The 55,009-nt window shown below is 63.3% G+C and carries 56 protein-coding genes; 31 read left to right on the forward strand and 25 right to left on the reverse strand.

Annotated elements, in window-relative coordinates; translation table 11 throughout:
• The first annotated feature begins 220 nt into the window (after positions 1–220).
• Positions 221–619 (forward strand): response regulator, encoded by a 399-nt coding sequence (locus KCG44_RS05055; RefSeq protein ID WP_218444688.1) that lies wholly within the window; start codon positions 221–223, stop codon positions 617–619.
• 11 nt (positions 620–630) lie between these two features.
• Here KCG44_RS05055 and KCG44_RS05060 read toward each other — a convergent pair whose 3' ends face one another.
• A complete protein-coding gene (locus KCG44_RS05060) occupies positions 631–1,710 on the reverse strand; it encodes a sensor histidine kinase (protein WP_218444690.1) in 1,080 nt (359 codons plus the stop codon).
• A gap of 208 nt (positions 1,711–1,918) precedes the next feature.
• Between KCG44_RS05060 and KCG44_RS05065 the strand changes: the two genes are divergently transcribed.
• Positions 1,919–3,244 (forward strand): replication-associated recombination protein A, encoded by a 1,326-nt coding sequence (locus KCG44_RS05065; RefSeq protein ID WP_218444691.1) that lies wholly within the window; start codon positions 1,919–1,921, stop codon positions 3,242–3,244.
• Between the two features lie 29 nt (positions 3,245–3,273).
• Here KCG44_RS05065 and KCG44_RS05070 read toward each other — a convergent pair whose 3' ends face one another.
• Positions 3,274–4,518, reverse strand: a complete 1,245-nt coding sequence (locus KCG44_RS05070; RefSeq protein WP_218444692.1) for a hypothetical protein — start codon at positions 4,516–4,518, stop codon at positions 3,274–3,276.
• A gap of 235 nt (positions 4,519–4,753) precedes the next feature.
• On the opposite strand from KCG44_RS05070, the gene KCG44_RS05075 reads away from it, so the two are divergent.
• From KCG44_RS05075 to KCG44_RS05115, 9 genes are all read left to right on the forward strand, one after another.
• On the forward strand, positions 4,754–5,560 hold the full coding sequence (locus KCG44_RS05075) for a spondin domain-containing protein (RefSeq protein ID WP_218444694.1): 807 nt from the start codon (positions 4,754–4,756) through the stop codon (positions 5,558–5,560).
• A gap of 93 nt (positions 5,561–5,653) precedes the next feature.
• Positions 5,654–5,794 carry a hypothetical protein gene (locus tag KCG44_RS05080; RefSeq protein ID WP_218444695.1) on the forward strand — a complete coding sequence of 47 codons (141 nt, stop codon included), beginning with the start codon at positions 5,654–5,656 and terminating at the stop codon, positions 5,792–5,794.
• Positions 5,781–6,653: a hypothetical protein gene (locus tag KCG44_RS05085; RefSeq protein ID WP_218444697.1), complete on the forward strand. Its 873-nt coding sequence runs from the start codon at positions 5,781–5,783 to the stop codon at positions 6,651–6,653. Before KCG44_RS05080 ends, KCG44_RS05085 begins: the two co-directional genes overlap by 14 nt.
• A 124-nt stretch (positions 6,654–6,777) precedes the next feature.
• A complete protein-coding gene (crcB, locus tag KCG44_RS05090; RefSeq protein ID WP_218444698.1) occupies positions 6,778–7,173 on the forward strand; it encodes a fluoride efflux transporter CrcB in 396 nt (131 codons plus the stop codon).
• Entirely contained in the window at positions 7,170–8,288 is a 1,119-nt protein-coding gene (locus KCG44_RS05095) for an RluA family pseudouridine synthase (RefSeq protein ID WP_218444699.1), read from the forward strand. The genes crcB and KCG44_RS05095 overlap by 4 nt, the downstream gene beginning before the upstream one ends.
• On the forward strand, positions 8,285–8,947 hold the full coding sequence (locus tag KCG44_RS05100) for an HAD-IA family hydrolase (RefSeq protein WP_218444701.1): 663 nt from the start codon (positions 8,285–8,287) through the stop codon (positions 8,945–8,947). The genes KCG44_RS05095 and KCG44_RS05100 overlap by 4 nt, the downstream gene beginning before the upstream one ends.
• 44 nt (positions 8,948–8,991) lie before the next feature.
• Positions 8,992–9,189: a hypothetical protein gene (locus KCG44_RS05105; RefSeq protein ID WP_218444702.1), complete on the forward strand. Its 198-nt coding sequence runs from the start codon at positions 8,992–8,994 to the stop codon at positions 9,187–9,189.
• The gene (locus KCG44_RS05110; protein WP_218444703.1) at positions 9,186–9,875 is read left to right on the forward strand and encodes an ATP12 family chaperone protein; all 690 of its coding nucleotides are present in this window, start codon (positions 9,186–9,188) and stop codon (positions 9,873–9,875) included. Before KCG44_RS05105 ends, KCG44_RS05110 begins: the two co-directional genes overlap by 4 nt.
• A gap of 260 nt (positions 9,876–10,135) precedes the next feature.
• Complete coding sequence (locus KCG44_RS05115; protein WP_255536364.1) at positions 10,136–12,145, forward strand: alpha/beta hydrolase family protein; 2,010 nt, start codon at positions 10,136–10,138, stop codon at positions 12,143–12,145.
• Positions 12,146–12,321: 176 nt separating this feature from the next.
• On the opposite strand, the gene KCG44_RS05120 is transcribed toward KCG44_RS05115, so the two are convergent.
• From KCG44_RS05120 to pgsA, 3 genes are read right to left on the reverse strand one after another with little or no spacing between them, the layout of a single operon-like run.
• The gene (locus tag KCG44_RS05120) at positions 12,322–12,753 is read right to left on the reverse strand and encodes a molybdenum cofactor biosynthesis protein MoaE (RefSeq protein ID WP_218444706.1); all 432 of its coding nucleotides are present in this window, start codon (positions 12,751–12,753) and stop codon (positions 12,322–12,324) included.
• A 6-nt stretch (positions 12,754–12,759) separates the two neighbouring features.
• Positions 12,760–13,017, reverse strand: a complete 258-nt coding sequence (locus tag KCG44_RS05125) for a MoaD/ThiS family protein (RefSeq protein WP_218444707.1) — start codon at positions 13,015–13,017, stop codon at positions 12,760–12,762.
• Positions 13,014–13,571 (reverse strand): CDP-diacylglycerol--glycerol-3-phosphate 3-phosphatidyltransferase, encoded by a 558-nt coding sequence (gene pgsA / locus KCG44_RS05130; RefSeq protein ID WP_218444708.1) that lies wholly within the window; start codon positions 13,569–13,571, stop codon positions 13,014–13,016. Before pgsA ends, KCG44_RS05125 begins: the two co-directional genes overlap by 4 nt.
• Before the next feature lie 55 nt (positions 13,572–13,626).
• Between pgsA and KCG44_RS05135 the strand changes: the two genes are divergently transcribed.
• Positions 13,627–14,298 (forward strand): nitroreductase, encoded by a 672-nt coding sequence (locus tag KCG44_RS05135; protein ID WP_218444709.1) that lies wholly within the window; start codon positions 13,627–13,629, stop codon positions 14,296–14,298.
• A gap of 117 nt (positions 14,299–14,415) precedes the next feature.
• Here KCG44_RS05135 and KCG44_RS05140 read toward each other — a convergent pair whose 3' ends face one another.
• Positions 14,416–16,113, reverse strand: coding sequence for a class I adenylate-forming enzyme family protein (locus tag KCG44_RS05140; RefSeq protein ID WP_218444711.1), 1,698 nt, complete (start codon positions 16,111–16,113; stop codon positions 14,416–14,418).
• A gap of 378 nt (positions 16,114–16,491) precedes the next feature.
• Between KCG44_RS05140 and KCG44_RS05145 the strand changes: the two genes are divergently transcribed.
• From KCG44_RS05145 to KCG44_RS05160, 4 genes are all read left to right on the forward strand, one after another.
• Positions 16,492–19,407, forward strand: a complete 2,916-nt coding sequence (locus KCG44_RS05145; RefSeq protein ID WP_369411928.1) for a TonB-dependent receptor domain-containing protein — start codon at positions 16,492–16,494, stop codon at positions 19,405–19,407.
• A gap of 16 nt (positions 19,408–19,423) precedes the next feature.
• On the forward strand, positions 19,424–20,944 hold the full coding sequence (locus tag KCG44_RS05150; protein WP_218444714.1) for an MFS transporter: 1,521 nt from the start codon (positions 19,424–19,426) through the stop codon (positions 20,942–20,944).
• A gap of 5 nt (positions 20,945–20,949) precedes the next feature.
• On the forward strand, positions 20,950–22,230 hold the full coding sequence (locus KCG44_RS05155) for an acyl-CoA dehydrogenase family protein (RefSeq protein ID WP_218444715.1): 1,281 nt from the start codon (positions 20,950–20,952) through the stop codon (positions 22,228–22,230).
• 74 nt (positions 22,231–22,304) lie between these two features.
• Positions 22,305–23,747, forward strand: a complete 1,443-nt coding sequence (locus KCG44_RS05160; protein ID WP_218444716.1) for an MATE family efflux transporter — start codon at positions 22,305–22,307, stop codon at positions 23,745–23,747.
• Positions 23,748–23,756: 9 nt separating this feature from the next.
• Here KCG44_RS05160 and KCG44_RS05165 read toward each other — a convergent pair whose 3' ends face one another.
• A complete protein-coding gene (locus KCG44_RS05165; protein ID WP_218444718.1) occupies positions 23,757–25,466 on the reverse strand; it encodes a SulP family inorganic anion transporter in 1,710 nt (569 codons plus the stop codon).
• Between the two features lie 134 nt (positions 25,467–25,600).
• Here KCG44_RS05165 and KCG44_RS05170 point away from each other — a divergent pair, with 134 nt between their 5' ends.
• Positions 25,601–26,389, forward strand: a complete 789-nt coding sequence (locus tag KCG44_RS05170; protein ID WP_218444720.1) for a hypothetical protein — start codon at positions 25,601–25,603, stop codon at positions 26,387–26,389.
• Between the two features lie 67 nt (positions 26,390–26,456).
• Here KCG44_RS05170 and KCG44_RS05175 read toward each other — a convergent pair whose 3' ends face one another.
• Complete coding sequence (locus KCG44_RS05175) at positions 26,457–27,554, reverse strand: DUF2855 family protein (RefSeq protein ID WP_218444721.1); 1,098 nt, start codon at positions 27,552–27,554, stop codon at positions 26,457–26,459.
• A gap of 222 nt (positions 27,555–27,776) precedes the next feature.
• Entirely contained in the window at positions 27,777–28,562 is a 786-nt protein-coding gene (locus KCG44_RS05180) for a PEP-CTERM sorting domain-containing protein (RefSeq protein ID WP_218444722.1), read from the reverse strand.
• A 656-nt stretch (positions 28,563–29,218) separates the two neighbouring features.
• On the opposite strand from KCG44_RS05180, the gene KCG44_RS05185 reads away from it, so the two are divergent.
• The gene (locus KCG44_RS05185; protein ID WP_218444724.1) at positions 29,219–30,094 is read left to right on the forward strand and encodes a hypothetical protein; all 876 of its coding nucleotides are present in this window, start codon (positions 29,219–29,221) and stop codon (positions 30,092–30,094) included.
• Positions 30,095–30,314: 220 nt separating this feature from the next.
• On the opposite strand, the gene uvrB is transcribed toward KCG44_RS05185, so the two are convergent.
• A complete protein-coding gene (gene uvrB, locus KCG44_RS05190; RefSeq protein ID WP_218444725.1) occupies positions 30,315–32,519 on the reverse strand; it encodes an excinuclease ABC subunit UvrB in 2,205 nt (734 codons plus the stop codon).
• Positions 32,520–32,716: 197 nt separating this feature from the next.
• On the opposite strand from uvrB, the gene KCG44_RS14355 reads away from it, so the two are divergent.
• From KCG44_RS14355 to KCG44_RS14520, 3 genes are all read left to right on the forward strand, one after another.
• Positions 32,717–33,376: a PEP-CTERM sorting domain-containing protein gene (locus tag KCG44_RS14355; protein WP_255536365.1), complete on the forward strand. Its 660-nt coding sequence runs from the start codon at positions 32,717–32,719 to the stop codon at positions 33,374–33,376.
• A gap of 271 nt (positions 33,377–33,647) precedes the next feature.
• Positions 33,648–34,106, forward strand: a complete 459-nt coding sequence (locus tag KCG44_RS05200; protein WP_218444726.1) for a DUF3617 domain-containing protein — start codon at positions 33,648–33,650, stop codon at positions 34,104–34,106.
• Positions 34,107–34,113: 7 nt separating this feature from the next.
• Complete coding sequence (locus tag KCG44_RS14520) at positions 34,114–34,521, forward strand: ACT domain-containing protein (protein ID WP_218444727.1); 408 nt, start codon at positions 34,114–34,116, stop codon at positions 34,519–34,521.
• 18 nt (positions 34,522–34,539) lie between these two features.
• Here the strand turns inward: KCG44_RS14520 and KCG44_RS05210 are convergent, their stop codons facing one another.
• Entirely contained in the window at positions 34,540–34,992 is a 453-nt protein-coding gene (locus KCG44_RS05210; RefSeq protein ID WP_255536366.1) for a thermonuclease family protein, read from the reverse strand.
• 288 nt (positions 34,993–35,280) lie between these two features.
• On the opposite strand from KCG44_RS05210, the gene gltX reads away from it, so the two are divergent.
• Entirely contained in the window at positions 35,281–36,615 is a 1,335-nt protein-coding gene (gene gltX / locus KCG44_RS05215; RefSeq protein WP_218444729.1) for a glutamate--tRNA ligase, read from the forward strand.
• 191 nt (positions 36,616–36,806) lie between these two features.
• The gene (locus tag KCG44_RS05220; RefSeq protein WP_218444731.1) at positions 36,807–37,472 is read left to right on the forward strand and encodes an energy transducer TonB; all 666 of its coding nucleotides are present in this window, start codon (positions 36,807–36,809) and stop codon (positions 37,470–37,472) included.
• Between the two features lie 23 nt (positions 37,473–37,495).
• Here KCG44_RS05220 and KCG44_RS05225 read toward each other — a convergent pair whose 3' ends face one another.
• Positions 37,496–37,654 carry a hypothetical protein gene (locus KCG44_RS05225; protein WP_218444733.1) on the reverse strand — a complete coding sequence of 53 codons (159 nt, stop codon included), beginning with the start codon at positions 37,652–37,654 and terminating at the stop codon, positions 37,496–37,498.
• A 158-nt stretch (positions 37,655–37,812) separates the two neighbouring features.
• Here KCG44_RS05225 and KCG44_RS05230 point away from each other — a divergent pair, with 158 nt between their 5' ends.
• Complete coding sequence (locus KCG44_RS05230; protein WP_218444735.1) at positions 37,813–38,022, forward strand: hypothetical protein; 210 nt, start codon at positions 37,813–37,815, stop codon at positions 38,020–38,022.
• Here KCG44_RS05230 and KCG44_RS05235 read toward each other — a convergent pair.
• Positions 37,982–38,629 carry a TetR family transcriptional regulator gene (locus tag KCG44_RS05235; RefSeq protein WP_218444737.1) on the reverse strand — a complete coding sequence of 216 codons (648 nt, stop codon included), beginning with the start codon at positions 38,627–38,629 and terminating at the stop codon, positions 37,982–37,984. The genes KCG44_RS05230 and KCG44_RS05235 overlap by 41 nt on opposite strands.
• A gap of 28 nt (positions 38,630–38,657) precedes the next feature.
• On the opposite strand from KCG44_RS05235, the gene KCG44_RS05240 reads away from it, so the two are divergent.
• Positions 38,658–39,065, forward strand: a complete 408-nt coding sequence (locus KCG44_RS05240) for an acyl-CoA thioesterase (RefSeq protein ID WP_218444739.1) — start codon at positions 38,658–38,660, stop codon at positions 39,063–39,065.
• A 7-nt stretch (positions 39,066–39,072) separates the two neighbouring features.
• Here the strand turns inward: KCG44_RS05240 and KCG44_RS05245 are convergent, their stop codons facing one another.
• The 6 genes from KCG44_RS05245 to rpsU form a co-directional block, all read right to left on the reverse strand.
• A complete protein-coding gene (locus KCG44_RS05245) occupies positions 39,073–39,378 on the reverse strand; it encodes a hypothetical protein (protein ID WP_218444741.1) in 306 nt (101 codons plus the stop codon).
• Positions 39,379–39,456: 78 nt separating this feature from the next.
• On the reverse strand, positions 39,457–40,041 hold the full coding sequence (locus tag KCG44_RS05250; protein WP_255536367.1) for a YqaA family protein: 585 nt from the start codon (positions 40,039–40,041) through the stop codon (positions 39,457–39,459).
• A 70-nt stretch (positions 40,042–40,111) separates the two neighbouring features.
• On the reverse strand, positions 40,112–40,708 hold the full coding sequence (locus KCG44_RS05255) for a heme exporter protein CcmB (RefSeq protein ID WP_218444743.1): 597 nt from the start codon (positions 40,706–40,708) through the stop codon (positions 40,112–40,114).
• Positions 40,705–41,274: an ABC transporter ATP-binding protein gene (locus KCG44_RS05260; protein ID WP_218444745.1), complete on the reverse strand. Its 570-nt coding sequence runs from the start codon at positions 41,272–41,274 to the stop codon at positions 40,705–40,707. Before KCG44_RS05260 ends, KCG44_RS05255 begins: the two co-directional genes overlap by 4 nt.
• 10 nt (positions 41,275–41,284) lie before the next feature.
• Complete coding sequence (locus KCG44_RS05265; protein ID WP_218444747.1) at positions 41,285–41,833, reverse strand: FKBP-type peptidyl-prolyl cis-trans isomerase; 549 nt, start codon at positions 41,831–41,833, stop codon at positions 41,285–41,287.
• A gap of 61 nt (positions 41,834–41,894) precedes the next feature.
• On the reverse strand, positions 41,895–42,101 hold the full coding sequence (gene rpsU / locus KCG44_RS05270) for a 30S ribosomal protein S21 (protein ID WP_218444750.1): 207 nt from the start codon (positions 42,099–42,101) through the stop codon (positions 41,895–41,897).
• Between the two features lie 167 nt (positions 42,102–42,268).
• Between rpsU and KCG44_RS05275 the strand changes: the two genes are divergently transcribed.
• From KCG44_RS05275 to KCG44_RS05295, 5 genes are all read left to right on the forward strand, one after another.
• Positions 42,269–43,012, forward strand: coding sequence for a COQ9 family protein (locus tag KCG44_RS05275; protein ID WP_255536368.1), 744 nt, complete (start codon positions 42,269–42,271; stop codon positions 43,010–43,012).
• Positions 43,013–43,139: 127 nt separating this feature from the next.
• A complete protein-coding gene (locus KCG44_RS05280; RefSeq protein WP_218444752.1) occupies positions 43,140–43,388 on the forward strand; it encodes a FeoA family protein in 249 nt (82 codons plus the stop codon).
• A complete protein-coding gene (gene feoB / locus KCG44_RS05285) occupies positions 43,385–45,268 on the forward strand; it encodes a ferrous iron transporter B (RefSeq protein WP_255536370.1) in 1,884 nt (627 codons plus the stop codon). The genes KCG44_RS05280 and feoB overlap by 4 nt, the downstream gene beginning before the upstream one ends.
• A 132-nt stretch (positions 45,269–45,400) precedes the next feature.
• A complete protein-coding gene (ssb, locus tag KCG44_RS05290; protein ID WP_218444753.1) occupies positions 45,401–45,901 on the forward strand; it encodes a single-stranded DNA-binding protein in 501 nt (166 codons plus the stop codon).
• 276 nt (positions 45,902–46,177) lie between these two features.
• The gene (locus KCG44_RS05295; protein WP_218444755.1) at positions 46,178–46,960 is read left to right on the forward strand and encodes a PEP-CTERM sorting domain-containing protein; all 783 of its coding nucleotides are present in this window, start codon (positions 46,178–46,180) and stop codon (positions 46,958–46,960) included.
• Positions 46,961–47,099: 139 nt separating this feature from the next.
• Here KCG44_RS05295 and KCG44_RS05300 read toward each other — a convergent pair whose 3' ends face one another.
• Together KCG44_RS05300 and KCG44_RS05305 are read right to left on the reverse strand one after the other, a co-directional pair.
• A complete protein-coding gene (locus KCG44_RS05300) occupies positions 47,100–47,639 on the reverse strand; it encodes a YceD family protein (protein WP_218444756.1) in 540 nt (179 codons plus the stop codon).
• The gene (locus KCG44_RS05305) at positions 47,636–48,145 is read right to left on the reverse strand and encodes a ubiquinol-cytochrome C chaperone family protein (RefSeq protein ID WP_218444757.1); all 510 of its coding nucleotides are present in this window, start codon (positions 48,143–48,145) and stop codon (positions 47,636–47,638) included. Before KCG44_RS05305 ends, KCG44_RS05300 begins: the two co-directional genes overlap by 4 nt.
• A gap of 71 nt (positions 48,146–48,216) precedes the next feature.
• Here KCG44_RS05305 and KCG44_RS05310 point away from each other — a divergent pair, with 71 nt between their 5' ends.
• Complete coding sequence (locus KCG44_RS05310) at positions 48,217–48,690, forward strand: outer membrane protein assembly factor BamE (RefSeq protein WP_218444759.1); 474 nt, start codon at positions 48,217–48,219, stop codon at positions 48,688–48,690.
• 116 nt (positions 48,691–48,806) lie between these two features.
• Here KCG44_RS05310 and KCG44_RS05315 read toward each other — a convergent pair whose 3' ends face one another.
• The 4 genes from KCG44_RS05315 to nusB form a co-directional block, all read right to left on the reverse strand.
• The gene (locus KCG44_RS05315) at positions 48,807–50,966 is read right to left on the reverse strand and encodes a transglycosylase domain-containing protein (RefSeq protein ID WP_218444760.1); all 2,160 of its coding nucleotides are present in this window, start codon (positions 50,964–50,966) and stop codon (positions 48,807–48,809) included.
• A gap of 130 nt (positions 50,967–51,096) precedes the next feature.
• Positions 51,097–53,259: a sodium-translocating pyrophosphatase gene (locus KCG44_RS05320; RefSeq protein ID WP_218444761.1), complete on the reverse strand. Its 2,163-nt coding sequence runs from the start codon at positions 53,257–53,259 to the stop codon at positions 51,097–51,099.
• 118 nt (positions 53,260–53,377) lie between these two features.
• Positions 53,378–54,373 carry a thiamine-phosphate kinase gene (gene thiL, locus KCG44_RS05325; RefSeq protein ID WP_369411929.1) on the reverse strand — a complete coding sequence of 332 codons (996 nt, stop codon included), beginning with the start codon at positions 54,371–54,373 and terminating at the stop codon, positions 53,378–53,380.
• Positions 54,374–54,408: 35 nt separating this feature from the next.
• Positions 54,409–54,873, reverse strand: coding sequence for a transcription antitermination factor NusB (gene nusB, locus KCG44_RS05330; protein WP_218444764.1), 465 nt, complete (start codon positions 54,871–54,873; stop codon positions 54,409–54,411).
• Positions 54,874–55,009: the final 136 nt, after the last annotated feature.

The raw sequence follows: 55,009 nt of genomic DNA on the forward strand, positions 1-55,009 counted from the left end.
GCCTTTCCTGACGCCTTGAATCAACCGCTCCTGTACCACGCACGCCAGTTTATGAGTGATGGCTTAGGTTTTTCCCGGCATTTTCAACAATGGCGAGAAGCGATATTGAGTAGATATCGTCAATCGAAACGGCTTCCCCATCATGCGCGGAACCCGATCGTTTCAGCGACGTTCATTATGTATCACTTCACTATGGATCACATAGACTTACGGATTGGAAATGCCTGCAAATATTCTTATCGTCGAAGACGAATATCTTATCGCGACGGAAATGTGCGATGTCGTTGAGGATCTGGGACATGAGTGCGCCGGGATCGCGGACGACACGCCCTCGGCAATCAGACTTGCCGCGACGAATGTGGATGTCGCCCTTGTCGACGTCAATTTGAGCGACGGTGTGACCGGACCCCTGATCGGCGAACGCCTTGCCAAGGAATTCGGTATCAAGGTGGTGTTCATCACCGCCAACCCCAGGCAGCTTGGGGGCGGTGTCGAAGGCACGCTGGGCGCTGTGAGCAAGCCGGTAGAGGTTGGGTTGCTGAGTGAACTTTTGGACTATGTCCTCAATCTGGAAGACGATGATCATCGACCGCCGCCGGAAAAGCTGGAGCTTTTCTAGCGGTCTCAGGATCAGTGGTCCGTCAGACGAGATGCCTGCACGGACATGTTCAATTCCAGCCCGGTCGCCGCCCATTGTCTGTCGAATGACCCGCCCAATTGCTGGTTGATGGCCATGTCGATGAGTTTCGAGCCAAAGCCCGTGCGCATGGGGGCGCCGCCGAGCGCCGGGCCGCCTGTTTCCTTCCAGCCAAGATCGACAAAGTCGCCGTTGCGGGCGATCGTAACGGCGACAAGTCCGTCATCGCGCCCCAGCGCGCCATGCTTCATGGAATTCGTCGCCAACTCGTGAAAGACGAGCGCGACCGGTGTGGCCGCGCGGTCGCTGACCGCCATATCGTCGCCCGAGATCGACAGCCGCCCGTCAGTGAACGCGGGATAGGACGCGAAAATCTCCGACAGCAGTGTCTGAAGCGTGGGATCGCCAAATTCCGGCTGCGAATCCTCGCTGTGCGGCCGCACGAAATTATGCGCCCGCCCCAGCGCCGCGATGCGCCCGCGCAACTCCTCAGCCGGCTCCCGAAAGCTCTCATTCGACCGGGCGGTCATGCCGATCAGCCCGGAGATGATCGCGAAGATATTCTTGATGCGATGGCTGAGCTCCTGACTCAGGATCTCATTATGGCTCGCGATCCGCTTCGCCTCGTGAATGTCCGTACATGTGCCGATCCAGCGCTGGATCGTGTCATCCGGGCCGATAATGGGCAGCGCGCGTCCGAGCACCCAATGATATTCACCGGAGCGATGTCGCAGGCGATACTCCACCTCATAGGGTTCGCCCGTATCCAGACTGCGCTGCCAGCGTTTCCAGGCGATCGGCTGGTCATCCGGGTGGAACATATCCGCCCACGCCTCCCCGTCCGTCGACCCGAGCGGCGCGCCGGTAAATTCATACCAGCGGGCATTGTAATAATCGTGATCGCCATTCGGAAGCGTCGACCATACCATTTGCGGCATCGTGTCCGCGAGCGCATGAAACGCGTCGCCGCTAAGCTGCAGCGCGCCGCGCTCCCCTAGCGAAGGCGCTTTCCCGCGCTCGTCATCCTCGTCGGGAGATAGCCGGAAATTCAGGATTTCGTCAAAAAATGACACGGGCGTCTCCGAAGGAATTACAGCGCTTTTCTGTTGTCCAATGCTGAGTCGCATTTTCAAACAGTCGCCCCCTTTACCGCCCCGCCCCCTTTGAAGTCTTTAACTTTTCCTGTAACCTATGTTAGGTTTGCGCGTTTCCGGGCCGCATGCGTTTCGCGAGCGGCAAAGCGGCTCCCCCCTTTCGATGTTTTGCTGCTAGGTCTGGCTGATGAGCGATCTGTTTCAGGATGATGGCAATGTAGCCGTTTCGACAGGCGAGGCGGACGACCGGCCGCTGGCGGAGACGCTGCGTCCGCGCACGCTGGAAGAGGTCGTTGGACAGGAGCATCTGACAGCGCCGGAGGGTGCGATTGGCCGCATGGTCAGCGCGGGCCGGTTGTCGTCCATCGTCTTCTGGGGACCGCCGGGAACGGGAAAGACGACCATCGCGCGGTTGCTGGCGGATGCGGTCGGCCTGCGCTTTCACGCGATCAGCGCGGTGTTTTCCGGCGTCGCCGACCTGAAAAAGGCGTTCGCCGCGGCGAAGACGGCGGCGCGCGCCGGGCAGAAGACCCTGTTGTTCGTGGACGAGATCCACCGGTTCAACCGCGCGCAGCAGGACGGGTTCCTGCCCTATGTCGAGGACGGGACCGTGACACTGGTCGGAGCGACGACGGAAAATCCGAGCTTTGAACTGAATGCGGCGCTGCTGAGCCGGTGCCAGGTGCTGCTGCTGAACCGGCTTGATGAACGCGCGCTTGGCCTGTTGTTGGCCCGGGCGGAGACAAGCTATGACGCGGCGCTGCCGCTGACGGATGCGGCGCGCATGGCGCTGGTGGGGAGCGCCGACGGAGACGGGCGGTTCCTGCTGAACCAGGTCGAAACACTGATGAACATGGCGGTCGAGACGCCGCTGGAACCGGCGGACCTGCGCGATCTGCTGCACCGGCGCGTCGCGATCTACGACAAGGACCGCGAAGGGCATTACAACCTGATCAGCGCGCTGCACAAGGCGATGCGCGGCAGCGACCCCGATGCGGCGCTATACTATCTGGCGCGCATGCTGGTCGCGGGCGAGGAGCCGCTCTATGTGCTGCGGCGTATTGTGCGTTTCGCCAGCGAGGATATCGGTCTGGCCGATCCACAGGCGCTGCTACAGGCGCTGGCTGCGAAGGAGGCGTATGACTTTCTGGGCTCGCCGGAGGGCGAACTGGCGATCGTGCAGGCGTGTCTTTACTGTGCGACGGCACCCAAATCGAACGCGGCCTACAAGGCGCAGAAGGCGGCCTGGACATCGGCGAAGAATACCGGGTCCCTGATGCCGCCGATGAACATCGTCAACGCGCCGACGAAGCTGATGAAGGATATCGGCTACGGCAAGGGCTATGCCTATGACCATGACGCCGATGGCGGGTTTTCCGGCGCGAATTACTGGCCCGATGACATGCGGCCAGGGCAGTTCTACAAGCCGACGCAGCGCGGACTGGAGAAGCGGATTTCAGAGCGTCTGGCCTGGTGGGCGGAACGGCGTGCGGCAGGCGGCGGAAACGCCTGACGGCGCGTCCGCCCGCCTATGATGTCCGGTTATTTCACGGCAAGGGGCGTCGCCGCGTCCGCGCCTGCCGTCGTGATGAGGTAATCATAGCCGATCATGAACGACCGGGGAATGGGGTCGAGGTCGGCAAGGCCTTTTTGCCCGAGTTGGGCGCGCGCAGGCGCCAGCGGAACGACCAGATAGCCTTCGTCCGGAACCGCACTGGCCGCGATCCCGAGCGTGCCGAGCATTTTTTCCGTATCGGCTGACGTGAACGGACCAGTTTTGAAAACCCCATCGGGGGACGGGCGCGTATTCGTCTTTTCGCCTGCGAGCGGAGAAATGAGAATGCGCAGCGTATCGAGGCCATTGGCAGCGGCGATCCCTTCCGTCAGGGATCCGAGGTCGAACGTGTGGAGGAACGTTGTTCCCAGCCCCAGATGGATCGCGCCGAATTTGAAGAGGGCGCGGGGGGCATCCTCGATTTCGGCTGCGCGGCGATATTCGGAAAGAAACCGGTCGCGCATATAGGAAATGCGGGCCTGGTTGCTGCCGTAGATGTCGCCGCTGAAAATGGCCTGGTAGATGGCCATACTCTCCTGGAGCTCGCCGATGATGGTGAGCGCCCGTTCGGAACCGGCGAAATGTTCGCGCAGGACGGCAAGGGAATCCTGATCCGCGCTGGCCATGAAGACCGCCTGCTGCTGGCCGGTGTCAAAGGCGGTCGTTTCCGCAGCCAGGAGGGTTTCCACATGCGCGCGCGCCGCAGCCGTCGGCGCCAGGTCCGCGAGGGCTTCGAAATGAATGAGCGGCGAGCCGATGAATTCCTGATCCACCCCCCAGAGACGGACGCGCCCGTCATCATGCGGCGCGAGGAAGGGCAGGGCGAGTTCGGCATCCTCCTGAAAGTTGATGAAGGGAATCGCGAGCGGGCGTCCCTCGAGCGCGTCGGCGAAGGCATCGGTCCCTCCCGCCGCCAGGATATCGCGCGCCCAGTCAGCCGAGATGCCGCCAACCTCGATCACGTGATGATTCATGCCGTACGGCGCTGCGGCGGCGGCGATGGCGGCGGCGATCCGGGGCGGGTCGGCGAACCCGTGATCCTCGCCGATGAGAACGAACTGCGCGTCGGGAAGATGCGCGAGGATAACGTCCGCACCCGGACCGGATAATTGGCCATCCTGCAATTGCATCATATGAAACTCGGTCGGCGTGGTTTCCGGCGCTGCTTCCTGCGCTGCCGCGGGAAGGGCGGCGAGCAAGGCTGCCGTGGAGAATGCGATTGTCCGTAGCATAGGAAGTGCTCCTCTTCGTGAGTTTTAGTGAGGTATTGATGTACTACACTGAACCACTCGTCAAGGGCGGCGGATGTCATCGCAGGTCGGGGACGGTGCCGGTACCCTCCCACAGCCAGCGGCAGCGCGCGCCTGATCGCAAGGGATGAACGAGGATGGTGAACCGAATTGTAACCTTCTTTCGCGCGCACGCGAAAGAACCGCATGGGGCATCCTCACATAAAAAGGGAATAGCATGAGATTCAAGACACTCGCGACTGGCGCGATCGCCATCGCCGTTACCGCGGCGCCAATGGCCGTCGCCGCGAAAACCGTCGCACTGACCGTGACCATCGAAAATATCGCACCTGAAAACACGGTGAGTTTCGCGCCGCTGCGCTTTGGTTTCGGAAATGGCACGTTCGATGCGTTCAACATCAACGAAGCTGCCGGTGCGGAAATCATCTCGATTGCCGAGGGTGGTTCGGGGTCCGCATGGCTGCCCGCATTTGCCGCGGCCGATCCGGGCGCCGTGATCGGCTCGTCCGCAGGGGCGCAGATTCCGGGCACGTCGCAGATTGTCGGCACATTCAATATCGACACGGAGGCGAACCGCTTTTTCACGTTCGCCAATATGGTTGTCCCCTCGAACGATCTGTTTCTGGGCAATGATAACCCGATGGCGTTCAACCTGTTCGACGATGATGGCAATCTGCAACTGTTCGACATCACGCAGACGGTCGCGGCGATCTGGGACGCGAATTCCGAAGTCGCGGACCCGGACAATGCCGCATTCATTCCGGGCGCGAACAATGACGCGCGGATCGCCGAGAACGGCCTGATCGCGTTCGCCTTTGATGAACTGAGCGTGTTCAATGGCCTGACGACGGCAGCGGGTTATGTCTTTGATGGTTCGAACCTGAGGCTGGACACGGATATTTTCCGCGTCACTTTTTCCGCGGTGGACGTAAACGAGGTGGCCGAGCCAGCGGCGATCCTGCCCTTTGCCAGCGGTCTGGCCCTGCTGGGATTTGCGGCGGTTCGCCGTCGCCGCCGCGCGTAGCTGGTTTACGTCCCGCCGCGGCGCTTTGGGCATCGCGCGCGCCGGCTGGCGGCGCGTCATACCCGGCATGTTCAGCCGACATGAGCCCCTTCAATGACGATGCCCCTGTCATTTGCCGGGGCCGTGAAGGCTGGACGGACGCATCTTCCTGCGGCACAGATTCGCCGCAGGGAGATGGTTTCCATGAAACGGCTGATGATCCAATTGCCGCCGCCGACCGATGGCGGCGTTTGAGCGCTTCGCGGCGATCGACTGGTCGGGGGCGAAGGGCCGCAGGCACAAGGGCATCGCCATCGCCATCTGCGCGCCGGGCGACGCCGCGCCGGAACTGCTGCGGCCGGGACATATATGGTCGCGGACCGAGGTGCTGGACTGGCTGCGCGGGCTGGCCGCCGGGCCGGGGCGCACGCTGGCGGCGATGGATTTCAGCTTCGCCCCGCCGCTGCTGGAACGTGGGAGTTACCTGCCGGGGACGGACGCGCCCGCGCGCGCGCGGGATTTCTGGGCCTATGTCGACAATATCTGCGACGATGCCGATCTGGGCGCAGCCAGTTTCCTGCACGAGGCGCACCGCCCGCATTTCTACATGGGGGCCGCCGACGGCGTGAAGGCGGATTACATGTTCTACCGCGTGTGCGAAGCGGCGTTCAACGCGGCGGGCGGGGGCAAGGCCTCGACGATCTATGACGCGATTGGCGCCGGGCAGGTGGCAAAGGCGAGCTTTGCCGGCATGCGGCTGCTGCGGCGATTGGGGGACGCCGTGCCGGTGTGGCCGTTCGACTTCGCGGGCGATCCGGGCGCGGCGATGGACGGTGAGGCGAGCGTGGTGGCGGAGATGTATAGCCGGGCGTTCATCCGCATGTCCGGCGTGTCGCGCGGGCTGAAACTGCGGGATGCGGCAACGCTGAACCGCGCGCTGGCAGGGCTGGGGTCCAAGGCGGCGGCGGACCGGATATATACCGATCACGAGACGGATGTGCTGGTGTCCGCGGCGGGGCTGAGGCGCATCGCGGATGACCGGCGGTACTGGGTGCCGGAAGGGCTGACGCGCGAGGTGGCGGAGACCGAGGGGTGGACGCTGGGGGTGCGGTAGCGCGGCCTTCCGCAGGGGTGATTTATATTGTCAGGGGTAGGGTGCGGCTTCGGCTGGTGCGGCGGGGAGTTTGGGAGGCATACATGCCTTTCGCCCTCCCGCGCCCGGCGTTAAGAGCCTTTCGATGTTACCCGTCCCGCTTTCGCATCTTGGCCTGGTCGCGCTTGGCGGCGCCGTGGGTGCGGGCGGGCGGTTCCTGGCGGTGCATTGGGTAAGCGAGCTGTTCGCGCGCGGGCGGCTGCCATGGGGCACATTCGCGGTCAATGTCATCGGCAGCTTCCTGATCGGCGTCGTTATCATGGCGACCATCGATCATGCGGGGATGAGCAGGACACGGCTGCTGCTGGTGACCGGAATCCTGGGCGGTTTCACGACATTTTCCGCCTTCTCGTTCGAAATGAGCGAAATGCTGATCGACAAGCGCTACGGCGCGGCGCTGGGGTATAGTATGGGGTCGGTCGTCATATCCGTGCTTGCCACGCTGGCCGGGGCCTTGCTTACCAGGGAATTCATGCGATGAAACCGGCGATGGACGTCAGACAGTTTACCATTCAGCCGGACGATGACGACATAAGGCTGGACCGCTGGTTCAAGCGGCACATGCCCGAAGCGTCATTCGGCACGGTATCCCGCTGGGCGCGAACGGGGCAACTGCGCGTCGACGGCAAGCGCGCCAAGCCGGGCGACCGCGTCGCGGCGGGGCAGGTCATTCGCGTACCGCCGCTGGAAGCATCGAAGGTCAGCCCCCTGGCGCAGAAGGGCGAGCGCAAGAGCCTGACCGAGGATCAGATCGAATTCGCGCAGAGCCTGGTCATTCACAAGAGCAAGCACGCCATCGTCATCAACAAGCCCGCCGGTCTGGCGACCCAGGGCGGAACGGGCATTCGCGAACATGTCGATGGCCTGCTGGACGCACTGAAGTTCGAGCGGGACGACCGGCCCAAGCTGGTGCACCGGCTGGACAAGGACACGTCGGGGGCGCTGCTATTGGCGCGGTCGGCGCGGGCGGCGGCGCATTTTTCGCGCGCCTTCGCCGGGCGGACGGCGCGCAAGCTGTACTGGGCGCTGACCATGGGCGTGCCGGAAATTCCCGATGGCCGTATCGAGCTGCCAATTGCGAAGCAGCCCGGCTTCAACGGGGAGAAGATGTTCGTCGACCGGGAAAACGGCCTGCGCGCGGTGACGCGCTATCGCCGCATCGACCGCGCAGCGGGCCGGGCCGCGTGGCTGGAGCTGCAGCCGCTGACCGGGCGGACGCATCAGCTGCGCGTGCACATGGACGCCATCGGCCATCCGATTGTGGGCGACGGGAAATATGGCGGCAAGGAAAGCTATTTGACCGGCGGGATCTCGCGCAAACTGCACCTGCACGCGCGGCGCCTGCGGCTGGAGCTGCCGGACGGCGGCGGCATGCTGGACGTGAAGGCGGACCTGTCGGCGCATTTCCTGGCGAGCATGGAAAATCTGGGGTTCGATATCACCGCGGGTGATTTGCAGCTGGAGGAGGATGTCGACGATCCGGGCGCGAAGGCGCGGCTGAGAAAGCACAAGTCACGCGATCTGCGGCGCGAGCACAGGGACGCGCGGCGCGAACGAAGGGGCGGCGGGAAACCAACGCGGCGGGGACGGCGATGACCGTTCGGCTGGCGATTTTCGACTGCGACGGGACGCTGCTGGACAGTCAGGCGAATATCGTTTCCGCGATGGATGCGTGCTTTCAGGAGAACGGCCTGACGCCGCCGCCGGCGAATGCCACGCGGCGGATCGTGGGCCTGTCGCTGCCGCAGGCCATGATGCAGCTGCTGCCCGATGCCGACGAGGATCTGCACCACCGGATGGCCGAGCGGTACAAGCTGGCATATCAGCGCATGAGGGCGGAGCAGCGATTGTCGGTCGAGCCGCTTTATCCCGGCACCCTGGAGACGCTGGACAGGCTGGAGGCGGCGGGGTGGCTGCTGGCGGTGGCGACGGGCAAGTCCGACCGCGGGCTGGACCATGCGCTTGGCGAGCATGGCATTCGGAACCGGTTCATCAGTCTGCAGACGGCGGACAGGCATCCATCGAAACCGCACCCCTCCATGATTCATCAGGCGCTGCGCGACGCTGGCGGTGAGGCGGCGCAGGCGGTGATGATCGGCGATACCGTCTTTGACGTGGAGATGGCGCGCAATGCCGATGTGCGGTCGCTGGGCGTGGCGTGGGGATATCACGCCCCTGAGGAATTGATGGAATATGGCGCCGAAATCGTGGCCGATGACTATACGGCGCTGGCGGACTATATCCTGACATCATGACACAGGATGAAATCGAGGCCCGCGCAAAAGGGCGCTTTCTTCGCATGAGCATGATCCGCATCGCCGGGATGGTTCTGGTGGTGCTGGGCATGCAGATCTGGACGAAGGGTGCGTTCGGATTTCAGGATGAATGGATCGGCAAGAGCCTGAGCGTCGTGGGCGTCGCCTGCATGCTGCTGGTGCCGTCCCTGCTCAGGAAACGCTGGCGCGAAACCGATGAGCGGGCACCGGATTCGCGATGAAGCGATTTTATAAGGCCGTTGCCGCCGTCGAGGATGATGGCGGGTACCGGATCGAGCTGGACGGGCGCGTGCTGAAGACGCCGAAGCGCAGCACGCTGCTGCTGCCGGGGCGGGCGATGGCGGACGCGATTGCGCGCGAATGGGATGTGCAGGGCGATATGATCGACCCCGTCTCTATGCCATTCACCGGGTTTGCCAACGCCGCCGTCGATCATGTCGGCGCGGACCGAAGGGCGTTCGCGGCGGGTATCGCGGCTTATGGCGAAAGCGATCTGCTGTGCTATCGCGCCGGAAATCCGCAAGCCCTGACCGACCGGCAGGCGGCGGCGTGGGATCCGCTGCTCGACTGGGCGCGGACGCGGTACGATGTGTCGATGACGCTGGTCGAGGGGGTCATGCACGTGCCCCAGCCGGAACCGACACTGATCCGGCTGAGCGCGGCGCTGGACGCGTTCGATGATTTCGCGCTGGCGGCGGCGCAGCCGATCGTGACGATTTCCGGATCGCTGGTGGTGACGCTGGCCCTGCTGGAGCGTGAAGTCGATGTGGAGACCGCATGGGCCGCCGGGCAGCTGGATGAATTGTGGCAGGCCGAAACCTGGGGCGAGGACGACGAAGCCGCGCGCGTGCGGGCGCATCATCATGAAAATTTCACAAAGGCGGCGGCGTTTCTGGAGCTGCGGTAGGTGGGGGACAGGCCCCTTCAAATGATCCGTCTTTCTGGAGACGGCCGGCGCCCCGTCTCCTGACTCCGCGCCCTGCTTCCCTCGCAAGAGATGGATACCGGCGTTCGCCGGTATGGCGTGTGTTGTTGGGCGCAGTCTTACAATCCCGATCACCCTTCGGCTGCGCTCAGGATGGTCGGAATCATAGTTTGGCATCATCCTGGAGGGAAATGGTGACACCCGGCGCGGAATTTCCTAAACCCTGATTCATGAACAAAACCATGACCGCAGCCACCGCGCTGCTCGCCGCGGCCGTGATGGCCTTTCCCGCAATCGCGCGTCCGATGACGCCGGAGGATCTGGCGGGGCTGAACCGCATGTCGGATGCGGCGGTGTCGCCCGATGGGAAGCTGCTGGTCTTTTCCATGCGCGAGACCGATTTCGAGGCGGATCGTGGACGCACGGACCTGTTCGCGCTCGACCTGACCACGGACGGCGCCGCGCCCGTCAGGTGGAATACCGACCCGGGCAGTGATGGCGGGCAGGTGTTTTCGCGCGATGGAACAATGCTGTACTGGCTGTCCTCCCGCAGCGGCGATGCGCAGGTCTGGCGCGCGGCGGTTGCGGGCGGTGAGCCGCAGCAGGTCACCGACGTCAAGGGCGGTATTGACGGGTTTCATCTCGCCCCCAGCGAAAATCAGCTGGCCTATTGGAAGGATGTCACCCCTGAGGCCGCTGAACTGCCGGGTGACGGCCGTGTCTATGACCGGCTGTTCGCACGGCACTGGGACACGTGGGACCAGGGCGGGAAGAACGAGCTGTTCACGATCGCGCTTGGCGCCAATGGTCTGCCGGTCGGAGACGCCGTCGCGATTTCCGCCGCGCTGGACGGCGATGTGCCGGGCAAACCCTTTGGCGGCGGCGATGACATTTCCTTCGCCCCCGACGGCAAGACGATCTATTTCGCGCTGCGCGAAAAGGGCACGACAGAGGCGTGGTCCACCGACCTTGATATCTGGTCAGCGCCGACGGACGGCAGCGCGGCGCCGGTGAACCTGACGGACGGCGACGATGGAACGGACACGCATCCGGTCGTGTCGCCCGACGGGAAATATCTGGCCTATGCGTCGATGGCGCGTGCCGGATATGAAAGCGATCAGCTGGTTCTGAAAATCCGTGACCTGGAAACGGGCGCGGTGCGGGCGCTGACCGAGGACTGGAACCTGAGCGTCGACGGCATTTCCTGGATGCCCGGGTCAGATGGCCTGATCCTGACGGCCGCGGATGGCTGGAACACGCCGATTTTCCGCATTGGCATGTCGGGTGCGCCCGAGAAGATGACGGCGCTCGACGGCAATCACAGCGTGATCGCGATGACGGACGGAAATCTCGTCTATTCGCTGTCCTCGCTGACCGAACCGGGCGATGTGTACATGACCGGACCGACGGTCAATCCGCACCGGCGGCTGACCGCGATCAACGCCGACAAGCTGAAGGATGTCGAACTGGGCGAAGTATCGCGCTTTTCCTTTGCGGGCGCGAATGACGAGGAGGTGTTCGGCTATGTCGTGAAGCCTGCGGGCCTTGCCGATGGCGAGGAAGCGCCGACGGTGCTGTGGTCGCACGGCGGGCCGCAGGGACGCTGGTCGAACAGCTGGTCCTCGCGCTGGAATCCGCAGGCATGGGCGGGCGCGGGCTATGCCATCGTGACCGTCGATTTCCACGGATCGAGTGGCTATGGCCAGGATTTCCAGGATTCCATCAATAATGACTGGGGCGGCAAGCCCTTGGTCGATCTGCAGAAGGGACTGGCCGCCGCGCGTGAGCAATATGCGTTCCTGAACGACGAAAAAGCCTGTGCAGCGGGCGGGTCCTATGGCGGCTATATGATGAACTGGATCGCGGGTGAATGGCCGGACGGCATGGCCTGCCTGGTCAATCATGCGGGCCTTTTCGACATGCGCAGCTTCTATTATTCCACCGAGGAACTGTGGTTCCCGGAATGGGACTTTGGCGGGCCGTATTACGACCGCGTTGAAGCCTATGAAAAATGGAATCCAGCGACACGGGTGAAGAACTGGAAGACGCCGATGCTGGTGATCCAGGGCGTGAAGGATTACCGCGTTCCCTATACGCAGAGCCTGATGGCCTATACCGCGGCGCAGCGGCAGGGCGTGGATAGCCGGCTGCTGGTGTTCGACGATGAGAATCACTGGATCCTGAAGCCGAACAACAGCCTGCAATGGCATAGGGAGGTGTTCCGCTGGCTGGATGAACATCTGGCGGAATAGGCTCGGGCTTTTCTTCCTGCGGGAGTATTGCGCCGGGCTCGCACCCTCCCCTAGCCCCTCCCTGCAAGCAGGGAGGGGAACCTAGTTGATATGATCTTTCCCAAAATTGCTCAGGATGATCGGGATTTGGTGCGTGCGGCGAGGACGTGTCCCTCCCCCGCGGGCGGTGGGAGGTTTCAGTTGTTCCATCGGCTCGCCGCATCATCGTCGCTGCCTTGCGCTTCGACCCAGCCGTTCGCGTCTTTTTTCCAGAACGGGGCTTTGACCTTCAGCCAGTCCATCAGGAACTCCGCGGCCTGAAACGCGTCGGCGCGGTGGCGGCTGGCGGTGAGGACGAGGACGATGGGCGCGCCGACCGGAAGCACGCCGTAGCGGTGGATGACGAGGCCGCCGGAAAGGCCCCAGCGGGTTTCGGCCTCGGCGGCGATGTTTGCGAGCATGCGTTCGGTCATGCCGGGATAATGTTCAAGGGTCAGCGTATCGCCCGCGTCGCCGCGTACGAGGCCGGTGAAGCTGACCACGGCGCCGATGTCGCCGCGCCCTGCCGTGAGGTTCGCCGTCTCCGCAGCGACGTCAAAGGGGGCGGACTGCACGCGGGTGTCGATCATCCGGGGTCAGCCGCCGGTGACCGGCGGGAAGATACCAAGCTCCGCCCCGTCGCGAAGGCGTGCATCGACGCCGACGAACATCTGGTCGAGGGCGAAGCGCAGCCCTTCCGGCCGGGCGAAAGCGGCGGCGTAGGTGTCATTACCGTCGCCGAGAGCCTTGAGGACGTCCGCGACGGTCTTTACGTCGTCGCCGAACGTCCGGGTTTCCGCGCCCCTGCCAATGGTTTCGCGGACATTGGCGAAGTACAGCAGCTCGATCTTCACGACATGTGCTTGAGACCGGCGCGAAGATAGTCCCAGCCGGTGATGAGCGTAAGGCCGGCGGCGATCCAGAGGCTGACGACGCCGACCTCATAAGCGGGCAGTTCGGGCATTTTCTGCATCGCGAACCCATGCAGGATGAGCGCACCGAGGGAAACCATCTGAAACGTGGTCTTCCATTTGGCGAGTTTCGAGACAGGTACGCTGACCTGCACGCCGCCGAGGAATTCCCGCAGACCCGAGACGACGATTTCGCGCAGGAGGATGATCATCGCGGCGAGCGTGGTGATGCCGATGATGATGTCGTTCTCGATGAGCATGACGATCGCGGCGACCACCATGACCTTGTCCGCGATCGGATCGAGGAACTGGCCGAGTTTCGACACGGTGCCCTGCGCGCGGGCGAGATAGCCATCGAGATAGTCCGTCGCCCCGGCGACCGAATAAAGGATGAACGCGGCGAGATAGCCGGGCCAGTTCGCCTGCCACATCACGAGGATGAGAACCGGCACCACGACGATGCGCGAAAGGGTCAGCAGATTTGGCAGGCTGTACATTGCGGGCATATCCTAGTCGAAGCGGGGGGACGACTGCAATGTAAGGTAGAGCGCCATGGATGTTAGTACCGCCCTCGACACGCGAACCTCGGTCAGGGCCTTTACGGATGAACCCGTCGATCTGGCTGTTCTGCGCGAAATTTTGACCAAGGCAGCGCGGTCGCCATCGGGCGGCAATCTGCAACCCTGGCGGATTTATGTGGTGGGCGGCGATGTGCTGGCGGATATCAAGGCACGCGCGGCTGACGTGCTGTCGAAAGACCCGCGCGGGGAAACGCCGCAATATGACATTTATCCCCGGAAGCTGGCCGAACCCTATAAGGCGCGGCGCTTTGAAGTGGGCGAGGACATGTATGCGCGGCTTGGCATTCCGCGCGAGGACAAGGCCGCAAGGCGGGCCTGGTTCGCGAATAATTTCAGGTTCTTCGGCGCGCCGGCGGCGCTGTTCTGTTTCGTGGAGCGGTATATGGGGCCGCCGCAATGGTCGGACCTTGGCATGTATTTGCAGAGCGTCATGCTGCTGCTGAAGGAGGCGGGCCTGGATAGCTGTCCGCAGGAATGCTGGGCCATGCTGCCCGAGACGGTGGCGGATGTTGTGGGCGCGCCGGACGGGCTGATGCTGTTTACCGGCATGGCGATCGGACATGCGGACAAGGATGCGCCGGTGAACGGGCTGCGGACGCGGCGGGCCGGGCTGGATGAGTTTGCGGAATTTCAGGGGATCTAGGCGGGCTTCTGAATTTTTTAGTGAAGACGGCCACCTGGTCACGTCACTCCGGCGAAAACCCGCGTGACGGAATAGGGCAGGATGATCCGGGTTCGGGGTGATGCGGCGGCGCAGGCTTCAGGAAAACAGCGCTTTCAGATCATTTTTCAGGATTTTGCCATTGGCGTTCCGGGGCAGCATTTCGTCGTGGAAGATGATCCTGACGGGGACCTTGAACGCGGCGAGGTGCGCGCGGACATGGGCTTTCAATTCGTCCTCGCCCGCGGTCTTGCCTTTCGTCAGCGCGACCACGGCACCCGGCTCCTCGCCCAGGGTCTTGTGGGGAATGCCGACAATGGCGGCGTCCATGACAGCGGGATGGTCGTAAAGGACGTTCTCGACTTCGCTGGAATAGATGTTCTCGCCGCCGCGGATGAGCATGTCCTTCGCGCGGTCGACGATGAAGAGAAATCCTTCCTCGTCAACGCGGGCAAGATCGCCGGTGCGGACCCAGCCATCGATGAAGGTCTCGCGATTGGCTTCGGGGCGTTCCCAATAACCTTCGACGACCTGCGGGCCCTTGGCCCAGAGTTCGCCGACCGTGCCGACGGGAAGGTCGTTGCCATCCGGATCGGTAATGCGGAGGTCCGCCACGGGCACGGGAGGCCCCGCGCTTTCGGGGCGGTGCAGATAATCCTCGCCGCTATGGCTGGTGACGGTTGCCGTGGTCTCGGTCATGCCCCAGCCGTTTCCGGGGGAGGAGCCGAAAACCTCGTGAATCCTGCGCACAAGTTCCGGCGCGGACGGCGCGCCGCCATAGGAGACCGACTCCAGCGAGGAGAGGTCGTATTTCTCCCGGTCGGGATGTTCCAGCATCTGCCAGGCGATTGTCGGAACGCCGCCGGCGGCGTTCACCTTCTCCCGCTCGATCAGTTTGAAGGCCTCGACCGGGTCCCATTTGTGCATGAAGACCATGCTGTGTCCGGCGTCGAGGACACCCATCAGCATCGCGGACAGCGCGGTGGCGTGAAACATCGGAATCACGGTCAGAAGCACTTTGGGCGCGGGTTCGGGCAGCGGCTGCCCCGCGCGGATAAAGGCGCGTGCCGTGGCCCATTTCGACGACAGGATGTTCGTGACCAGATTGCGATGCGAAATGATCGCGCCCTTGGGCTTTCCCGTCGTCCCGCTGGTGTACATGATCGCGGCGCGGGTCTCGGGCGTCAGCGCCATATCGGGCAGGCCGCGTTCGGGAAGGTTCGCATAGTCCGGCGGGCCGCCGATCATATCCTCCAGTGCGCGGACGGTACCGTCCGTGCGTTCGCCGCGGGCGAGAATGACCTGGGTCAGGCCCGGAATGGATTTGCGGTGCGGCGCGGTGCGCTGCCAGCGGTCGTCGTCGGCAATCAGAAAGGAAGACCCGCTATTTTTGAGCGCGAAGGCGAGCTCTTCACCCGTCCACCACGCGTTGACGGGGACGCTGATCGCGCCGATCGCGACGGTCGCGAAAAAGCAGACGCTCCATTCGGGCAGATTACGCATGGCGAGCGCGACGCGGTCGCCGGGCCGCGCGCCCATATCCCGCAGCTCATGCGCGAGTGCGGCCACGGCGCGGAACCAGTTTTCATAGCTGAGCCGCTCATCGGCATAGATGTGCAGGAGCGCGTCGCCGTGCCCGGATGCGTGCACGGCGAGATCGGCGAGGTTCTGGTGCAGGTGTTTCCAGGTGCGGGTAGGGACGCCGTGAATGTCCACGACCTCCATCTCGAAAGGCTGGTTTTCGGCGCAGAGCATGGCTTCGATCTGGGGCAGGGTCGCTGCGGGAAATACGCCCATGATCAGGCGGTCCCCGCCGCGGTGCCGCCGGGCGCGATCAATTCGGCAATGCCGCGCGAACCGCCGATCACCGGGACGGTCTTTCCGGCGACAGAAAACATATCTGAAAAATCGGTCATCAGTGTCTCCGGAATGCGTTGCAGCAATGCCACACTATGACAGGGAAGTGTCCGCGGCCCCCCTCTGAAAAGTCCTATGCGGCCAGTTCCGGCAGTTGACGCCCGCCGACAATATAGTGAACGTCGAGAGGATGCGGCCGCAGAGCCGTTTGATCTGGGAAGGTTGTTTATGAAATCCGCACTTCTAAGCCGTTGCGCCGGTTGCGCTATTTTCTCACTTACAACAGTTGGTGCCGCAACCGCGAGCTTTGCGCAGGTCGTGCCTGACCAGGCCGGAGCCGAAGACGATACCGATCTGATCGTCGTCACCGGTTCCTTCATTCGCGGTACGCCCGAAGACGCCGCGCTGCCGGTGGACCTGTTCAGCTCGGAGGATCTGTCGAAAAGCGGTACGACCTCGCCGTTGGAATTCATCAAGGACCTGCCGTCCGTGGGTCCGGTGCTTGGCGACTCGAATCAATTTTCCACCGCGGCACAGGGCTTTCAGGGCAATGGTTCGATCAACCTTCGCGCGCTGGGCCCGGAACGCACATTGGTGCTGTTCAACGGTCGGCGCACCGTTCAGGCCCCGGGCGACGGGTTTACCGACACGCAGCTTGTCCCGCTCTTCGCGCTCGACCGTATCGAGATTCTGAAAGACGGCGCGGCCGCCACTTATGGCTCCGACGCGATCGCGGGCGTGGCGAATTTCATCACCAAACGGGATTTCGACGGCCTGGAAATCACCGGCGATTACGAATTCATCGACGGGTCTGACGGCAACTGGACAACGAGCGTGCTTGCCGGCGGCAATTTCGGCGATGCGAACCTTATGGTCGGCGTCGGCTGGCAGCACCGGTCGGAACTGGCGACGACGGAACGCGATTTCGTGCTGCGGCCCTATGAGGTCAATCCCACCGGGTTTTCGACGCTGGGCAATCCCGGCACCTATCTTGCGAAACTGGGGGATGTCTCCAACGGCGCGGGCGGCACAACACTTGGGCTGGCGCAGGATGGTTCGGCCCTTGGCACGTGCGAGGCGACGGGCGGCTTCCAGGGCTCGGCTTCGGGTCTGCCTGCCTGCCGGTTTACCTATGTCCCCTTCGACAATCTGATCGAGGAGGAGGATCGGTATCAGGCATATGCGCAGCTGGATGTCGATCTTAGCGACAGCCTCAACGTCTTCGTCAGCGGTCTCTATGCGCGAACCGATCTTGAAAGCCTGGCCTATTCACCGAGTTTCCCAACGACGCAGGGGCCCACCGGCTCGGGCAACACGCAGCGCTTTTTCATCCCCGATACCAATCCCGGATATGCGGCGTTCGTCGCGCAATCGGGTCTGACGGGCGGGCCAGGCGATCCCTTCACCGCAGGCACGCCGGCCAACGTGTTTGGCAGCTATGCGAGCGCCCTGTTCTTCCGCCCGATCGGTGCGGGCGGCAATCCGCGTGACCCGCGCGGGTCCGGTCGCGGGTCCGCCAAGAACGAGGCGTTCCGCTTCTCGACCGGTCTGGAAAAGGAATTTTCGGACACGCTGCGGGCGCAGTTATACGGCACCTGGTGGCGGTCAGAACGTGAAGCGTTCGCGCCCGGCATCGTCGGCTCGCGCCTGCAAAATGCCCTGGAAGGGTTTGGCGGCCCGGGCTGCGACCGGACAACCGGCACTGCCGGCCAGGGCGCCTGCCAGTTCTTCAATCCGTTCATCAACAATGCGGCGTCAAATCCCGCGCTGGGTCTGGTCAATCCGTCATTCGTTCCCGGCAATGAGAACGACCCCGACCTCGTTTCCTATCTGCAGGTGCCGAACGGCACGTTCCAGGTCGAGGAACAGGTGGTCGCCGACTTTATCCTGTCCGGTGAAACAGGACTTGATCTGGGCGGTGGTGCCGTGGCGTTCGCCGTCGGCGCGCAATATCGTCAGAGCGACTTTTCCACTCGGCCCCTGGTCGAGGAAAGCAACGCCCTTGTGAACCCCTGTTTCCAGGAGGGTGACAGAAGCTGTGTGGGGACGCCGACGGACGGCGTTGGTCCCTTCGTGTTCCTGGGGATTACCTCGCCGGTGACGCTGGAACAGAGCGTTTACGCGCTGTTTGCCGAGGTCAATGTTCCGATTGGTGAACGTATCGAGCTTTCCGGTGCCGTCCGCTTCGAGGATTATGGCGGCACGGTCGGCTCCACCCTCAATCCGAAGGCGTCATTCCGGATCGAGGCGACCGACTGGCTGACGCTGCGCGGTTCGGCCGGTACGACGTTCCGCGGTCCGCTGGCCAGTCAGGTTTCGCCGAACAAGGTCACGGTGCTTGCGGGCATCATCGCCGCGAACAACAACTTCAAGTCTCAGGACATCTTCGGAAATCCGAACGATCTGCAGCCGGAAACCGCATTCACCTACAATGTCGGCGCCATCATCGGCTATGAAGGCCTGACCTTCTCGGTCGATTATTGGAGCTATGATTTCGAGGACCGCATCACGACGACACCGGTACAGGCCATCGCCAGTGCCGTCGTGCCCGAACCCGGCGGCCTTGCCAATTGTTCCAGCCCCTTCGCCAATCTGATCACCTTTCAGGATGGCTGCGTTCAGGGTGTGACGACCGGCAGTTCCATCGCCCGGGTGCGCACCGACTGGGTCAACGGCCCGGGTGTCAAGACGAGCGGTCTCGATTTCGCGTTGAACTATGATCTGCCGATTGGTGACCAACTGGTCCTGTCGCTTGGCGGCAATGCCTCCTTTGTCCTGGAATATGAGTTCGACGCATTCGAACTGCGCGGCGCCACTGTCGCCGAGGCCTATGACGCCGTCGGTTTCGCGAATTATAACAGGGACCCCGGAACGGTATCCGACTGGCGCGGCAATGCCTATGCGAATGTCAATTATGACATGCTGAACCTTCGCTATGTGTTCAAATATATTGACGGCGTGGATGATAATCGCTGCGCCGATACCGGCCCATGCGTAACGACGCCCGAGGGTATCGAGACCGATTTCGGTCGCCGTGTCTCCAGTTTCACCCAGCATGATCTGCACGCCACGCTGGATCTGGAAGTCGCCGGTACGGATCTGCAATTGCAGGGGTCGATCGAGAATATCTTCGACGAGGATCCCCCGGGCGCCCGCCTTGAACTGAGCTATGACCCATTCATCGGCAATCCCCTTGGACGTACATACCGGCTTGGCGCGAAGGTAAACTTCTAGCAGTGGCGCGCGGTTGATGCGCGAACCTGCACATCTGGCTGGAGGGGCGCTGGACAGGGAAATCCTGTCCGGCGCCCCTTTGTCTTTGGAGACCGGGCCGCGGGCGCGCGTCCCGCTTCGGACGAAGATCGCGTACGGGTTCGGCAGCGCCGCCTACGGCGTCAAGGACAATGGCTTCAAATATTTCCTGCTGCTATTCTACGCGCAGGTCATCGGTCTGGACGCGCGGCTGGTGTCCCTGGCGATCCTGATCGCGCTGATCGCCGACGCGTTTTCCGATCCCATCGTAGGATATTGGTCAGACAATTTCCGCTCGCGCTGGGGCAGGCGGCATCCGTTCATGTATGCCAGCGCCCTGCCGGTGGCCGTGAGCTATTATTTCCTGTGGGTACCGCCGCAGGGGATGAGCCAGACCGGGCTGTTCTGGTACGTCGTGATCCTGTCCATCGTGATCCGCACGCTCATCACCTTCAACGAGACCCCGGGCGCCGCGCTCGCGCCGGAACTTTCCGAGGATTATGACGAGCGCAATGCGCTCCTGTCGTGGCGCTATTATTTCGGCTGGACGGGCGGCAATGCGATTTCGGTCGCGGCGTTCACGCTGATCTTCCCGGCGTTCGTCACCCTGGCCATCACCAACGGCCAGTTCAACCGAGACGCCTACCAGACCTATGGCCTGATTTCCTCGATCCTGATCTTCATCGCCATCATGACCTCCGCGCTCGGGACGCACCGGTATATCGGCAAGCTGAAGGCACCGCCGCCGAAGCGCATGCTGACGATCCGGAAGATTTTCGCGGAGATTTTCGAAACCCTTGCCAGCCGGTCGTTCATGGCGCTGTTCATCGCCGCCCTGCTCGGGTTCATCGCCAGCGGTCTGGCCGCCGGTCTCGCCTTCTATTTCTCGACCTATTATTGGGGCTTCACATCGGCGCAGATCGGTATCCTGGCCCTGTGCGTGTTCATCTCGGCGATCATCGGCTCGGCGCTTGCGCCATTGATTGGCAGGATATGGGGCAAGAAGCGCGGCGCGATTGTCATCGGGCTGGTCGCCTTTACGGGCGCACCGCTGCCGATTTTCCTGCGCCTGATCGACGTGCTGCCCGCCAATGGCACGGATTTCATCTTTTATTTCATCGTGATCGCCAACACGATCGATGTCGGCCTGATCATTTGCTACCAGATTCTGGCGGCATCCATGATCGCCGATCTGGTGGAGGACGCGGAACTGAGGACAGGTCGCCGCTCCGAAGGGCTGTTCTTTGCGGCGAGCACCTTCATGCGCAAATGGGGCGAAGGGCTGGGCATCGTTGCCGCAGGCTTGGTCATTACCAGCGTGGGCCTGGCAACGGGTGCGGCGCAGGGCGACGTGTCCGATGAAACGCTATGGATGCTGGGCGCGGTCTATGTGCCGACCATCCTGACCCTGTGGCTTTCGATGATTGCGGTGATCAGCTTTTACGGGCTTACCCGTTCTGGCCATGAAGATAATCTGCGGCGTTTGAAAGAACGCCCCACCGAAGGACCAGCACAGTGAACGATATGAGCAAACCCCCGGCCCGCAGCGGTTTCGGCCTCGATCCGCGCGACGACCTCAACGATCTGCGGATGTCGGAAAAAGCGCTGCCGCTCCTGGAGAAGGTCAAGAGCTTCATCGCTGAAGTCGTCGAACCGATGAGCGAGGAATTCGAAAGACTGGGCGAGGGCCGGGCGGACCGCTGGAGCTATGCGCCCGGGCAGCTGGAAGCGCTGGAAGGCGCGAAGCAGGAAGCGCGGAAACGCGGGCTGTGGAACTTCTTCCTGCCCGACGCGGATACCGGCGAGGGCCTGTCCAACCTCGATTATGCCTATATCGCGGTCGAGCTTGGCAAGAATGCCCTGGCGTCGGAAAGCATGAACTGTTCCGCCCCCGATACCGGAAATATGGAGGTGCTGGAGCGCGTCGGCACCGAGGCGCAGAAGGAAAAATGGCTGAAGCCGCTGCTTGAAGGGGAAATCCGTTCCGCATTCGCGATGACGGAACCGCATCTGCCCTCGTCGGATGCGAAAAACGTTTCCATGTCGGCGAAGCTGGAAAATGGCGAGTGGGTCATTAACGGCGAAAAATACTATATCTCCGGCGCTGGCGATCCGCGCTGCAAGATCATGATCACGATGGTGAAGACGTCGCCCGATGCGCCGTCGCACCTGCAGCAGTCGCAGATTCTGGTGCCGATGGATACGCCCGGTGTCGAGGTGCTGGGTCCCATGAACGTGTTCGGCAAGGACGACGCACCGCACGGTCACATGCATATCAAGTTCGACAATGTGCGCGTGCCGGAGGAGAATATCCTGATGGGCGAAGGCAAGGGCTTCGAGATTTCGCAGCTGCGCCTCGGCCCGGGCCGCATCCACCACTGCATGCGGGCGATCGGTCAGGCCGAAAAGGCCCTCGACCTGATGGTGAAGCGCGGCATGAGCCGCGAGGCCTTTGGCAAACCCATCGTCCAGCTAGGCAAGAACATGGAAGTCGTCAGCCGCGCGCGCATCGATATCGAGGCGATGCGCCTGATGGTGCTGAAGGCGGCGAAAGCCATGGACGTGCTCGGCAATCGCGAGGCGCGCGTGTGGATTTCCATGGCCAAGGCCATGGTGCCGGAGCGCGTGTGCGAGATTATCGACGAGGCGATCCAGATGCACGGCGCAACCGGTGTTTCGCAGTGGACCCCGCTGGCCGATATGTACACCGGCCAGCGCACGCTTCGTCTGGCGGATGGCCCCGATGAAGTGCACCACATGGTCGTCGGACGCGCCGAAGTGCGCAGTTACGGCAGCAATAGCTGAACCATCGGTCCCAATCTGGACCCCACCCGGCCGGGCATGTGATGTGCCCGGCCGGATGATTTTGAAAGCGGCGCATGATGACAGATGAAGCCGCCCCAAATCGCTATGCGGGCGAGACCGTCAAGCTTGGCCCCGGAGGCGGAAGAGGCGGCCGCGACCTGATCGGCGGTCCGATCATGCGCACGCTGACCCTGTTTGCGATGCCGCTGCTGGTCACGAATATCCTGCACAGCTTCGCCGGCACCTGGAGCGCCGTCTGGGTGAGCCGCGTGCTTGGCCCCGAGGCGCTGATCGCCGTCGTCAATACCAACGTCTTCCTGTTCATGATGATGGGCGCGGTCATGGGCGTCGGAGCGGCGTCGGGCATCACCATCGGGCAGGCGACGGGTATCGGCGACCGGCATATGGTGAAGCGCGTGGTCGGGACCGCGATCAGCTTCGTCATGATCGCCGGGACGGTCATGGCCGCGGCGGGCTGGGTGCTGGCCCCGTGGCTGCTCGACCTGATCGACATGCCGCAGGCGGCGCGCGCGGACGGCATCGTCTTTCTGCGCGTCACATGCCTCGCCATGCCCGGGATCTTCACGTTCCTGTTCATGATGATGATGATCCGCGGGACGGGGGACGCGCGGATTCCGTTCATGTTTTCGCTGGTGTGGATCGGCGGGTCGTTCCTGCTGGTGCCATTATTGCTGAAAGGCGGCCTGGGCATCGCGCCGATGGGCATCGCGGGGGCAGCGGCGGCGAACGTGATTTCAGTGAACGTCGCGCTCGGCGCGCTGGTCGTTTATCTATATGTGACCGACAATATCATCGCGCTGCGCGCGCGGGATTTCCGCTTTTTCCGGATCGATCCGAAGCTGCTGCGGACCCTCCTCTCAAAGGGGGCGCCGATGGGGGCGGAGATGATTATCGTGCAGGGCGCGTATTTCGTGCTGCTGTCCATGGTGAATGGTTACGGCGTGACGGTGGCGGCGGGCTATAGCGCCGCCGCGCAGCTGTGGACCTATGTCCAGATGCCGGCGATGGCGCTGGCAGCGTCGATATCGGCCATGGCGGCGCAGAATATCGGCGCGGGCCGGTGGGACCGCGTGTCGCGGATCGCCCTGCGCGGATCGCTGATCAGCATGACGGCGACCAGCGTGGTCGCGGCGGCGATCTATGCGCTGGGCGATTGGCCGTTGCTGCTGTTCCTGCCGGATGGCGGTGCGTCGTTGGAGGTCGCACGGGATATTAATTACATCGTCCTGTGGGGCTGGATCGTGCTGGCGGTGACAGCGGCGCTGTCCGCCGTCGTACGCGCCAATGCGGCGATGATCCCGCCGACCATCATCTTTGCCGTGACGATGTGGCTGCTGAGGATCCCGTTTGCGAAACTGCTGCAGCCGGTTATGGGCGAAACCGCGATCTGGTGGAGCTTCCCGCTCGGCACGATCAGTTCGGCGCTGCTGGCCTATGGCTATTATCGCTGGGGCAGGTGGCGCGAAAATGCGCTTCTGGTGGAGAAACCGGCCTAGGAACGGCGCCTAGCCCGCATCATCGCCGCACGCCTCCTGCATGCGGCGTACACCCTCTGGCACGTCGGCGTAAATGGCGCAGCGCTCAAGCTCCAAATGACCCGTGAACGCCCGCTGAAGGGACTGGCGCACTTCGGCGAAACCGACGGTCAGGCGCTTCTCTTCCAGATTCTCGATAAGGCGTTCCAGCATCGCCATGCCGCTGGCGTCGATATCGTTCACGCCCTTCATATCGATGAGGAGGCACGACGCCTCCGGATGCCGCGAGAGCAGCGTCAGGAGCTGATCCTCGCAATGGCCGACATTTGCGAAATAGAGCGAACGGTCAAAGCGGATGGCAAGTACCGGCAGAGTATCGACCTCCACCTCGTTGCGGTCGACGGAGCGGAAGCGGCCGTCGCCCTGAACACGCTCGCCAAGGCGCGTGACGCGCGGCAGGCTGGAGAACCACAGGAACGCGGCGATGCCCGAAATCGCACCAACGCCAAGGCCCCATTGCACGCCAAGCCCAAGCGTTGCCGCAAAGGTGACGAAGATGACCATCCCCTCGGTGCGGCTGTGCCGCCATGTCGAGCGGATCTGCGCCGGCTTGATGAGGCCGAAAACGGCGCTGATCACGAGCGCCGCCAACGCTGTCTTTGGCAGGAGCGCGAGGGGCGCGGACAGGAACAGCACCACGAGAAGCACGATCAGGGCGCCGATGCCCGACGCGATCGGCGACCGCGCGCCGCTGTCGTAAACGAGTGCGGAGCGGCTGAAACTGACGCCGGGAGAATAGCCGCCCGAAAGCGCGGACGCGACATTGGCCGCGCCAATGGCAAGCGCCTCCTGACTGGTGTCGAGCGACTGGCGTCGGCGACCGGCAAGCGATTTTGCGACGGCCGTTCCCGGCACGAAGATGACCGCCGCGATGACGGCGCTGGAAGGGAGCAGGCCCAGCCACGCGGTCATGTCGAGCGGCGGCAGGCCGAACGGCGGCAGGCCCGAGGGGGGCTGTGTCACCTTCGGAATGTCGAGCGTCCAGATGGTGGCGGCCGCGGCGCAGATGACGAGCACGACGAACGGAATGGTCGAAACGAGCGTCCTGCGCCAGGGCGGCCTGACGCCGAGCTTCCACAGCAGGGGACGCCCGAAGCGGCTGCCGATGATGAGCGCCAGAAGCGCGCCGCCGCCCACGATGAGCGCCGTGACATCGGTCTGCGGGATCAGCGGCCAGAGGGTCGTCGCCGTCGCCATGATGGTGCCGCCGCGTTCGGCGTCGATGCCCAGAAGCGTCGGCAACTGGCTGGCCGCGATCAGAACGGCGGCGGCGGCGGTAAACCCAAGGAGCGCCGGGTCGCTGATGAAATTGACGAGGCGGCCGAGGCGGAGCGCCCCTATGGCCAGAAGAATCGCGCCGGTTTCCACAGCGAGAATGGCAGCGGCCTCAGCCGGATCGAGCGACGAGCCCGCGACCGCATCGGCAACGAGGAGCGAGGCGAGCGCGACCGGCCCCATGGAAACATAGGGACTGGTGCCGAGGCAGGCATAGATGAGCGGCGGCGCGATCGCGGTATAAAGACCAACCTCGGGAGGCAGGCCCGCAAGCGTTGCATAGGCCATGGCCTGCGGCACGAGGAGGACGGCCAGGATCAGGCCCGCGACGATATCGCTGGTCGCATCCCGGGCGGAATAATCGCCGAGCCAGCGCAGCGGCGGTACAAGGTCACGGAAACTCATCCGCGGCATCCCGCGCGGAAAATGCGGTGAAGTCAAGAAATCATGCTATAAACCCGACATTTATTGTTGCCATGTCCCGGTTTTCCCCGGAAGAACGAGGGGCCGCCGACAGGCCCGCACAAGGGAGTTTATATATGCGTTCCGTCATTCTGCTGAGTTCCACCGCCGCCTTGCTTGCGGCCTGTGCCGTTACGCCCGCGCCTCCCCCCCCGCCGCCGCCGCCGGTCGTTGCCAAGGCCGACCTGGCGCCGCCGGATGCCTATTATTTCAATTATGCCCTGCCCGCGCGCGACGCGTCGGGAACGTTCGCGTCACCGAACATCAACCTGACGGAGCAGGAAGCGATCTTCCACCTGCGCTCCGCGCTGAATGTCGCCGCCCTGTCCTGCCGCAAGATGGAAGGCATGGACATGACGGATAATTACAACACCTATATCCGCAAATACCGCCTGACGTTGGCGAAGGCGAACCGGACGATAGACGCGCGTTATGCCCGCGAAGTCGATGGCGGCAAGCGTGCGCGCGATGCGCACATGACGTCGCTATACAATCATTTCGCGCGGCCCGCGACGCTCGGGACCTTTTGCCCGATGGCGCTGAAACATCTGAATGCCGCGATTGCGCTGCCCGATACGACGGCCGCGATCACGGATTACAGCCAGACGGCCGTCCGCGAGATCGAGGACGTGTTCCAGCAGCATTATGCGAGTATCGAGCAATATCAGATCGCGTACCGGCAGGCGATGCGGGACAATGGCCAGACCCCGCCGCCCATGGCGACGGTGGCGCTGGAGGAGCAGGTCGGATCGCCGGGTGAAACGCTGTCGCCCGATGTCGCTGCCGCGATCGCGAAAGCTGCCGAGGAGGCCGACAGGGATGCCGCGGCGCCGATCGATCCCACGGACGTGCCGCAGCCGAACTAGACTCCATTTTGAAGGTGCGAGAGCCGCACGCCCCTCCCCAGGAGGCGCGTGCGGCTTTTTCGTTTCGCTAAAGCGTGACGATGAGCGAGGTCGCGCCGGTGATGTCGCCCCTCGCCACCCGCTCATAGGCGTCGCGCGCATTGGCGATGCCGCCGATGGTTTCGACATCGGTGTGCGGTCCGGCGAAACCCACAAACTCGGCCCAGGCCGATGCCATGGCGCTGCGGAGGCCACTGGCGCCGAGGCGGCGCTGCTCGCTTTCCATGACGGTCGGCGCGAAGAACATCTTGGCCTCAGGAGGCGGTGCCTCTTCGCCCGATTGTACATCGGTCCAGTGCGTCATGCCCACGGCCATCGAATAGCCGAGACGCGGGCCGAAACGCTCGTGAACGGCGTGGCGAAGCGCGCGATTGCCGGCGAAATCGATATAGGCTGAGGCCTTGTCATCGGCGATCCGGTCAAGCTGATCATAGGCCAGAACGCGGTCATAAATGCCTAGCCCTTCGCAGAATTCCACATTTTGCGGCGAGGTCAGCCCGATGCGTTCAGGAGGTGCCTCTTTTCGCGTGCCATAGCTCCAGGCTGCGCCGATCGCGGTCTTTGATGAGGCGCTGGAGAACATGACCTGCCTGGCGCCGTAGTCGCTGGCACCGAGCATCTGCTGCGCGATCAGCCAGCCTGTGGTGAAGAGCGGCCGGTAAAGCGCGGTCGTGTTTTCCCGGTCGCTGGAAGGCTGTTCGGCGGCGCGGTCATAGCGGTTATAGACCGGCGAAAGACCCTGGCGGTGTTCGCTGGAATCGGAAAAGCCGCGGGCGTCGACATCATCGACATCGACGATGAGTTTTTCACCCAGCGGCCAATAGCCGTAGACCCGCTCACCCTTGGTGACGCCGCTGGCCTTTGACGCGATGCACTCGCCATATCCCCAGACGGGCAGACCGCCATATCCGTCGGGCATGGGGAAAAAGCGCCAATAGCCCATCATGTCACCCGCGGCGGCATAGGTGACGTTATTCGCCGTGAGCGCGACGCGGTCGATTTTGAACAGGGCCTGTCCGCGCGCCAGTGCGGGCGCATCGCCGCCATCGCCGACGGTCGCGGACTTGATATCGGCGCGGTCGATCATCACCCGCTGGCCAAATACCCGTTGCATGGGCTCGTTCATGTTCGCGTCTCCCGGCGGTTCGCTGCGTTGATTCCCTTTGACCATAGTCTGAAAACCTGCCGCAGGGGGAGGCATTTGTCGCCCCATGATTATGAAGCGGTCATTGGCGGCGCGCAGACCCGTTCGCCGCTGCACATATAAAAGCGCGCCCACCCGAAGATGGACGCGCCTTCATGTGATTGCCGGCCGGGCGTCATGCCCGAACCGGGAACGCACAAACCGTTACGCTTTGCGGCGACGCGCGGCGCGCAGGCCCAGCAGGCCAAGGCCGAACAGCGCGAGCGCCGCAGGAGCGGGAACGGGGTCTGGATCGGGATCGACCTGATCCTCGATGAAGCCGATCAGATTGCGGGTCAGGTTCTGTTCCGGTTCCGACGCCGTCGTCTGCATGAAGTTCACGTCGAAGATTGCGGTCAGCGCACCGTCGAGCGCGTTGGACAGGTCACCAACGCCCCACGCCACGCCGGTACCCGCAGTGCCGTCGGCATTGCGGGTAATCCAGTCGCCGGATCCGACTCCGTTAACGCCGCCGGGCGCGCTGAAGCTGACGCTCGTAACGGGAGCGGGGCCGGTGAACGGTGCGATAACCGTCTGGGCGCTGGACGGAACGGTGAAGCCCAGAGCGCCGCCGCCGGCCGCAGCGATCAGCGACAGGACGCTGCTGTTACGTGCTGCAAAATTGCTGTTTTCGCCCATGACAAACATGCCGCCGCCATTTGCAAGATAATTCAGATACTGGGTTTCCTGCGCGCCGGTGATCGCGGTGGCGCTGCTGAAGCGGATGTCCCAGACCTGCGAAAAGCCGCTGAGATCGCCGGGAACCATGTCGAACAGCGTGACGGTGTTGCCCGCAGCCTCGTGCAGGGTCGTCAGCTGCGTCGTAATCGACGCCGTCGTGCCGGATTCGGATGTCTGCGATGCGCCGTTGATGATGGCAATCGGTGCCGCCATGGCCGTTGTCGCGAAGAGCGCAGCCGACGCTGCGATGGAGATGGTGATGAGTTTCATGGACGTGCCCCTTCCTGGATCCAAACGTGTCTCATTCTATGAGATCATCATCGGGTTCCCAGCAAGATCTGGGCCAGAAATAGGAAATTGTTTAAAAACAAATTATTGCAAATATTCCCTCTCCGTTATGGACACAAAAGTGTAAAGAATGCCGACACTTTTTCGTCTTTCGGAAGATGTGCGTTACGGAGCTTACCTGACAGGTAATAAAGATGCTGATGCCCAATAATATTGGCCACGTGACGGGACTGTATATCCATCACGCCGCTAGTTGCACATGCTTCTCATTTCGCGCACGGGTTTCGTTCTGATTGTTTAGCGCCGGACAATCGAAAGAAGCATGATCGTGATTTTTGCGAAAACGCCGCCGCCAAGGAGGATGCGCGCTGCCAGACCCGAGGCCGGTTGCCGTCCTTCGCCAGTCTTCGCCTGACACAGGAAGGGCCGGGTCATGCCCGGCCCTTCCGACGATTTCAGATAGCGCCCCGGTCAGTCGGACGTTGCGGCGGCGCCCTTGGCGTAGAGGCCCTGTTCCTCAAGGCCCTTGATCACATCAACCTCAACCTTGGCATTATACTCAGCGACCGTTTTGGGAGCGACCTTGACAGGCCTCAGGTTGTCGTGAACATCGTACCGCTACCAAAAGGAGTTTTTTAATGAAATTGTTCATTGGTTCGCTAGCAGTGCTATTATCGACCGGCGCGGTCGCTGAAACAATTACGAATGCGGACGTGGTGCAACTGGTTGACTTGAAGATCGGCGACGCTGCGATCGTGGCAAAGATTGAGGCGTCCGAGCCCGATTTTGCTCTGTCCACTGACGATATGATCGCATTGAAAAACGCGAACGTCTCCGGCGAGGTGATCGCTGCTATGCTGCGCGCCGACACGGAGGCCAGGCAACGGCCCGTCGAATTATCTGAAAGTTCTGCCGATCCGTTGGTTCCTCACCGCCAAGGCGTGTATTTACTCGCTGATTGGGAGGCGGAGCCGCGAATGATGCGGATTGACCCCATCACATCGAACCAGACGAAGACAGGCGGTCTGTTTGGTTATGCGCTGACAGCCGGAATTGCATCGTTAAGTGTCAAAGCGGTTATACCCGGAGAAAACTCGCAACATATCGCTCGGCAAGCCCAGCCCAAATTCTATTTCTACTTCGATCAGGCAGTTCCCAACGGGACAAGTCCGTCGCTCTGGACGAGCGCGTTTGGCGGATCGATTATTTCCCCCAATGAATTTTCCTTGGTTCGACTGAAAGAGAAGAAGAAGCGTCGCGAAGCCCGGGTGGGGTCGGTGAACATTGCAGGCGCAAAATCTGGAGTGATGGACAAGGATCAGATTGCGTTTTCCACAGAGGAACTGAGCGCCGGAATATTTATGGTGACTCCGTCAATTCCATTAGAGCCAGGTGAATATGGCTTCGTTTTGTCAAGTTCTGCTGGCGGGGGAAGTGCCCTGACTGGACAGGGCGCGCAAACGTCGCGCGTCTTCGATTTTTCGATATCGGAGGGATCTTACGACCCGCAGTAAACCGGCCCTGAAACCATGAAATTACTTTCGTCTTTGACGTTATTTTGGGGCGCGCGTCACCGATAGGATATCCGTTCTAAGCATGTCGATGAACATGGCAGCGGCGCTACAAGCGCTATGGCGCGCCCTTTGACCGCGCTCAGGGTGGGCGGCGCGTTTAGGCGCTGTGTCTGCGGACGGGTAAGTTGGCGCGCGCCTTGCTGGTGTCCCGGGTGAGTGCCTAGATTCCCATTTTGCGCTTGCGGCTTTTGCCGTAGCGGTCCTTGCGGGTGCCGGGCAGGCCCTCGGTGGCGCGGCCTTTGGGGCGGGTGAGCTGGAGGTCGGCGGGGAGGCCGAGGTCGTCGGCTTCGAGCTGCCGGATTTCGTCGCGGATGCGCCCCGCTTCCTCAAATTCGAGGTCGGCGGCGGCCTTTTGCATCCTGTCCTCAAGCTCCTTGATATACGCCTTGAGGTTGTGACCGGGGCCGGGCGCGTCCGGTTTGCTTTCGCCGGGCATGCCGCGGTCCTTGCCACTGCGGTCGCTGCCCTTGTCGGCCATGGCGACGATGTCGCCAATGGCCTTGCTGATGGTGGCGGGCGTGATGCCGTGTTCCTCATTATACGCGACCTGCTTTGCACGGCGGCGGTCTGTTTCGGTGAGGGCGCGTTCGATGCTGCCCGTGATTGTATCGGCGTAGAGGATCACGCGGCCATCGACGTTGCGCGCGGCGCGCCCGATCGTCTGGATGAGCGAGGTTTCGGAGCGCAGGAAGCCTTCCTTGTCCGCGTCGAGAATGGCGACGAGGCCGGTTTCGGGGATATCGAGGCCCTCGCGCAGGAGGTTGATACCGACGAGGACGTCATAGACGCCGAGGCGCAGGTCGCGGATCAGTTCTATGCGTTCCAGCGTTTCGACGTCGCTGTGCATATAGCGGACCTTGATCCCCGCCTCGTGCAGGAATTCGGTGAGGTCTTCGGACATGCGCTTGGTGAGCGTGGTGACCAGACTGCGATAGCCCTTCGCCGTGGTCTCGCGCAGCTCGCCGATCAGATCGTCGACCTGGCTTTCCACCGGGCGGATCTCGACGGGCGGGTCGATGAGGCCGGTGGGGCGGATCACCTGTTCGGTGAAGACGCCGCTGGTCTGCTCCAGTTCCCATTTCCCCAGCGTGGCGGAAACGAAGGTCGTCTGCGGGCGCATGGCGTCCCATTCCTCGAATTTGAGGGGGCGGTTGTCGATGCAGCTGGGCAGGCGGAAGCCATATTCGGCAAGCGTCAGTTTGCGGCGGAAATCGCCCTTTGACATCGCGCCGATCTGCGGCACGGTCTGGTGGCTCTCGTCGATGAAGAGAAGCGCGTTTTCGGGCAGATATTCAAAGAGCGTGGGCGGCGGTTCGCCGGGCAGGCGGCCGGTGAGGAAGCGGGAGTAATTCTCGATCCCCGCGCAGCTGCCGGTGGCGGCGATCATTTCGAGATCGAAATTCGTGCGCTGTTCGAGGCGCTGCGCTTCCAGGAGCTTGCCCTCGGCCTCGAACTCCTTCAGGCGCTCGGCGAGTTCATGTTTGATGGCGCTGGTCGCCTGTTTCATGGTCGGGCCGGGCGTTACATAATGCGAGTTGGCGTAGACCTTGATCGCGTCCATCCTGGCGCCGCGCTCGCCGGTCAGCGGGTCGAATTCCGCGATCTCCTCGATCTCGTCACCGAAGAAGCTGATGCGCCACGCCATGTCCTCCAGATGGGAGGGGTAGAGTTCCAGCGTGTCGCCGCGCACGCGGAAGCTGCCGCGCACGAAATTCGTATCGTTGCGCTTATATTGGAGAGCGACGAGCTTGCGCATGATTTCACGCAGGTCGGCCGTCTCGCCCTTCTTCAGCTTGCACGTCATTGCGGAATAGGTTTCCACCGACCCGATGCCGTAGATGCAGGAGACCGAGGCGACGATGATGACGTCATCGCGTTCGAGGAGCGAGCGGGTGGCGGAATGGCGCATCCGGTCGATGGCCTCGTTGATCGAGGATTCCTTCTCGATATAGGTGTCGGAACGCGGGACGTAGGCTTCCGGCTGGTAATAATCGTAATAGCTGACGAAATATTCCACCGCGTTGTTCGGGAAGAAGGTCTTGAACTCGCCGTAGAGCTGCGCCGCGAGGATCTTGTTATGGGCGAGGACCAGCGTCGGGCGCTGCGTGCGCTGGATGGTCTGCGCCATGGTGTAGGTCTTGCCCGAGCCGGTGACGCCGAGAAGGACCTGGCTCCGTTCGCCCTCGTTCGCGCCCGCGACGAGTTCCTCGATGGCCGTGGGCTGATCGCCGGCGGGTTCATAATCGCTGATCAGCTCGAATTTGCGGCCGCCCTCCGCCTTTTCCGGGCGCTCGGGACGGTGCGGCGTGAACACCTGCTGGTCATTGGGGTCGGCTGTCGACGTTCGGATCGCGATTTCAGGCATGGGGTCAATATGGAGATGCCCGGGCGCGCGCGCCAGTGCGATCGACCCCTGGCGAAACTGTCGGTATTTTTTACATGTTAACAAAGGTTAAGGTCGCATTAGGCATCCTTGCCCCTCTTTCGCGGCGATAATCCCGGTCTGGCACGGCGATTGAAAGGGAAGGGGCAACTCGCAATCGAAATCAAAGGATGCCCCCCATGAAGACGCTCTCCAAAGTTTCCGCCCTGTCCTTTGTCATCGCGGCTGGCCTGTCCTTTGGCGCCAATGCCGGGATTATCGCCACGGGCGCACCAACGGGTGCCGTGACGCTTGGCAGCCCCGATGACATTCTGGGCGGCACATTTGTTGCCGACGCCGATACGCTCGAGTCGTTCTCGATCTGGGTTTCCGACAATAATGAACAGGGGACGACCGCGTCGTTTTACGGCGTTGTCGCTGAAGTCGACGGCGACGGCTTCCCGACCGCAAATCTGCTTTACACCAGCGCCATTCAGGGCGGCGTGAAGGCCGAAACGGAATTCACCTTCTTCCCGGGGATCACGCTGACGGTGGGCCAGACCTATTTCATCGGCTTCGACCAGGGTTTCTATGCGCCGGACGTGAGCGCAACCGGCACCAGCGCCCTTGACCTGGGGACGGTCGCGGCGAGCGGCGACAATGTGGGCGGCATGGTCGTCGGCCGCTTCAACCGCTCGCCGAGCACGACGTTCGAGCGGTCGAACCGCGACATTGCCGGGACCATCGTGATGACGAATTCCGGCGCGTTGCAACAGGTCCCCGCACCCGGCGCGCTCGCCTTGCTGGGTCTTGGCGTCTTGGGCATGGCCGCCGCCCGCCGCCGCCGGGCCGCCGCCTGAGCACGATATACCGAAATGCCGTAAGGCATCGGGTGTGGGGCGCGTTGGCCCGAGTCCCACATCCGTCATTGTCGACACCGGAACCGGGATGCCGATTGGGGTGTCCCGGTTTTGGTGTTTCCTTTCCAGATGCCCGCATTCCTGCGGCGACGGAGGCGTTGACTGCCGCTGTGGAAAAAATAGGGTGCATAGTGATTTTGATCACGGGTTGGCGCTGAACGATCCGTTATCGAGCCGCGCATGGCAGTGAATCACTTTTGGGAGAGACGTTTTGAAATTCGCGATTTACACGCTTCTGATTGCCGCAGCCGCGACCGGCGCCCAGGCCATCACACCGGGGAAATGGTCGACGACCGGCAAGACCGTCGATTTTCAGATGCAGATGCCGCCGGGTGTCCCCGCCAGCGTCGTGGACATGATCAAGAGCCGGATGGCGGGGCAGTCCTATTCCTCATCCCAGTGCATCACGCGCGACGACATCGACAAAGCGCCCGAGAAAATGTTCAGCGAGTCCAACGGGCAGTGCAAATATGACCGTTTTGACATGTCGGGCGGAAAACTCGACGCCGTGGCGAGCTGCAAGATGCAGGGGGTGCGCATGCGTATGGAAATGACGGGTACGCATACAGACACGACATTCCAGACCCGTATGAAGATGACCGGCGATGGCGACATGGGGCCAATGACGATCATTTCCGAGGGTTCGGGGACGCGGACGGGCGATTGCTAGTCCGCGCGTGACCGGCGAAACCGATCTCCGTACGCTGCTGCGGACGATGTCGGCGGTGCTGGCAGATGGGCTGTATGTTTTTGCCAGTGTCACCGCTGTCACCGCCAATGCCGTTCCCGCAGATATTTCCGTGCGGATGCGGCTTGAGGAAGCAGAAGGCGTTACGCTCATTCTGTTGAAGGATGATGCGAAGGCGGCCGGGCTGGCTTTTGAGTTTCCGTGCCGGATGATCACGCTGAACGTGCATTCTTCGCTGGCGGCGGTGGGCTTTCTGGCGCGGATCACCACGGCGCTGGCAAAAGCGGGCATAGGTGTGAACCCTGTGTCGGGCTTTCACCATGATCATCTGTTCGTGCCCGATGGGCGGGAACGGGATGCGATGGCGGTGCTGGCGCAGGTGAGTGCGGGCAAATAGCCGCCGCCCTTGCCCCTCCTACCGCCGGTCGAACTTTTTCCATCTGAGGGCATGGCCGCCGTCGATCATGGCGGCGTTCAGTTCCAGGCCGTCCTCGCGCCAGCACCAGGCAACGACGCGGCCATAGCTGGTGCCGGTCTTTTCGCAGGTCAGGCGCTGGTGGAGCGCGAGTGCCCGCAGGGCGTCGCGGGCGGACGCGCCCGAAGCGTCCGGGCAGGGGTGGCCGGGCATGCAGGTCTCATCGAGTTCACGCGCAGCCACCGCCGCGAGGCGGATCTTCGTACCATCGGTGCAGTAGATGGGGCCGTCGCCGTCGTGGACGCCGGTGACCTGGCAGATGAACCGGTTTGGGGGCGCGGCGGCGGCGATATCGCCGAGACACCTTTGCGGCAGGCCAAGCACGATCAGCGCGAAGGTAATGAGCGCGAGCGGCAAGGCCGTCCCGATCGCGAAAGCACGAGTGGTCATCATTGGAATGTGATCACCGCTCGTCTAGGAAATCACCCATGTTTACATCCGATTTCGACCGATCCGCGCGGGCGGATACGCAATGCGGCACATGATTTCGTTTTGGGGAGGCGCGCGGGCACTGCGGAAGGCGCGGCACAGGGAAATCACCGAAATGGACATGATCACGACGCAGGCCCTCGCCAGGCCGACCGCGGCGGCGTATGGCTGGTGCGTGACATGCGGTGACGAGATCGCCGAACAGCGCCTTTGCCTGGACCCTGCGATGACCCCCACTACCGGATGCGCCACATGAACGAGATCGTGACCCGCTTTGCGCCGAGCCCCACGGGGCGGCTGCACGTCGGCAATATTCGTGCGGCGCTGATCAACTGGCTGTTCGCGCGGAATGGCGGGGGGCGGTTCCTGCTGCGGCTGGACGATACCGACGCGGAGCGCTCGCGCGCGGAATATGCCGATGCCATCGTCGACGATCTGGCATGGCTGGGACTGAGCCCGGACGGAACGGTGAAACAGTCCGAGCGCACCGCGCTGTATGACGCGTCGTTCCGGAAGCTGCGTGATGCCGGGCGGATCTATCCCGCCTATGAAACGGCGGACGAACTCGACCTGAAGCGCAAGGTACAGGCCGCGCGCGGCCTGCCGCCGGTCTATGACCGCGCGGCGCTGAAACTGTCCGACGCAGAGCGCGCGCGGCTGGAGGCGGAAGGGGTGAGGCCGCACTGGCGGTTCCGGCTGGACATGGACGGTCCGGTATCGTGGCACGATCTGGTGCGCGGCGAGGCGCATATCGATCCGGCATCGCTGAGCGACCCGGTCGTGCGGCGCGCGGACGGCAGCTGGCTATACATGCTGCCGAGCGTCATCGACGATATTGATATGGGCGTAACGCATGTGGTGCGCGGCGAGGATCATGTGACGAATTCCGGTGTGCAGCTCCAGATGTTCGCCGCGCTGGGCGCGAAGGCACCGGAATTTGCGCATGTCAGCCTGCTGACGGGCGCGGAGGGTGACAAGCTGTCGAAGCGGGCGGGCGCATTGGGGCTGGATGCGCTGCGCGAGATGGGTGTCGAGCCTGTCAGCATTGCGGCGCTGCTGGCGCGGATCGGGACGTCGCAGCCGGTCGAGCCTGTCGCCGGTCTTTCCGAACTGGCGGCGGAATTTTCCTTCGCTCAGTTCGGGCGGGCCCCCGCGCGGTTCGATCCCGCGGACCTGTTGCCGCTAAATGCGAAGATATTGCATGCGGCGGACCATGCGCGCGTCGCGGACCGCCTGCCGCCGGACATGGACGAGGCGGCGTGGCATGTGATCCGGCCGAACGTGCAGACTATCGGCGATGTCAAAGCGCTGTGGCAGATCGTGACAGGGCCGGTGGCAAGCACTGCCGCCGCCGAAGACGCGGCATATCTGGCGGAAGCCGCCTCCGCGCTGGCTGAACTGCCATGGGGCGACGATATCTGGCCGCGCTGGACGGCAGCGCTGAAGGCCGCGACCGGACGTAAGGGGCGGGCGCTGTTCCTGCCGCTGCGGCAGGCGCTGACGGGCGAGGATCATGGCCCGGAAATGGCGGGCCTGGTGCGGCTGATTGGGCGCGAAGAGGTGCTGGCGCGCCTTGAGGCGGCATGACGGCGCGGTGCCCGGACGGCGCGGCCACATCTGGCAGAGTACTGATCTTGAAGAGATAAATCCTGTCATGCTCCGCTGAAAAGAGCTGGACATGCGTGAGCGTTTCGACACCGTAACTTGACAAATGGGAGTGATGTAATACCGTAACAACACGCTCCGTGGGAGGATTGGAGTGCGAGGAGGAGGGTGAAATGTCTTATATTGAAACAGGAAATCCAAGGCGCAGCCCGGCGGCCATTCTGGTCACCGGCGGCGCACATGTCGTGATCGGCTGGATGGCCCTGACGCTGGCGGGCGTCGTACCGGGCCCGGTCACATCGCTGCCACCGATCGTCCTGAAGCCGAACATCGAGGAACCGAAGAAAACGCCGCCGCCGCCGGAGCCCGACGTGAATTATGTGGACGTCCCCCCTCAGCTGGCGCCGCCGGACATCGATGTGCAGGTTCCGCTGCAACCCGACGCTCCGCTGATTTTCGATCCGGAAATCCCAGCCCTGCCCCGGCTGGAACCAGGACGCGGGGGTGAGGGGACGGTTGCGGTCGAGCCGCCTCCGCGCGAACCGGTGCTGACCAAAGGCCGCCTGAACGAGCGATATGCGCGGGATTTCCAGCCGCCCTATCCGACGAGTGCAAAGCGGGCGGGTCATGAGGGCGTCGTCGCGGTGACTGTGCAGGTCGGCACGGACGGGCGCGTCGCATCCGCCAGCATCGCGCAGTCCAGCGGACATCAGGCGCTGGACCGGGCCGCGCTGAAACAGGCGCGACAGCGCTGGCGCTTCGTACCGGCAACGCGCGACGGCGTGGCGATCGAAAGCACATTGACGATCTCCGTAAGGTTCGAGATCGAAAACGCGTAAATCCGCGCCCAGGATTGGCGGGCCTAGGTCTTGCGGCGATTTTGTATGAGTGTGGCGAGAATGGCGAGGATGATCCCGACGCCGAGGCCGGACAGGAAGCCGATGGACGGCTGACCCTGGAATATGCCGATCACCGCGCCGATGATCACGGCGAACGCCAAAAGAATTCCCGCTGCACTCATATGAATTCACCTGTCACAATTGTACCAAAACGGGACGCTGCGAGCATATTTTCGAACCGCCGCCGCAACCACTGCACGGCTCGCCCCTGAGTGCGACATAATGGCATAGTCATTGCATGAAAGCCTGCAGGGCCAGGTTTCTGTAGTGGGGAGTAGCCATGCACATCCAGTCGGTTAGCGATCGACACTCGTTCAACGAGGCCGCGATGTTGGTTGAACGGTTCGGCGATGAGGCTGTGCTGGAAGCGGCGACCATCGCCGATGCACATTTGAATGCCGGGGACACGCCGAACTTTGCGCGCTGGCGCCAGGTTGAGCAGGCGATTCTCATGCTTCAGCTGGTAGACGTCGTCGGCGAGGTGCACTGACCTGCCGGGCGCCCATGCGCTCCAGCCGCAGGAGCGCGCCAAGTGTCATCGCGACCTGCGCCCGCACTTCGCCATCATCAATGCCAAGTTCCGTTTCGATGGACTGCGCCAGCAGCGCATGTCCAAGCGCCGGTAGCATCACGGCGAGCGTGACCCGCGCGGAGTCGATCTTTCGGCGCCCCGGGACTTCGCCGGTCAGAACCTCGACAAGGTCAGCCACCGCCGCGTGAAACTGTGCCAGATCGGCAGGCTTTCCCGATAGCTGAACCCATGCGATCAGGCGTGTGGCCCCGCCGGGTCCGAAAGCATCGAACACTGTGTCGACGATTTCGCGCGGTGTGGTGCGCTTTTCGCGCAATTCCGCGGCAAGATGTTCGACGATGCCGGTAAGCTCGCGGGTCATGGTGCCGATCAGCGCGCGGTGCAGGCCGCCCACCGATCCGAAATGATGCGTGATGTTGCCATGCGTCATCCCAAGCGCCCTTGCGACCGCCTTCAGCGTGACCGCCTGCGGGCCCTCTGCAATAAGAAGTTCACGCGCGGCCGCTATGGCATCGGCGCGCACGGCCTCGGGCGGGCGGCGGCTTTTACGAATCTTTATTGGCATCGGTGACAATTAGTTTAAGATGAGCGACATGACGGCAGCCAGAATCGATCATCCCCTCAACATCAGTTCTTCCCATATTGACCATATGGGGCACGTGAATAATGCCGTCTACCTGTCATGGGTTCAGGAAGCGGTCGTGTCGCACTGGGAAACCTTCGCGCCGGCGTCGGCGCAGGCGGCTTATCTGTGGGTCGCGCTGAAGCACGAAATCACCTATCGCAAGGCCGCCTTTCTGGAAGACAGCCTGGTCGCGAGTGTCGCGCTGGAGCGGGTGAAGGGCGTGCGCGCCTTTTACCGGACGATCATTCACCGCGGCGAAGAGGTGCTTGCCGAAGTTGACAGCATCTGGTGCTCCGTCGACGCGCAATCCCACAGGCCCGTTCGCGTCGCGCGCGAAATCGTCGGCCGGTTTCTGGGCGGTGCGGACCCGAAATAGCGGGCCGTTATACCGCGCGGGGCGCGTGTGCGGCCCGGGTCGCCGCATCATTTTCGACAACCACATTCGCGGCCATATCGATGTCATCCGACGCGGCATTAGGGCGGACGTCCCGCGCCGGGGCCGTTTCGCCGCGCAGATGCCGATAGAGGGCGAGGCCGCCCATCACGGCAAGGCCGCCAAAGGCAGCGCCGCGAAAGCGCCGTGAGGCGAGGCCAAGGCCGATCGCCGCACCCACCGGACCGCCCACGCGGGCCCCTACGGCGTCCGCCGCCTTCTTGCCAATTGCTGCCCCGATAAATCTGCCGATCATGACGTCCTGCTTTCGCTGATGTGAATCTCTGACCGAACAACCGTCCGGGCTGCATTCCGGTTCCTGCCGCCGGACCAGCTAAATGAGGTATTTTGCCGCGACGAAACCGCCGATGAATAAAATGCCGATCAGCGTGGTGATGAGGCCGAAATGCCGGTCGAGCAATGCCTTCATCGGTTCGCCGAAATAGCGCAGCAGACCGGCCAGCAGGAAAAAGCGCAGACCGCGCCCGATGACGCTGATCGCCAGCATGGTCCAGAGCGAGAAGCCTGTCGCGCCGCTGGCGATGGTGAAAATCTTGAAGGGGACGGGCGATACGGCGGCAAGAAAGACGATGCTGATGGCCTGGGAGTTGAATGTCTCGGCGAGAGAGGCGAACTGTTCTTCTGCGCCGTAGGTACTGAGCAGCCACGTGCCGACCGTATCGAACAGACTTGCACCAATGACCCAGCCAAGCGCGGCGCCGAGGACGGAGGTAATGGTCGTGATCGCGGCGAAGCGGAATGCCTTCAGCGGCCGTGCCAGCGCCATGGGGGCAAGAAGTACATCGGGCGGGATCGGGAAGAAGCTGGATTCCATGAACGAAATCAGGGCGAGCCATCGCTCCGCCAGCGGATGTGCCGCTTTTGCGAGTGTCCAGTGATATAGGCGTTTCAGCATCATGTGCCCGCTACTGCGTTGCCGCGGCGGCGTCCACTGAACAGTTTCCTGACGATGCTTGCCGAATGAGCGTTCAGTCGGCGGCGCGCAGGGAGGCCGCGGCGGCAAATGGTGCGATCGCAACAAGCAGGAGAGCCGCCGCGGCGGTCAGTCTGAGCGACCCGCCGCTGCCGAAGATCAGCACAGGCAGGGCGAAGGGAAGCACCACGACGCCCGCGATTGCCGTGCCCGCCCGGCTGCCTGCGGTCAGCGCGGCGGCGATGACGCCGAGCGCCGCGAGCGCCGAACTGCCGATGAGGAGAGCCGGGATCAGCGCGGCGTCGATGCCGAGGAGCGGGATCGAAAGCACAGCGGCGGCGACCAGGGCGGGCGCCAGACCGAGCCAATGCGAAATCATCCGGGCGAACATGATCAGTTCAAGCGAGAGGCCGGATATGCGCAGGCGGTCCATCGCACCGGTATCGAGGTCTTCGGCGATCAGCGTGCCGATGGGCAGGAGGCTGGCCAACAGGGCGGCGATCCAGATCGTGCCGGGGCCGATGCGGGCAAGAATGGCCGCATCGGGGCCAACGGCAAAAGCGGTGAGACTGACGATAATCAGGAAAAACACGACCGGCAGCAACATTTCCGGCAGGCGCACGTGGCGGCGGATGAGACGCGCAAGTGTCATCCGCTGACCCCGGCCTGGCGGCTGAGGGTCAGCGTCCGGGCATCCGGCAGGTCGGTCTCTCCATGCGTGGCGGCGACGATGATACCGCCATGATCGCGGTGGTTCTGGATCATGGCGGCGAGACGCGCGCGCCCCTCGCTGTCGAGCGCGGCGCCGGGTTCGTCCATCAGCCAGATGTCGGCATCTTCCTCGGCAAGCAGCCAGAGAGCGGCGCGGCGCTGCTGACCCTGCGAAAGAATGCCGATGGGCACGGAAAGCAGCGATGCGACGCCCATGGCGTCACCGCGCGGTGGCCGGCCGAGCCAGCCTGCGAATTCCTGCGCCAATGTCCGGCGCGGTGACAGGGCGTTCCGATGGCCGAGCCAGCCGAGGCGGCCATCGATCCTGACGTCGCCTGTGGTGGGGGTGAGCAGGCCCGCAAGCGTGCGCAGCAGGCTGGATTTTCCAGACCCGTTCGCTCCTGTCACGCGCAGGGCATCGCCGGCCTGAAGGGCCAGATCGAGATTTTCGAACAGCGAAACGGTACCGCGCGTCAGGGACAGGTGACGGACGACCAGGGAGGACATCCGCAGCGCGCTACTGGCCTTCCGGAGCCGCTCCGGAGATATCGGCACTGGCCGGCGGCGGACCGCCAGCGACAGATCCGGGTGCCACCGCGAGCAGTTCGACCTCGAAAATCAGGTCCGAGCCCGGCGGGATCGCATCGCCCGCACCGCGCTGGCCGTAGCCAAGTTCGGACGGGATCAGAAACCGGTATTTGGAACCGGGCGTCATCAACTGCAGACCCTCGGTCCAGCCCGGGATCACCTGACCCACGCCAAAGACGGCGGGTTCGCCGCGCACATAGCTTGAATCGAAGACCGTACCGTCATCGAGCGTGCCTTCGTAATGCACCAGGACGGTATCGTTCGGGCCCGGAGCGGTCGCCCCTTCCTCACCCTTGCGCAGCACCTGATATTGCAGGCCGCTTGCCGTCGTCTCAAGAGCGAGATGGCGCGTGCCGACGCATGAAAACAGGCCCATCGCCACGGCGGCGAGGACGAGGAGGCCGAGCCAGAAGCCGACGCCCTGCTGGCGCACCTGCTTCCGGGGCATCGGGTCGGCGATGGTCGAACGCTTGGCCATCAATCTGCTCTTTCGTCAAATGTCCGAACGGATAGCTTCCCCGAACAGACGTGAACAGTGTTCAGCGAACGCCGTCGCGCTCTTCGCGCTTCCGCTCCAGCTTACGGGCGCGGCGGATGGCGGCGGCATGTTCGCGCGCCCGCTTTTCCGAAGGCTTTTCGTAATGACGACGCAGCTTCATCTCGCGGTACACACCCTCACGCTGAAGTTTCTTCTTTAGCGCACGTAGTGCCTGATCGACATTGTTATCGCGAACGATGATCTGCATGTGGGTTCGTCACTCCAATAATTATAAATGGTTGGCACAATAGCGCACCGAGCCGGTGAGTGTTCCCACCAGCAAAACAGGCGGCCCCTTACCAATGGCGTCAGGCGCGCGCAAGGCGCTAAGCGAGTCGGAGCGCGCGAAACGTCGCGCGGGGTTGCGAACCGGCCATGACACGTTGCATCATGGATCCCATGTCGAAATCGAAAAACGCCGGGCCAGACTCCGCAGATCCAACAGCGCATCCCGCGGGGGAATATGCGCCTGCCGAAATGACGCTGGACGAACTGCGGCCCGTGCTGGTGCGCGATATGCTGCCCGATGTCGCGTTTGACGGCTGGGGCTGGGAAGCGGCGGAGGCCGCGGCCGAACGACTCGATGTGCCGGCCGAGCGCGTGAAACTGCTGTTCCCCGCGGGCCCGATCGACATGATCGTCGCGTGGCTGCGGATCGCAGATGAGGATATGCTGGCCGCGCTGTCTGCCGAGGGCGTTTCCGACATGAAGATACGCGACAGGATTCGCCGCGCCGTCGAAATTCGGCTGGAGCAGGCGGAACCCAATAAGGAGGCGGTGCGCGAAGCCTCGAAAATCCTCGCCTATCCGCGGCATGCCATGACGTCGGTCAGAAGCCTGTGGACAACGGTCGACGCGATGTGGCGGATCGCCGGTGATACGGCAACCGATTATAATTATTACACGAAGCGCGGGATCCTGTCGGGGGTTTATTCGTCCACGCTGCTCTATTGGCTACAGGATGACAGCGAGGATTTCGCCGATACGCGCGCGTTCCTGTCGCGGCGCATCGACAATGTGATGCAGTTTGAAAAGGGCAAGGCGGAGCTGCTGCGGGCGAAGCGGCGTCTGCCGAGCATCAGCCGCTTTTTCGGACGCCTGCGCTACCCGGGCGTGTGAATCCCGCGCGCGCAGGCACGGCCCGCCGCCGCCATATGTACGCGCAGTCCACGGGGCTATAGCCAATGCCGACCAATGGTGATAATCAATCGCAATAGCGAAACTTTTGCGAGTGTAGATGGCCCCCATGCGAATCGATCAGCTGACCCCCGGCACCGTCGCGCACATCGTTGCGATCGATCTTGACGAACTGGGGGAGCGCCGTCTGCGCGAACACGGTCTGGACGAAGGCGTGGAAGTCGAATTGCTGCACCGCGCCGCCTTTGGCGCCGACCCGCTGGCGGTCCGCGTGGGCAATGCCTGTGTGGCGATGCGCCGCTCCCAGGCGGCCGGCGTGACGGTCAGGGTGGCCCAGCGCCTAGAGGCCGCTGAATGAGCGAGGTCATGACAGCGCCCGTCGTGGCGCTGGTCGGTAATCCCAACGCGGGAAAGACGAGCCTGTTCAACGCGCTGACCGGCGCGCGGCAGAAGGTCGCGAACTATCCGGGTGTTACTGTCGAGCGGAAGGCGGGCACGTTGACGCTGCCGGACGGATCGCGCGCCGAGCTGATTGACCTGCCCGGTGCCCATAGTCTGGAGCCCCGTTCGCCCGACGAGGAAGTAACGCGCGACGTGCTGGTCGGGGCCTATGCGCACGAGCGGGTACCGGACGCGATCATCGCCGTGGTGGACGCCACGAACCTGGCGAGCCAGTTGCGCTTCGTGCTGGAGCTGAAGGCCCTGGGGCGGCCCATGGTCGTCGCGCTCAACATGATGGATCTGGCCGAACGCGACGGATTTTTCATCGACTATGAAGCGCTGGCGCGCGAACTGGCACTGCCCGTCATCCCGACGGTCGCCGTCAGGCGGCGTGGTCTGGAGGCGGTGATCGCCGCGGCGCGCGATGCGCTGAACGCCGCGGAGATTTCGGCGATTCGGTCGGCCGACGCGCCCGCCATGCTGGTCGAAGCCATTGGCGACATGCGCGGCCATCAGCGGCAGGCGCGGGATATCGCCGCGAAGGTCGTCAGCGGCGGCGACGCGAACCAGATGACGCGGCAGATCGACAGGCTGGTTCTGCATCCCGTCTCCGGACCGGTCCTGCTGGCGGTGATCCTGTTCCTGATGTTTCAGGCCGTGTTCGCATGGGCGACACCCTTTGCGGACGCGATCGAGGGCGCGATTGGCTGGGCACAGGGCATCGTCATGACGTCGCTGCCGGCGGGGCCGGTGCGCGGGTTCCTGACCGAAGGTCTGCTGGGCGGTGTCGGCGCGGTGATTGTCTTCCTGCCGCAGATTGTCATCCTGTTCGCGTTCATTCTGGTGCTGGAGCAGTCCGGATATATGACGCGCGCGGCCTTCCTGATGGACAGGCTGATGGCGGGTGTCGGGCTGTCGGGGCGGGCGTTCATTCCCCTATTGTCGAGCTTTGCGTGCGCGATCCCCGGCATCATGGCGACGCGCAGCATTGCCGATCCGAAGGACAGGCTGACGACGATCCTGATCGCGCCGCTCATGACCTGTTCCGCGCGGCTGCCCGTCTATGCGGTCATCATCGCGGCGTTCATTCCCGACAGGACCGTCGGCGGCCTTGCCAATATGCAGGGGCTGGTGCTGTTCGGGCTCTATGCCTTTGGGGTGGTCGGCGCGCTGGCGGCGGCGTGGGTGCTGCGCCTGACAGTGACGAAAGGCGCGGGCGGCGGTTTCCTGATGGAGATGCCGAAATATCAGCTGCCCGCGATCCGCGACCTGGCCATCGGCATCTGGCAACGCGCATGGGCGTTCCTGCGCCGCGCGGGTACGATCATCCTGGTATCGACGATGGTCCTGTGGGTCTTCGCCAGTTACCCAAAGGCGCCCGACGGCGTGTCGCAGGTGGACTACAGTATCGCCGGGCGTATCGGGGCCGGATTGGAAGTCGTGTTTGCGCCGATCGGTTTCAACAAGGAAATCAGTATCGCACTGGTGCCGGGCATGGCGGCCCGCGAAGTCGCGGTCGCGGCGCTGGGGACGGTGTACGCCATCGATGCCGACGATGAAGAATTGCTGGAGGTGGAACTGGCGGACCGGTTGCGCGGGGCATGGCCCCTGCCGACCGCGCTGGCGTTTCTGGCATGGTTCGTGTTCGCGCCGCAGTGCATTTCCACCTTCGCGGTGACGCGGCGCGAGACCAATGGCTGGCGGTGGCCGATCTTCATGTTTTCCTATTTGTTCGTCATGGCCTATCTTGGCGCCGGGGCGACCTACTGGATTTCGAAGTGGGCGCTGGGCGGCTGAGGATGGACCGCCGCCGACAGGCGGCCGGGAACCGGCTGTCAGGGATGCGCTGGGGATAAGTCGGAAAGCACCCTCGACCTTACCGCGTGCCTATGCTGAATGACGCCCGAGAGATTCGAAACGGAGTGGAATATGGCAGGCAGCGTCAACAAGGTTATTCTGGTCGGCAATCTGGGGGCGGAACCGGAATTCCGGTCATTCTCCAATGGCGGGGAGGTGTGCAACCTGTCGGTCGCGACCTCGGAGACCTGGCGCGACAAGCAGTCGGGCGAACGCCGCGAAAAGACCGAATGGCACCGCGTTGCCATCTTCAACGAGAATCTGGTCGGCGTCGCCAAACAATATCTGAAAAAAGGCGACAAGGTCTATCTGGAAGGCGCGCTGCAAACGCGCAAATGGCAGGACCAGAACGGCCAGGATAAATATACGACAGAGGTCGTGCTGCAGCGCTTCAACGGCACGCTGGTGATGCTGGGCGGCCGCAATGATAGCGCAGGCGGCAGTGGTGGTTATGGCGGCGGCCAGAGCAGTGGCGGCGGTTATGGTGGCGGCTCGGGCGGTGCGTCAGGCGGCTCGGGCGGCGGGCAACGTCCGTCCTATGACCAGGATCTGGACGACGACGTTCCGTTCTAGCGCCATTCTCTTTCCGCGGCGGTCCCTGCCGGAAGCGGGCTGGTTTCCCCGGAAGCCCGCAAGGCAGGAGCAGCGCATGGCTATTCGGCAATTGCAAAGAGGGACTGTGACGCGCCGCTGTGTTCGCAGTCCTTTCCTGCTTGCGTTGAAGATGAATTAACTATTCTTTGACCACATGGGCGGTTATACGGGAGTCGTTTGTCAGGCGGTACGTTCGACCTGTTGCCCAGCTGCAACAAAAGCGTTCAGAATGGCCGCAATGTGCGGGGGTTTTGCATGCGTCTTGATACTTTGGCTGCATTTATCGGATTGTCATTTGCCGCGACGGGCAGCCAGGCGGGTATATTGTACAGTTTTACCAAGGCGCCCCCCGAGGCTGAATTTGTCGGCGCCTATGGCGAGGAGATCAGCTATTGGCATACGAGCTATGATACCGATGGCCTGCTGTCGCTGGATGTCGCGTTCGCGGGCAATGATGTGAGCGATGACGGCTTCTGGGTCGTCCTGAACAATGGCGGTAACCCGAATGGCGTCGCGCGTTCACTGGCGGTGCTGTACGGTGACGTCCGCAATTCGCTGGTGCAGGCCTATCTTTACGAGGGTGACGAGCGGGACCGCAGCTGGGACGATCCCGGCAATCTGCTGCAATCCTTCGAAGGCGCGCTGACGCTGAACGGGCCGAGCGGATATAGTTTCACGCTGGATGTCGCCGATCTGAACAGCCGCGCGGACTTTGGCGCGAACTGGCGCGGCGCGCAGTTCCGCGAGCAGCTGGGGATCTGGTTCCACCCCTATATGACCGCCGAATTCACCTATGGCCTGTCTGGCGCCATCGAGAGCGTCAATCAGTTTGAGGACGGCTATTACGACACCGCCGCCGAGAATACGCAGTTCGAACAGCCGGGCGAAGTGCCCGCGCCCGCCGCGCTCGGCCTTCTCGGACTGGGTCTTGCCGGGCTGGGAGCGGTGCGTGGACGGCGGCGCCAGGGGGCCGGTTCGCGTTTGAATCTGGGTTTTCGGTTTCTCGCAAGAGACGGATACCGGCTTTCGCCGGTATAACGGAAATGGCGGGGTGCAATCCCCCACAATCCGATCATCCTGAGCGCAGTTGAAAGACGCGCCCAGGCTGCCGCAAAACGATCGTGCGTCCCTCGACTTTGCCCGGGATGATGGCATTCAAGGTCTTGCGTGTTGCTGCTCAGTCCCCGGGCTTCAGTGCCGCGAAGGGGGAGGCGGCCTCCTTGGCGGCTTGCGCTTCTGCCGCGGCTTCCTCTTCGCTGAGCAGGTGCAGACGGGCGGCGGCGATCACGTCGTCACCGGCGCGCGGGAACGGATCGAGCGCGAGGGCGAAGCTGGCCGCGATAATTTCGCCAAGGTCAATGCGGCCATCCTCGATATGGACGATGTCGAGATCGGCGCTGGCGAGCTCGATCTCTTCGTCGGGCGTGTGCGCGGCATCTTCCTTCACGGCGAGAATGTCGATGGTTTCCGCGATATGCTGCGCGACGTCCTCAGCCGAGATCGAGCAGCTGGCGACGGCATCGCCCGTCATGCTGCCGGAAATGCGAATGCCCCTGCCTTCGCCGGCAATGGCCAGTTTCGCGGTCAAGGCGGTGATCGCGACAAGACCGAAGCGCCGCGCAAGGGCAGCGCACTCCTCCTCCTTCGCGTTCAGCGTGCGGGTAACACCGCCGCCGATTTCGTCGAGTCTGATGGGACGGGAGAATTCGGGGATCATGGCAGCAGATCTGCGTCGGGAATTTCGTTCAGGCGCCCGAGTTCCGCGATAGCCGCAGCGGCGGCCCACCGGCCCGCCTCGGGCGGGCCCTCCTCGCGAAACAGGTTGCGGCCGAGGGCGCGTGCCCACGCGTCATCGGTATCACCCGCAAAAGCTGCCGTCCGGTACGCACCGAGACGGCCCCCAAATGCCGACATGGTGCGGCCGACATGTTTGCCGATGACCATGTCACCGACGCCGATCTGACGCAGCGACATGTCCATATCCTCCACAAAGAGTTCGTGCAGCGCCACGATCAGTTCCCGTGACGCATCGCTGTCGATCCGCTCCAGCCGGATGGTCAGCAGGGACAGCATCAGCACCATCATGTCGAATCGGCCATCGACCGTGTCGGGAACCTGACCGGCAATATACCAGCGTTCTTCGCGGGCGCGGCCGCGCACGCCGTCATACAGCGTTTTCGCCTTCGCGCCGACCCGAGTCGGTTTTTTCCGCCAGAATGCCATGCAAATATCGCCGTCCTTCGGGGGAGCGGCAGGGATTGCCGCGTACGTGAAGACATCATATTGAGGCGGACATGAAAACACGCAAGACCACGATCGCCATCCTGAGCATTTCCCTCGCGTCGCTTATGTTCACGAGCGGCTGTACCCGCCTGCGCGCGCAGCAGGGATATGTCGGCGATGAAGAACTGATCACCGCCATCGCGCCGGGGGTGGATAACCGCGAATCGGTGGAACGCACGCTGGGCCGCCCGACATTCGTGTCACAGTGGGACGACGGTATCTGGTATTATGTGGCACGCAGGACCAAGCAGCTTGCGTTCCTGGAATCGAAGCCGTCCGCACAGGAAGTCATGGTCGTGCGGTTCGACACGGCCGGTAATGTCACCACCGTCGACCGCCGCAAGGGGCTGGAGCAGGTCGCAAGCTTTGAACCGACCGGCGACAAGACGCCGGTATTCGGCCGCGATACATCGCTGTTCGAAGATATTTTCGGCAATATCGGCCGCGTGTCGAGCGTGCCAGGCGCGGGCGGGCCGCCGCGCTAGAACCTGTTTTCAGAGCCTGAAGGCTTTGTGCGACTTGTTCGGGTGAAAGGGTTCCGGCGGCGGAACTGGCGCGTTCGCCGGGTAGCTATCCTTATTTGCTCGGCAAAAGCGCGGGCTCAGAGCCGCTCCTCAAGGTTTTCGAGCGCGCGCTCCATTTCCTCGATTTCACGTTCGCTGGTGCCCTCGGCGCGGCGAATGGCCTCTTCGATGCGGCGCTGCACGCCTTCACCGTCGAATTCGCCGTTCGAGGCGCGGCGGCCGAGGCGTTCGAGGGCTTCGGGATTGCCGGCCATCAGGTCACCAAGGTCGCCGTCGATCATGCCGATGAGATCGCCAATGTCCATGTCGTCCAGCTGCCGCTCTCTTGCCTCGGCCTCGCGTTCTTCCCGGACCCGGCGATTTTCGGCGCGGCGCGCATGGCCCGCACGCACGGCGGCACTGTTCGCTTCCATGAAAGCCTTCCAGATGTCGGCCGGAACGTTGGAGCCGGTGACGCCGTTCATGGGGCTGTTATCGTCATTGCCGACCCACACACCGACGACGAGGTCTTCGACGAAGCCGATGAACAGCGCATCGCGATAATCGGATGTCGTGCCGGTCTTGCCAAATGCGGGAACAGGTAGCCCGGCGGCGCGCCCCGTTCCGGCATTGACGACGCCGTTCAGGAGCGTGAGCATATTGCGGCGCTGCGGAATGCCCTGTGCGCCGCGCATCGCGCCGCCAAGGCGGTCCTGCCAGCCGAGATCGGTCTTCTCCACGCCATAGGCCGTGACGGGACGCACACCGGCGGCATAGGCGGCATAAGCGGCGGTCAGTTCCAGAAGCGTGGTTTCCGACGTACCAAGCGCGATCGTCAAATCGTCGACAAGCGCGCTTTCCACGCCCAGTGCGCGCGCCGAATTGCGCACGGCCCCGGCCCCGACCTGCTCGGTCAGGCGCGCGGCGACGACATTGCTGGATTTCGCGAACGCCCGGGCCAGGGTGATCTCGCCCGCATATTCGCCGTCATAATTATTCGGGCTCCAGTCGCCCAGCGTCACGGGGCTGTCATCGACGAGCGTTTGCGGGGACATGCCGGAGCGCAGGGCCGCGTCATAGACGAACAGCTTGAAGGCGCTGCCCGACTGGCGCCTGGCCTGGACGGCGCGGTTGAAGCTGGATTTCGCATAATCGACACCGCCCACCATGGCGACGACACGGCCATCGGGGCGCATGGCGATGAGCGCGCCCTGCGTCGCGGACGAGCGGGCGAGGCGGCGCGTGAGGATGCGTTCCGCGCTCTTTTGCATGGCGGAATCGAGTGTGGTGCGCACACGGGTCTCGCCATACGCCTGTCCAACCCGATTGGCGGCGTCGGGATAAACCCAGTCAGCGAAATAGGAGCCGGATGGCAGCCCGCTGCGGCCCGGTTTCATCTGCGCGCGGCGGGCATTGTTCCACTCCGCCTCGGTGATGAGGCCCTGCTCCTTCATCGCGGCGATGACGAGTTTTCCCCGTGCGCGGGCACCCTTGTAATTGCTGGTGGGGGCAAGACGGGACGGGGCCTTCATCAGCCCGGCGAGCATGGCGGCCTCGCCAAGCGTCAGCTCCTCCGGCGCCTTCGAGAAATACTGCCGGGCGGCGGCGCGGATGCCATAGGCTCCGTCGCCATAATAGACGCTGGAGACATAGCGCGAGAGGATTTCATCCTTGGACAGCCACGCCTCCATCCAAAGCGCGATCAGCGCCTCCTGCGCCTTGCGCTTCATGGAGCGGTCGGCGGACAGGAAGCTGGTCTTGGCGAGCTGCTGCGTGATGGTGGAGCCGCCCTGGACAACGCCGCCCGCCTGGGCATTGGCGAACATCGCCCGGGCAATCCCGCGCGGGTCAATGCCCATATGATCGTAAAAGCGCCTGTCCTCGATGGCGATAAAGGCCTCGCCGACATGTTCGGGAAGCGCCGTGATGTCCACGGGCTCGCCCTTGTACATGCCGCGCCGCGCGATGGGCGTACCATCCGACGCCTCGATCACGATGGCGGGCTGTTCGAGCGGCTCCAGCGATTTTCCGAGCGGTGCGGTCCATGCCAGCCAGCCGACCAGAAGAATGAAAATAAGAAGGAAAACCGCCAGCACCCGCACCAGCCGCTTCGGCCATTTGCGCGGCGGCAGTTCGGGCGCTGCCAGTGGCGGCGGCGCCTGGAAATAGGGATCGCCGTAACCCGCGGGTGGCGGCGCAATATCCGGACCCGCTGCAGGCGCGGTCTCTTTCCGCCATTTACGGGAGAAGAATGTCATGCTGTCTTATTTGCGCAATACAGTTGGGAAGCGCAAGTATTTTGCACCAGGTGCGATGTCGGGTCGATGAACAGAAAAAGCGGCCCCTGTCCGAAAACAGGAGCCGCTTTTCATCGCCCTTTTTCCCGTCCTAGTGCGCGAGCGCGGCCAGGAGGAGGATGGCGACGATGTTGGTGATCTTGATCATCGGGTTCACAGCGGGGCCCGCCGTGTCCTTATAGGGATCGCCAACGGTATCGCCGGTCACGGCCGCCTTATGGGCCTCGGAACCCTTGCCGCCATGATTGCCGTCCTCGATATATTTCTTGGCGTTGTCCCACGCACCGCCGCCCGATGTCATCGAGATGGCGACGAACAGGCCGGAGACGATCACGCCAAGGAGCAGCGCGCCAACCGCTGCGAACCCGTCCGCCGGCGTCCCGATTGCCGAGATCACGAAATAGACCACGATCGGTGCCAGCAGCGGCAGCAGCGACGGGATGATCATTTCCTTGATCGCCGCCTTGGTGACGAGGTCAACCGTCGAGGCATAGTTCGGACGGCTGGTACCCGCCATGATGCCGGGGTCGTTCTTGAACTGCTGACGCACGTCCTTCACCACCTCGCCCGCCGCGCGGCCAACGGCGGTCATGCCGAACGCGCCGAACAGATAGGGCAGCAGCGCGCCGAGCAGCAGACCGACAATGACGAACGGGTTCGAAAGGCTGAAATTCACCGGACCTTCGAGGCCAATGGCGGAACCGAAATATTTCAGATCCTCCGTATAGGCGCCGAAAAGCACGAGGGCGGCCAGTGCGGCGGAGCCGATGGCATAGCCCTTGGTGACGGCTTTCGTCGTATTGCCCACGGCGTCCAGCGCGTCGGTCTTGTCGCGAACGCTGTCGTCAAGGCCCGCCATTTCGGCGATGCCGCCGGCATTGTCCGTGACCGGGCCATAAGCGTCGAGCGCGACGATCATGCCCGCAAGGGCGAGCATCGCCGTCGCGGCAAAGGCGATGCCGATGATGCCTGCGAAGCCATAAGCGACGATGATACCGGCGCAAATGACGAGCGTCGGCAGCGCCGTCGCCTCAAGGCTGATGGCCAGACCCTGAATGACGTTCGTACCGTGACCCGTGACGGACGCCGCCGCGATGGACCTCACCGGACGATAATTGACGGACGTGTAATATTCGGTGATCCACACGATGAGGCCCGTGACAACCAGACCGACCATCATCGACCAGAACAGGTCCATGCCGGAAAAGGCCGCGGTCGCCGCGAAGGCCTGCGCATCCGTGCCCGTCAGATTGCCCGTGGACCCCGCCAGAACGCCAATATCGGTGTTGAGGTCGGGAATGGCCCACTGCGTAACGAAATAGAGCGCGGGGACGGCGAGGATCGCCGACACCAGGAAGCCCTTGTAGAGCGCGCCCATGATGTTCTGCGACTTGCCGAGGCGCACGAAAAACGTGCCGATGATCGACGTGATGATGCAGACGCCGCCCACGATCAGCGGCAGCGACATCAGATTACCAAGCATGCCGTCGCTTAGCCCGGTACCGAGTTGCAGCGCGGTCAGCACCATGGTGGCACCGACGGTGACCACATAGGTTTCGAAAAGGTCGGCAGCCATGCCGGCGCAGTCGCCGACATTGTCGCCGACATTGTCCGCGATCACGGCGGGGTTGCGGGGGTCATCCTCTGGAATGCCCGCCTCGACCTTGCCGACGAGATCGGCGCCGACGTCGGCGGCCTTTGTAAAGATGCCGCCGCCGAGACGCGCGAAGATCGAGATCAGCGAGGCGCCAAAGGCAAGGGCGACAAGGCCGTCGATGACCGTGCGGTCGTCAGGCGCGATGCCCGACACCGTTACGAGGACGTAGAACAGACCCGCGATGGAAAGAAGCGCCAGCCCCGCGACCAGCATGCCGGTGACGGCGCCCGCGCGGAAGGCCACGTTGAGGCCGGACTGCAGCGATTCACTGGCGGCCTGTGCGGTGCGGACGTTGGTCTTCACCGAGATGTTCATGCCGATAAAGCCGGTGATGCCCGAAAGGACCGCGCCGACGACGAAGCCAATGGCCGGAACCATGCCGAGAAACACGAATACCAGAACGGCGACGATGACGCCGACGATGGCGATCGCGGTATATTGGCGGCCAAGATAGGCGCGCGCGCCCTCCTGAATCGCGCCCGCGATTTCCTGCATCTTCTCATTGCCCGCGCTGGCTGCGAGCAGCGAACGCGAGGTGATAATGCCGTACAGAACGGCAGCGAGCCCGCACAGAAGTGCAGCGACGACCATTGTCATGTCAGTAAATTCCCCAGATCCCTTTTGTGTTTGCGAAAGGCAAACGCGCCCCGCGCAATTGCGCCTCTTGCTAGCTTGCCAGACTTTTGCGTCAAGAGGACGCGTGTTTGGCGGGCGTTCAGCGAGCGCCTGTTGAGGGCGCGTCGTGCGTGAAACCGAGCCGGCCGGGTGCCAGCGGCTCCCCGGTCATGCCGAGCACCCGAATTCCGCGCCCGGCGGACAGGCCGCCAATGCGCGTGACGGGCGTGCGCGCCGCGCCTGCCAGGGCGACGACGGCGGATGTCGCGGCCGGCGGAACCGCGAAAAGAAGCTCATAATCGTCGCCGGAGGTGGCGGCGGTCAGGCGGCCGTCAGGGCCGGAATCCGCTTCGCCAAGACGGAGGCCCGCCTGTTTCGACAGCGGGATGAGCGCGAGGTCGATTTCAGCGGCGACACCGCTGGCGCGGGCGAGGCGGTCGGCATCGATCAGCAGGCCGTCGCTGACGTCCATCGCCGCACGTGCCCCCGCCGCGAAAAGGCCCTGTCCAAGTGCGAGGCGCGGCATGGGCAGCCGGTGGCGACGCTCAAGAAACCTGTCGGCGGGGGCCTCGCCCCTGAGGGCGGCGAGGCCAAGGCCCGCATCGCCGATCGTGCCGGAAACATAAAGGTCATCGCCGGCCTGTGCGCCGATGCGCGTCAGCGCCCGGCCGCGCTCAACATGACCGATGGCGGTGCAGCCAAGGACGGTGGCCCCGGCTCGCACGGTGTCGCCGCCAAACAGCGCCGTGTCATATTCCGACAGGACGCGCGCCAGACCGGCGGCGAAGCGCTCCAGCCACGCGCCGTCTTCCCGGTCGAGGGTCAGTCCGATGAGGATGCCGGAAGGCACCGCGCCCATGGCGGCCAGATCCGAGAGGTTGGTGGCAACGAGCTTCCACGCGATATCGCTGGGGTCGGCGCCGGGAAGATAATGCACGCCGCGCGCAATGGTATCGTGCGTCAGAACGAGTTCGCGGCCCAGCGGCGGCTGCCAGATGGCGGCATCGTCGCGAAGGCCGCGCGCCGCCGGATGACTGGCGATTTCGCGAAGCCGGTCGATAATCTCGGACTCGGCGGGCACTTGGGATTTGGTCACGACACCGGATGGCTTCAGGGGCGGCGCTGCGCCCATCAGCCGCGCAGGGTCTTGGCAATCGTGTCCAGAACGCCATTGGCGAAACCGGGTTCGGGGCTCTCGTAAAATGCCTTTGCGACATCGACATATTCGCTGATGATCGCGCCCTTTGGCGTGCGCTTGCGTTCGGCGAGTTCGTAGGTGCCGCAGCGCAGAATCTGGAGCATGGGCCGGTCAAGGCGCTCGATCGTCCAGCCCGCCGCCAGTGCGGCCTGGATCACCTGGTCATATTCCGCTGCGTTGAGCGCGACGCCGGATACGATTTCATCGAACAGGTCGACATCGGCGTCGGCCAGCGCGTCACCCTCGATTTCCCGTCCGAGGCGATGTTCGTGAAATTCACGCAGCAGATCGGGCACAGGCGCGCCGGACATGTCGCGCTGATACAGGGCCTGTACGGCGGCAAGCCGCGCGGCGGGGCGAGACGGGCGAGGGGGAGGGGTCAGATCGGTGGCTGGCATGGCACGTCATGTAGGCACATGAGAAGCGGAACCCAAGCCGGGTTTTCCAATCACCGATCAAAAAGATGCCGGCCCCGAAAACTGTCGGATTTCTTTACAGTCCGAAACGACCATGCGCGGCCGAATGCGGTAAATC

The sequence above is a fragment of the Pacificimonas pallii genome (assembly GCF_019204005.1).
Classification (GTDB): Bacteria; Pseudomonadota; Alphaproteobacteria; order Sphingomonadales; family Sphingomonadaceae; genus Pacificimonas; species Pacificimonas pallii.

What these genes read in the sequence shown, in the direction of transcription:
- KCG44_RS05055 (WP_218444688.1), top strand. Translation starts at nt 221, where the DNA reads ATGCCTGCAAATATTCTTATCGTCGAAGACGAATATCTTATCGCGACG.
- KCG44_RS05065 (WP_218444691.1), top strand. Translation starts at nt 1,919, where the DNA reads ATGAGCGATCTGTTTCAGGATGATGGCAATGTAGCCGTTTCGACAGGC.
- KCG44_RS05070 (WP_218444692.1), bottom strand. Translation starts at nt 4,518, where the DNA reads ATGCTACGGACAATCGCATTCTCCACGGCAGCCTTGCTCGCCGCCCTT.
- KCG44_RS05075 (WP_218444694.1), top strand. Translation starts at nt 4,754, where the DNA reads ATGAGATTCAAGACACTCGCGACTGGCGCGATCGCCATCGCCGTTACC.
- KCG44_RS05080 (WP_218444695.1), top strand. Translation starts at nt 5,654, where the DNA reads ATGACGATGCCCCTGTCATTTGCCGGGGCCGTGAAGGCTGGACGGACG.
- KCG44_RS05085 (WP_218444697.1), top strand. Translation starts at nt 5,781, where the DNA reads ATGGCGGCGTTTGAGCGCTTCGCGGCGATCGACTGGTCGGGGGCGAAG.
- crcB (WP_218444698.1), top strand. Translation starts at nt 6,778, where the DNA reads ATGTTACCCGTCCCGCTTTCGCATCTTGGCCTGGTCGCGCTTGGCGGC.
- KCG44_RS05095 (WP_218444699.1), top strand. Translation starts at nt 7,170, where the DNA reads ATGAAACCGGCGATGGACGTCAGACAGTTTACCATTCAGCCGGACGAT.
- KCG44_RS05100 (WP_218444701.1), top strand. Translation starts at nt 8,285, where the DNA reads ATGACCGTTCGGCTGGCGATTTTCGACTGCGACGGGACGCTGCTGGAC.
- KCG44_RS05105 (WP_218444702.1), top strand. Translation starts at nt 8,992, where the DNA reads ATGAGCATGATCCGCATCGCCGGGATGGTTCTGGTGGTGCTGGGCATG.
- KCG44_RS05110 (WP_218444703.1), top strand. Translation starts at nt 9,186, where the DNA reads ATGAAGCGATTTTATAAGGCCGTTGCCGCCGTCGAGGATGATGGCGGG.
- KCG44_RS05115 (WP_255536364.1), top strand. Translation starts at nt 10,136, where the DNA reads ATGACCGCAGCCACCGCGCTGCTCGCCGCGGCCGTGATGGCCTTTCCC.
- KCG44_RS05120 (WP_218444706.1), bottom strand. Translation starts at nt 12,753, where the DNA reads ATGATCGACACCCGCGTGCAGTCCGCCCCCTTTGACGTCGCTGCGGAG.
- pgsA (WP_218444708.1), bottom strand. Translation starts at nt 13,571, where the DNA reads ATGTACAGCCTGCCAAATCTGCTGACCCTTTCGCGCATCGTCGTGGTG.
- KCG44_RS05135 (WP_218444709.1), top strand. Translation starts at nt 13,627, where the DNA reads ATGGATGTTAGTACCGCCCTCGACACGCGAACCTCGGTCAGGGCCTTT.
- KCG44_RS05140 (WP_218444711.1), bottom strand. Translation starts at nt 16,113, where the DNA reads ATGGGCGTATTTCCCGCAGCGACCCTGCCCCAGATCGAAGCCATGCTC.
- KCG44_RS05150 (WP_218444714.1), top strand. Translation starts at nt 19,424, where the DNA reads ATGCGCGAACCTGCACATCTGGCTGGAGGGGCGCTGGACAGGGAAATC.
- KCG44_RS05155 (WP_218444715.1), top strand. Translation starts at nt 20,950, where the DNA reads ATGAGCAAACCCCCGGCCCGCAGCGGTTTCGGCCTCGATCCGCGCGAC.
- KCG44_RS05160 (WP_218444716.1), top strand. Translation starts at nt 22,305, where the DNA reads ATGATGACAGATGAAGCCGCCCCAAATCGCTATGCGGGCGAGACCGTC.
- KCG44_RS05165 (WP_218444718.1), bottom strand. Translation starts at nt 25,466, where the DNA reads ATGAGTTTCCGTGACCTTGTACCGCCGCTGCGCTGGCTCGGCGATTAT.
- KCG44_RS05170 (WP_218444720.1), top strand. Translation starts at nt 25,601, where the DNA reads ATGCGTTCCGTCATTCTGCTGAGTTCCACCGCCGCCTTGCTTGCGGCC.
- KCG44_RS05175 (WP_218444721.1), bottom strand. Translation starts at nt 27,554, where the DNA reads ATGAACGAGCCCATGCAACGGGTATTTGGCCAGCGGGTGATGATCGAC.
- KCG44_RS05180 (WP_218444722.1), bottom strand. Translation starts at nt 28,562, where the DNA reads ATGAAACTCATCACCATCTCCATCGCAGCGTCGGCTGCGCTCTTCGCG.
- KCG44_RS05185 (WP_218444724.1), top strand. Translation starts at nt 29,219, where the DNA reads ATGAAATTGTTCATTGGTTCGCTAGCAGTGCTATTATCGACCGGCGCG.
- uvrB (WP_218444725.1), bottom strand. Translation starts at nt 32,519, where the DNA reads ATGCCTGAAATCGCGATCCGAACGTCGACAGCCGACCCCAATGACCAG.
- KCG44_RS14355 (WP_255536365.1), top strand. Translation starts at nt 32,717, where the DNA reads ATGAAGACGCTCTCCAAAGTTTCCGCCCTGTCCTTTGTCATCGCGGCT.
- KCG44_RS05210 (WP_255536366.1), bottom strand. Translation starts at nt 34,992, where the DNA reads ATGATGACCACTCGTGCTTTCGCGATCGGGACGGCCTTGCCGCTCGCG.
- gltX (WP_218444729.1), top strand. Translation starts at nt 35,281, where the DNA reads ATGAACGAGATCGTGACCCGCTTTGCGCCGAGCCCCACGGGGCGGCTG.
- KCG44_RS05220 (WP_218444731.1), top strand. Translation starts at nt 36,807, where the DNA reads ATGTCTTATATTGAAACAGGAAATCCAAGGCGCAGCCCGGCGGCCATT.
- KCG44_RS05225 (WP_218444733.1), bottom strand. Translation starts at nt 37,654, where the DNA reads ATGAGTGCAGCGGGAATTCTTTTGGCGTTCGCCGTGATCATCGGCGCG.
- KCG44_RS05230 (WP_218444735.1), top strand. Translation starts at nt 37,813, where the DNA reads ATGCACATCCAGTCGGTTAGCGATCGACACTCGTTCAACGAGGCCGCG.
- KCG44_RS05235 (WP_218444737.1), bottom strand. Translation starts at nt 38,629, where the DNA reads ATGCCAATAAAGATTCGTAAAAGCCGCCGCCCGCCCGAGGCCGTGCGC.
- KCG44_RS05240 (WP_218444739.1), top strand. Translation starts at nt 38,658, where the DNA reads ATGACGGCAGCCAGAATCGATCATCCCCTCAACATCAGTTCTTCCCAT.
- KCG44_RS05245 (WP_218444741.1), bottom strand. Translation starts at nt 39,378, where the DNA reads ATGATCGGCAGATTTATCGGGGCAGCAATTGGCAAGAAGGCGGCGGAC.
- KCG44_RS05250 (WP_255536367.1), bottom strand. Translation starts at nt 40,041, where the DNA reads ATGATGCTGAAACGCCTATATCACTGGACACTCGCAAAAGCGGCACAT.
- KCG44_RS05255 (WP_218444743.1), bottom strand. Translation starts at nt 40,708, where the DNA reads ATGACACTTGCGCGTCTCATCCGCCGCCACGTGCGCCTGCCGGAAATG.
- KCG44_RS05260 (WP_218444745.1), bottom strand. Translation starts at nt 41,274, where the DNA reads ATGTCCTCCCTGGTCGTCCGTCACCTGTCCCTGACGCGCGGTACCGTT.
- KCG44_RS05265 (WP_218444747.1), bottom strand. Translation starts at nt 41,833, where the DNA reads ATGGCCAAGCGTTCGACCATCGCCGACCCGATGCCCCGGAAGCAGGTG.
- rpsU (WP_218444750.1), bottom strand. Translation starts at nt 42,101, where the DNA reads ATGCAGATCATCGTTCGCGATAACAATGTCGATCAGGCACTACGTGCG.
- KCG44_RS05275 (WP_255536368.1), top strand. Translation starts at nt 42,269, where the DNA reads ATGACACGTTGCATCATGGATCCCATGTCGAAATCGAAAAACGCCGGG.
- KCG44_RS05280 (WP_218444752.1), top strand. Translation starts at nt 43,140, where the DNA reads ATGCGAATCGATCAGCTGACCCCCGGCACCGTCGCGCACATCGTTGCG.
- feoB (WP_255536370.1), top strand. Translation starts at nt 43,385, where the DNA reads ATGAGCGAGGTCATGACAGCGCCCGTCGTGGCGCTGGTCGGTAATCCC.
- ssb (WP_218444753.1), top strand. Translation starts at nt 45,401, where the DNA reads ATGGCAGGCAGCGTCAACAAGGTTATTCTGGTCGGCAATCTGGGGGCG.
- KCG44_RS05295 (WP_218444755.1), top strand. Translation starts at nt 46,178, where the DNA reads ATGCGTCTTGATACTTTGGCTGCATTTATCGGATTGTCATTTGCCGCG.
- KCG44_RS05300 (WP_218444756.1), bottom strand. Translation starts at nt 47,639, where the DNA reads ATGATCCCCGAATTCTCCCGTCCCATCAGACTCGACGAAATCGGCGGC.
- KCG44_RS05305 (WP_218444757.1), bottom strand. Translation starts at nt 48,145, where the DNA reads ATGGCATTCTGGCGGAAAAAACCGACTCGGGTCGGCGCGAAGGCGAAA.
- KCG44_RS05310 (WP_218444759.1), top strand. Translation starts at nt 48,217, where the DNA reads ATGAAAACACGCAAGACCACGATCGCCATCCTGAGCATTTCCCTCGCG.
- KCG44_RS05315 (WP_218444760.1), bottom strand. Translation starts at nt 50,966, where the DNA reads ATGACATTCTTCTCCCGTAAATGGCGGAAAGAGACCGCGCCTGCAGCG.
- KCG44_RS05320 (WP_218444761.1), bottom strand. Translation starts at nt 53,259, where the DNA reads ATGACAATGGTCGTCGCTGCACTTCTGTGCGGGCTCGCTGCCGTTCTG.
- nusB (WP_218444764.1), bottom strand. Translation starts at nt 54,873, where the DNA reads ATGCCAGCCACCGATCTGACCCCTCCCCCTCGCCCGTCTCGCCCCGCC.